The sequence below is a fragment of the Burkholderia territorii genome (assembly GCF_001718335.1).
Taxonomy (GTDB): Bacteria; Pseudomonadota; Gammaproteobacteria; order Burkholderiales; family Burkholderiaceae; genus Burkholderia; species Burkholderia territorii.
The window spans coordinates 922,478-980,148 of the sequence record NZ_CP013367.1 but is presented as its reverse complement, the minus strand read 5'-3'; the positions used below and the strand labels follow the sequence as shown (position 1 = coordinate 980,148).

Sequence of the window (57,671 nt, the reverse complement as noted above, 5' to 3'; positions counted from 1 at the left end):
ATCCCGGTCGTCAGCATCGTCTGGTCGTACAACGGCTTCTCCGCCGAGGACATGGCCAAGCGGATCACGTCGAACTACGAGCGCGCGCTCACGTCCGACGTCGACGACATCGAGCACATCGAATCGCAGTCGCTGAACGGCGTGTCGGTCGTGAAGATCTTCTTCCACCCGGGCGCGGACATCAACCGCGCGATCGCGGAAGCCGCGAGCAATGCCGCGTCGATCCTGCGGATCCTGCCGCCCGGCACGCTGCCGCCGAACATCATCACGTACAACGCGTCGACGGTGCCGATCCTGCAGCTCGGGCTGTCGAGCGACACGCTCGCCGAGCAGCAGCTGTACGACCTCGGCAACAGCTTCATTCGCACGCAGCTCGCGACCGTCCAGGGCGCGGCCGTGCCGCTGCCGTTCGGCGGCAAGATCCGCCAGATCGTCGTCGATCTCGACACGCGCGCGCTGCAGGCGAAGGGGCTCGCGCCGATCGACGTCGTGAACGCGATCAACGCGCAGAACCTGATCCTGCCGGGCGGCACCGCGAAGATCGGCACGCGCGAGTACAACGTGCAGATGAACGGCAGCACGCAGACGGTCGCCGCGCTGAACAACCTGCCGGTGAAGACGATCGGCGGCAACGTGGTGTACGTGCGCGACGTCGCGCACGTTCGCGACGGCTACGCGCCGCAGACCAACATCGTGCGCGTCGACGGCAAGCGCGCGGCGCTGCTGACCGTCGAGAAGACCGGCAGCGCGTCGACGCTGACGATCATCGACCAGGTCAAGGCCATGCTGCCGAAGATCGCGGCCGGCCTGCCGAAAGCACTGCACATCTCGACGCTCGGCGACCAGTCCGTGTTCGTGAAGGCGGCGATCCAGGGCGTCGTGCGCGAGGCGCTGATCGCCGCGTGCCTCACCGCGGTGATGATCCTGCTGTTCCTCGGCAGCTGGCGCGCGACGCTGATCATCGCGGTGTCGATTCCGCTCGCGGTGCTGACCTCGCTGCTCGCGCTCGCCGCGCTCGGCCAGACCATCAACATCATGACGCTCGGCGGGCTCGCGCTCGCGGTCGGGATTCTCGTCGACGACGCGACCGTCGCGATCGAGAACATCACGCATCATCTCGAGCGCGGCGCGCCGCTCGAGGACGCGATCCTGACCGGCGCGGGCGAGATCGCGGTGCCGACCTTCGTGTCGACGCTGTCGATCTGCATCGTGTTCGTGCCGATGTTCCTGCTGCAAGGCGTCGCGCGCTATTTGTTCGTGCCGATGGCCGAGGCGGTGGTCTTCGCGATGGTAGCGTCGTACTTCTTCTCGCGCACGCTGGTGCCGACGCTCGCGATGGTCCTGATGCGCGCGAAGGGGCAAGGCCGGCCGCCGCGCGGCGTGTTCGCGCGGATCGCGCGCTTTCAGGCCGCGTTCGAACATCGCTTCGAGGCCGTGCGGTTGCGCTATCGCGCGCTGCTGTCGGCCGCGATCACGCGCCGCCGCCGTTTCGCGGCCGCGTTCCTGCTCGCATGCGCCGCATCGACCGCGCTGTTCGCGTTCGCCGGCCAGGACTTCTTCCCTTCGGTCGATACCGGCGAGATCCGCCTCCACCTGCGCGCGCCGACCGGCACGCGGATCGAGGAAACCGCGCGCCTGACCGACGAAGTCGAAGCACGCGTGCGCGACGTGATTCCCGCAAGCGACATCGCGAGCGTACTCGACAACATCGGCGTGCCGGTAAGCGGGATCAACCTCACGTACGACTCGTCCGACCCGGTCGGCACCGAGGATGCGGACGTGCTGATCACGCTGAAGCCGAACCACGCGCCCACGGCCGCCTACGTCGCGAAGCTGCGCAACCTGCTCGCGCAGTCGTTCCCGGGCGTCACGTTCGCGTTCCTGCCGGCCGACATCGTCAGCCAGATCCTCAACTTCGGGCTGCCCGCGCCGATCGACATCCAGATCGTCGGCAACAAGCTCGACCAGAACCGCGCGGTCGCGAACGCGCTGCTCGCGAAGCTGCGCGGCGTGCGCGGCCTCGTCGACGCGCGCATCCAGCAGCCGGGCGACGAGCCGGCGATCGACGTGAACGTGGATCGCACCAAGGCGATCCAGGCGGGCCTCGAACAACGCGACGTCGCGCAAAACCTGCTGATCGCGCTGTCCGGCAGCTCGCAAACGACGCCGAACTTCTGGCTCGACCCGCGCAACGGTGTCAGCTACCCGCTGATCGTGCAGGCACCGCAGTATTCGGTCGATTCGCTGCAGGCGCTCGCGAACGTGCCGCTGCCGGCCGGCATCGCGCGTTCGCCGCAGACGCCGGCCGGCGGTCCGGCCGCCGGCGCCCCCGCGCAGAACCTGCTCGGCGCGCTCGGCAGCTTCTCGCGCGCGACGCAGCAGGCGGTCGTGTCGCACTACAACGTCCAGCCGGCGCTCGACATCTTCGCGTCGGTTCAGGGGCGCGATCTTGGCGGCGTCACGGCCGACGTGGCGAAGCTCGTCGACGAGGCGCGCGCACAGCTGCCGCCCGGCTCGTCGATCGTGCTGCGCGGCCAGGTCCAGGCAATGCACGAGTCGTTCGCCGGGCTGCTCGGCGGCCTCGCGCTCGCGATCGCACTCGTCTACCTGCTGATGGTCGTCAACTTCCAGTCCTGGCTCGATCCGCTCGTGATCGTCGGCGGCCTGCCCGCGTCGCTCGCCGGCATCGCGTGGATGCTGTTCGTCACGCGCACGACGCTGTCGGTGCCCGCACTGACTGGCACGATCCTGTGCATCGGCATCGCGACCGCGAACAGCATCCTGGTCGTCAATGCGGCGCGCGAGCTGATCGCGGGCGGCGCGCCGCCGTGGCAGGCCGCGCTCGATGCGGGCTTCAGCCGCTTCCGCCCGGTGGTGATGACCGCGCTCGCGATGCTCATCGGCATGCTGCCGATGGCGCTCGGCCTCGGCGACGGCGGCGAGCAGAACGCGCCGCTCGGCCGCGCGGTGATCGGCGGCCTTGCGTTCGGCACGCTGTCGACGCTGCTGTTCGTGCCCGTCCTGTTCGGCTTCGTCCATGCGTGGCTCGAGCGGCGCCGCGACGCGGCCGCCGCACGCCGCGCGCCGGACACGCCGGCGTTGTCCTGAGCACGGTTTCACCTCGACCCCCTTCGCCTCGCCCGACCTCGAACCCATCATGAACGACTCGATCGAACCTCTCGCCCCGCCGCCGGCCGCCGAAGCGGACACGGCGCCGCCGATTGCACGCGGCACGACACCCGGCACGTCGCCCTCCCGCCGCAGCCGCAAGCTGGTCGTCCCACTGGCCGGCATCGCGGCAGCCGCCGCGCTGCTCGCGATCGCCATCGTGCCGCGCATCGACGCGCGCGCCGCGCAGCGCATGCAGGTGGCCGCGCAGCAGGCATTGCCGGTGTCGGTGATCCAGCCGGGCACCGCGCCCGCCGATCAGACGCTGACGCTGCCGGGCGCGGTGATGCCGTATGCCGAAGCGTCGATCTACGCACGCACGAGCGGCTACATCGCGCACTGGAACGTCGACATCGGCGCGCACGTGAAGGCCGGCGCGACGCTCGCGCAGATCGCCGCGCCCGATCTCGATGCGCAGTTGCGGCAGGCACGCGCCGATGCGGCCACCGCACAGGCGAACTACGACTATGCGAAATCGACCGCGCAGCGCTGGCAGGAGATGCTGAAGACGCAATCCGTGTCGCAGCAGGACGCCGACACGAAGGTCGCCGACATGAACGCGAAGCGCGCGATGCTGGCCTCCGCGCAGGCAAACGTCGCGCACCTCGGCGAACTGGTGTCGTACGAATCGGTCACGGCCCCGTTCGACGGCGTGATCACCGCGCGCAATGTCGACGTCGGCACGCTCGTCACCGCGGGTGGTACACCGGGCAGCCCCGGCCTGTCCGGCGAGCTGTTCCATCTCGAACAGACGGGCACGCTCCGTGTATTCGTCGACGTGCCGCAGGACAGCGCGGCCGGCGTGACGACCGGCACGGCGGTCTACCTGACCACGCAGCAGTATCCGGGCCGGCGTTTCGCCGCGCGTGTCGCGCGCAGCGCGGGCGCGATCGATCCGGTCACGCGCACGCTGCGTGTCGAGATCGACGTCGACAACCGCGACGGCGCACTGCTGCCCGGCGCGTATGCGCAGGCGCACCTGCTCGTGCCGGGCGCGACATCCGCGTTCGAGCTGCCGGTCAGCGCGCTTCTGTTCCGGCCGAACGGCGTGACGGTCGCAACCGTCAGCGCAACCGGCACCACCGCGCTGAAGACCGTGCAGATCGGCCGCGATTTCGGCACGCACGTCGAGATCGTGGCGGGGCTCGCCGCGAACGATCGCGTGATCGACAATCCCGGCGATTCGATCGCGTCGGGCGAAGCCGTGAAGATCGTGTCCGTCGCGCACGACAAAACACCGGCCATGTCGGCAACGCCGACGACCGGTTCGGCGGCAACGCCCGCCGCTGCATCGGCGCGCGCCGCCGGTGCGGCGCCGGCAGCGGCTTCCACGCCGGCTCGCGGCTGATCCGCTCATGAACACTCACGAGATACTCGCCATGCCCTTCGCCCGTCCGCTTCCGTTCGCCCGGCGCGTCGTCGTACCCGGTGTCGCCGCCGCCCTGACCGCGTTGTCCGCGTGCTCGACGCTGCCTGCCTATTCACCACCCGCCGTCGCGGTTCCCGCGCACTATGCGGGGGTTGTGGCTGCGGGCGTACCGGCTGCACAGCCCGGCTGGAACGTTGCATCGCCGGCTGACACCGCCTCGCGCGGCGCATGGTGGACCGTGTTCGACGATCCCGTCCTGAACAAACTCGAAGCACGCGTCGACGTATCGAACCAGACCGTGAAAAAAGCCGTCGCCGATCTTCAGCAGGCGCGCGCGATGGTCGACTACCAGCATGCGGGATTCCTGCCGACGATCACGGCCGGCGTCGCGCAGAGCCGCGCGCGCGTGTCGCGCAACAAGCTCGGCTCGTCGCTCGCGGACAAGACGACGCCCGACTACCAGGCCGGCGTGGCGGCGAGCTGGGAGCCCGACGTATTCGGCCGCGTGCGCGATGCGGTGACGAGCGCACAGGCGAACGCCGCTGCGAGCGCGGCAGACGTGCAGGCCGTGAAGCTGTCGGTCACGGCCGAACTCGCAACTGACTATTTCGCGCTGCGCTCGCTCGATACGCAGAAGCAACTGCTCGACGATACGGTACGCGCGTACGCGGACGCGCTGAACCTGCTGAAACAGCAGCTCGCGGCCGGCGCGATCGACGCATCGGCGGTTGCCCAAGCCGCGACGCAACTGGAAACGACGCGCACGCAGGACACCGACATCGACGCGTCCCGCGCGCAGCTTCAGCACGCGATCGCGACGCTCGTCGGCGAAAGCGCGTCGACGTTCACGCTGGCGCCGCGCGTGCAATCGTTCGACGTGCCGGCGATTTCGGCCGGCGTGCCGTCGCAGCTGCTCGAACGGCGGCCCGACATCGCGGCGGCCGAGCGCCGCGTCGCGGCCGCGAATGCGCAGATCGGCGCAGCGCGCGCCGCATTCTTTCCCGATCTCGTGCTGTCGGCGAGCACCGGGCTCGAAAGCGGTTTCTTCGCGCCGTGGCTGAGCGCGCCGAGCCTGTTCTGGTCGCTCGGCTCGCAGCTTGCCGGCACGCTGTTCGATGGCGGGCGCCGCAGCGCGTCGCTGCGCGCCGCGCATGCGCAATACGACGGCACGGTCGCCGATTACCGGCAGACCGTACTCGCCGCGTTCCAGCAGGTCGAGGATCAACTTTCCACGCTCGATGCGCTCGCGTCGGAAGCAGACAGCCAGCAACGCGCGACCGACGCCGCCGACCTGTCGCTGAAACTGACGACCAACCGCTTCGAGGCGGGCGCCGTCAGCTACCTCGACGTCGTGACCGCGCAGACGATTGCCCTGTCGAACCGACGGCTGGCCGATCAGATCGCCGCGCGCCGGATGGAGGCGGCGGTCACGCTGCTGACGGCGCTCGGCGGCGGCTGGAACAAGGCCGAGAATAAGGATGCGGATGCAACGAGCGCCTCGCCCGCGGCCGCTACGTCGTCGGCGAAGGCGTCGGTGTCTTGACGAACGTGAGGATGAAGCGCGTTCCGGCCGCGTCGCTTTCGACGCGTGCCGTGCCGCCGTGCAGCTCCATCACCGAGCGCACGATCGCGAGGCCGAGCCCGGCCGTGCCGCCCGGTCCGCCACCGCTGCGCGCGGGGTCGCCGCGCACGAAGCGTTCGAACACGCGCGGCAGCAGCGCGGGATCGATCGGCTCGCCCGGGTTCGACACGACGACGTGCACTGCGTCCGCCGTTTCGTCGACGGCCAGCGTGATGATGCCGCCCGCCGGCGTATAACGCAGCGCATTCGCCAGCAGGTTGCTGACCGCGCGGCGAAACAGCTCGAGGTCGGCGATCAGCTGGCCGTGCCCGGCGACATGCAGCGTCGAGCCGGCTTCGTCGGCCAGCCCTTCGAAATAGCCGGCGATGCGCGTCAGTTCCTCATGCACGTCGAACGCGCGTTGCCGCGTGACGAAGCCCGGATGCTCGGCGCGCGCGAGAAACAGCACGTTCTCGATCATCCGCGCGAGGCGGTCGTATTCCTCGAGATTCGACTCGAGCAGCGCCTGGTATTCATCGACGGAGCGCGGCCGCGCGAGCGCCACCTCGGTCGCGCCGCGCATGTTGTTCAGCGGCGTGCGCAGGTCGTGCGCGAGATCCGCGCTGAATTGCGACAGGTGCGCGAACGCCTGCTGCAAGCGGCCGAGCATCGCGTTCTGCGCGTCGACCAGCGCCGTCAGCTCGCGCGGCGCGCGCGACGCGTCGAGCCGCGTATCGAGCTTGTCGACGGTGATTCGCCCCGTGTTCGAGACGATCTCGCGCAGTGGCGCGAGCGACGTGCGGATCAACCAGTAGCTGAGCAGCATCGCGAACAGCGCGCCGAGGCCGCCGGCAATCTTCAGTTTGTCGCGGTAGCCGTCGAGCAATTCGGTGCGATCGCTCATGTTGCGCGCGACCGCGATCCGGATCTTCGTACCATCGCGCAATTGCGCATCCGTTACGGCGCCGCGCACGGCCGTGCCGCCGTCGGCGGTCCACGTCACGATCCGGTCGGCGGTAATCCGCTCGTTCGCGGGTACGGGCATCGCATGCGGCGGCAACAGGTCGACATCGGGCAACGCGGGCGACGCCGCACCCGGCGCGGCATCCCGCGCATCTTCCGGGTCGGTGCGCCGGACGTTGTGGCGCGCGAGCACGTGGCCCTGCCCGTCGACGACGGCCAGCGACAGCGCCTCGTTGCCGAGCACCTGGCTCGTTAGCCGGTCCGCATGCGTGCGCACCGCGTCGAGCGAATCGAGTTCGCCGGCCAGCCGCCGCGTATGCCGCGCGGCGAGCACGATGTCGAGGTCGTCCTGCGCGCTGACCTGCCGTTCGAGGCCCGTGTACGCGTATGCGCCGACGAGCGCGAATACCGCGAGCGTGGTCGCGCCGAATGCGAGCGCGAGCGTCGTGCCGATCGAGCGGGCGCGCGTCACGCGCCGTCCTTCGGCTCGAGCACGTAGCCCACGCCGCGCACCGTGTGAATCAGCTTGACCGCGAAATCGTCGTCGATCTTCGCGCGCAGCCGCCGGATCGCGACTTCGACGACGTTGGTGTCGCTGTCGAAATTCATGTCCCACACGTACGATGCGATCTGCGTGCGGCTCAGTACCTCGCCTTGCCGGCGCGCCAGCAGCTGCAGCAACGAGAATTCCCGCGGCGTCAGGTCGATCCGCACCGTGCCGCGCTTCACGCGGCGGCGCACGACGTCGATTTCCAGATCGCCCACCGCAATGCGCTCCGTCTCGCGCGGCGGCCCGCGGCGCGCGAGCGTGCGAATGCGCGCGAGCAGTTCGACGAACGCGAACGGTTTCACGAGGTAATCGTCGGCGCCGAGCTCGAGGCCGTGCACGCGGTCCTGCACGTCGTCGCGCGCTGTCAGGAAAAGCACGGGCGTCGCATGCGTGTCGCGCAGCCGCTTGAGCACGCTCCAGCCGTCGAGCACGGGCAGCATCACGTCGAGCACGATCACGTCGTAGCTTTCTTCCTGCGCAAGCGTCAGCCCCTCGCCGCCGTCCTTCGCGAGATCGACGCTGAATCCGGATTCCTCGAGGCCCTTCTTGAGGTACGCGCCGGTCTTCGGTTCGTCTTCGACTATCAGGATGCGCATGGTCGCTCCGTCGCATTCGGTGGTGGCATGCGCCGATGTTACAGGGAAACGCCGCGCGCACCCGTGCGAGCCGCACTGATTACGAAACTGTAATCAACGGGTCAGTGTGGTGACGGCCGCGGAATCCAGAATTCAACGCGTGGGCCCGCCCACTCGACCGTTCATTCATTCGCCAGGGAGTTGCCATGAAACTCGTCGCCGCCTTCGCCGTTGCCGCACTGAGCCTGCCGTTCGGCACGCAAGCCTTCGCCCAGTCCAACCAGGCGCCCGTCACCCGCGCCGAAGTCCGCCAACAGCTGATCGATGCCGAAGCCGACGGCCTGCTGCCGTCGAACCGGAACGACTACCCGCCGTCGTCGGCCGAGATTGCGCACAACCGGGCGCTTCATGCGGCTCGCCTGCATGACGGGTGGCCGAGCGCAACGACGACGGCCGAAAATTGACTTCATCCGCGAGCTGCTCACCGAAGCGGACGCGGAAAATCCGCCGAAGTCGGGCGTTGTCGATGTCCGTAAAAGTGCCGACAACGCCCGCATTCAACGTGATGCATTTGCCGGAAACCTGCCACGGTTACGCGAGCGTGCTGGGATCACACGGCGCTGGGTCCATCAGCGGTGACCATCGAAAGGCCACCGCGAAGAAGGGATTCGGCTATTCGTCGTGGCTGACGATGACCAGAATTTCCGCCTGCGTAGTGCCGAGGCTGCGCGTGCGGTGCGGGATGAGTGCGTTGAACTAGACCGAATCGCCGGTCCCGAGTTGTACCGTCTCGTTTGGGAATTCGATTTCGACGCGCCCCTGGTGCACGAACAGGAATTCCTCGCCTTCATGCTCGCGCAACGTCGACGCGAGGAATTCATGCGGCGGATGCACGACGAACGGCAGCATCTTCTTCGGCGCGACGCCGGCTGGACAGTTCATTCAAATGTATCGCCATGTATCTGCATAACCGTTACATACAGAAATACACGAATCGGTAGGCAATCGACAAATCCCGGATACACGAGCCGAGCACAGTACTCCCACGCGAGCGCAAGACGCGACGCGGTTCGCGACTGTCACCCGTAAATCAAATTCCTGGGAGAGCCTCCATGTTTGCAGCAACCCGTCTGACCGCGCCTTTCCGAGACAACGCCCGCAAGGGATTAACGACGGCGATCGGATTGGTCCTGCTCGTCTCCGCAAGCTATCTGCGCCCCGCATACGCGGCGGACAACACGTCGATTCCCGTTGCAACGACGAGTAGCGACGACAGCATTCGGCCATTTCGCGTTCAGGTTCCGCAAGCGCAACTCGACGACCTGCGCAGGCGTATCGCGCAGACACGGTGGCCGGACAAGGAAACGGTCAAGGACGATTCGCAGGGTATCCAGCTGGCGAAAGTGCAGGAACTCGTACGCTACTGGGGCACCGATTACGATTGGCGCAAAGCCGAGGCTCAACTCAACGCGCTGCCGGAGTTCGTCACCCATATCGACGGCGTCGACATCCAGTTCATCCATGTCCGTTCGCGCTACCCGAATGCATTGCCTGTCATCCTGACTCACGGGTGGCCGGGTTCGACCTTCGAGTTCATCAAGGCGATCGGCCCGCTGACCGATCCCGTGGCTTATGGTGGACGCCCGGAGGACGCGTTTGACGTCGTGATTCCGTCGATCCCGGGCTATGGCTTTTCCGGCAAACCGACGGAGCTTGGCTGGGGTCCCGACCGCACGGCGCGCGCATGGGACGTGTTGATGAAACGCCTCGGATACACGCACTACGTGTCGCAAGGCGGCGACCATGGCTCCGTCATTTCCGATGCGCTCGCCCGACAGGCGCCCCCTGGCCTGCTCGCGATTCACCTCAACATGCCCGCCACCGTTCCCGGCAATCTCGTGACGGCCATCAACAGCGGCGCCCCTGCTCCTGCCGGATTGGCCGGGCCCGAGCGCGATGCATTCGATTCGCTCAGCACATTCTTTGGCAGAAACGCGGCATACGGCGCAATCATGGTCACGCGCCCGCAGACGATCGGATACTCGCTCGCGGATTCGCCTTCCGGCCTCGCAGCGTGGATGTATGAGAAGTTTGCGCAATGGAGCGACAGCGGCGGTGTGCCCGAGCGTGTCCTGACCAAGGACGAGATGCTGAACGACATCACGCTGTATTGGTTGACCAACACAGGCGCATCGTCGTCGAGGTTCTACTGGGAAAACAACAACAACAATTTCAGTTCCGTCGCGCAGAAAACGCGGGACATCAAGGTACCGGTAGCGATCAGCGTGTTTCCGCACGAGATCTATCGTGCACCAAAGACCTGGAGCGAGCAGGCGTATCCGTCGCTGTACTACTATCACGCGGTTTCCAAAGGCGGCCACTTCGCGGCCTGGGAGCAGCCCCAACTCTTTGCCGAAGAATTGCGCGCGGCATTCAAGCCGGTGCGTCAATCGACGGTTAAAGCCGAGTAGCAAGGACAGGTTACACGCGCCTTCGCGGCGGCGATGCCGCGCGCTCCTTTCATCAATCACTTCGTAAAGCGGTCGGCCCGCCTACCCTGCGTGCCGACCCGCGCAGACCTCGGGATCGGTTCGTGCCGGCATCCGTAATCGATGCCGGCCGTGCTCACGGAAGCGCAAGCAGATCATCCGGCGCCGCGATGCGCGGGATGCCCGGGACCTATCGCTCGGCCGGCGGCACCAGGATGCTGCGCGGAATCGACATGATCAGCACGCAGCTGACCAGCAGGCACGCGCCGAGTGCATAAGTCCCGTTGTTGATGTCCCCGGTCATCTCCTTGGCGATGCCGGTGATCATCGAGCCGGTGAAGCCGGACAGGTTGCCCACCGCGTTGATCAGCGCAATGCCGGCAGCAGCAGCGGTGCCGGAGAGGATCTGGCCGGGGAATGTCCAGTAGATCGGCATCAGGGCCAGGATGCCGCAGGTGGCGATGGTCAGGAATACGATCGAAAGCGCCACGTTATGCGCGAATGCGGCGCTCATGATCAGGCCGATGCCGCCGATCAGCGCGGGAATCGCCGCATGCCAGCGGCGTTCGCCCGTCTTGCGCGAGTGCGATGCATTCCAGACCATCGCAAAAATGGCCGTCAGATACGGAATCGCCGTCAGCAAGCCGATATGCAGCATGCTGTGCACACCCGATGCGCGGACGATCGACGGCAGCCAGAACGCCAGCCCGTAGAAGCCGGTATTGAAGGTCAGCAGAACGAACGTGAGCAGCCACACGCGCGGGCTGCGCAGCGCGGCGCCGACGCTGTGCGACTTGTGCACGGCCTCGCGTTCGAGGTTGCGCGACAGCATCGCCTTCTCTTCGGCGGACAGCCATTTCGCGGACTGCGGACCGTCGCCGAGACAGGCCAGCACGATGAATGCCACCACGATCGACGGCAGACCTTCGAGCAACAGCATCCATTGCCAGCCGCTCATGCCCGACAAACCATGCGTCTGCTCCATCAGCCAGCCGGACACCACGCTGCCGAGCGTCAGGCTCAGCGGGATCGCCACCAGGAAACCCGACATGGCCACGCTCTGGCGGCGCGCCGGAAACCAGTAGTTCATGTACAGGATGACACCGGGGAAGAAGCCGGCTTCACACAGGCCGAGCAGAAAGCGCAGCGTGTAGAACATCGTGGACGTCTGCACGTGGAAGAACTGCGCGAGGGGCACGATAAACGCCATCGACGACGACACGATGCCCCATGTGATCATGATCCGTGCGATCCAGAAGCGCGCGCCGTATCGGTGCAGCAGCAGATTGCTGGGCATCTCGAACAGGAAATAGCCCCAGAAGAAAATGCTGGCACCGAGTGCGTAGACGCCGTCGCTCAGCCTCAGGTCGTCGAGCATCTGCAGCTTCGCGAAACCGACGTTCACACGATCGAGGTACGCCACCACATAGCACACCAGCAGCAACGGGAGAATGCGCCGCATCACCCTGCGATAGACGGCGTCTTCGGACAAGTCGGCCGCGGCCGGCGCGGCAGCGGTCTGCGTGATGGATGGCATCCGTTCGTCTCCTGATTGTGTAGGTCTTCTGCGTATCGACGGATCGGCGGATCGCAGATCGGCCGGCGCGATTATGTTACCGATAACATTCTCGAGCAAGAAAATCCGTCGACGGACGACGGAAGCCAGCGGTACGCTGATACCGGTAACAAACACGAACGTAGCACGCCGGAACAGGCGGATTCAAGGGCTGACCGACACGGGCTTTCCCTAGTACAGGCGTTCTGTCGACGGGTGCGGCGGGTGGCCTGCACGGCAGGCCGGCACCGGTATCATATAGCCTTTACAGGCTTCTCCCGACCGCGATTCCGATGCCCAGTCCTACCGCCGTCCGGCCAGCCGGGCCGCCACGCATGTCCGACGTAGCACGCCTGGCCGGCGTGTCGAAAATGACCGTGTCGCGCGTGCTTGCCGGCCATAGCGTGGCCGCCGACACGCGCGAGCGCGTCTGCCGGGCCATCGACCAGCTCGGGTACGTGGCCGACGCCGCGGCGGGTGCGCTGTCGTCCGGGCGCTCGGAGTTCGTCGCGGTGCTGGTGCCCTCGCTGTCGAGCTCCAATTTCTCCGACACCGTGCGCGGCCTGACCGATGCGCTCGAACCGCATGGCCTGCAGTTGCTGCTCGGCGATACCGACTACGACCTCGCGCGTGAAGAACGACTGGTACGCTCCATGCTGCGTCACCAGCCCCGGTGCATCGCGCTGACCGGCGCGCAACACACCGATGCCACGCGCAAGCTGCTGGAGCGTTCCGCCATTCCCGTGGTGGAAATGTGGGACCTGCCCACGCGTCCGATCGACACCGCCGTGGGCTTCTCCAACGTGCGCGCCGCGCGGGCGATGGTGCGGCATCTGGCCGAGCGCGGATACCGCCGCATCGGCTTTCTCGGCGGCGCCAGCGAACTGGACCGCCGCGGCCTGGACCGGCTCAAGGGTTATCAGGCGGAGATCAACGCGCTGGGGCTGGGCGAGCCGCGTATCGTGCGGCTCGGTGAATCGCCGATCACGATGAGCCACGGCGAACCCGCCATGGCAGCGCTGCTCGACAAGTGGCCGGACACCGATGCCGTCATGTGCGTGAGCGACATGTCGGCGTTCGGTGCGATCATGGCGTGTCACCGGCGCGGGCTCTCCGTGCCCGCGGACATCGCCGTAGCCGGCTTCGGGAACTTCGAAGTGGCGACATGCTGCCACCCGACCATCACCACGGTGTCGGTCGACGCCTACGGCATCGGCCTGCACACCGGCGAGGCGTTGCTGGCAGCACTGCAGGCCCGTGACGGCGGCGAGCCGATCGAATCGCGACGCATCCGCATCGACTACACGATCGTCGCCCGCGAAAGCGCCTGACACACGTCGACGACGAAGCCCGCCGTCGCCCGCGAAATCGGGCGACGCGCGGTGCGCAGCATGCCGCGACTTCGTCGAAACGCATCGCGCCGCTCCACGCGCCCCCGATGCCCCTCCCCTTTCGCAACGCAAAACCGCCGTGCTAACATGCCCCCACGATGTTACCGGTAACTATCCGGCGCGCATGAACGGAATGCGGCCCCATTCGAAATTCGGAGACACCCCGCCATGTCACACACCCCTCGCCGTCTGCGCAGCCAGGCGTGGTTCGACGACCCCGCGCACGCAGACATGACCGCGCTTTATGTCGAGCGCTTCATGAACTACGGACTGACACGCGAGGAGTTGCAGTCGGGTCGGCCCATCATCGGCATTGCGCAAACGGGCAGCGATCTTGCGCCGTGCAACCGCCACCATATCGAGCTGGCCGAGCGCACCCGGGCCGGTATCCGCGACGCGGGCGGCATTCCGATGGAATTCCCCGTGCATCCGCTGGCCGAGCAGAGCCGCCGGCCCACCGCCGCGCTCGACCGCAATCTGGCCTACCTGGGGCTGGTGGAAGTGCTGCACGGCTTTCCGCTGGACGGCGTCGTGCTGACCACCGGTTGCGACAAAACCACGCCGGCCTGCCTGATGGCGGCCGCCACCGTCGACCTGCCCGCGATCGTGCTGTCGGGCGGCCCGATGCTCGACGGCTGGCACGAAGGCAAGCGGGTCGGCTCGGGGACGGTGATCTGGCATGCGCGCAACCTGCTCGCGGCCGGCGAAATCGACTACGAAGGCTTCATGCAGCTGACCACGGCTTCATCGCCGTCGATCGGCCATTGCAACACCATGGGCACCGCGCTGTCGATGAACAGCCTCGCCGAGGCGTTGGGCATGTCGTTGCCGGGGTGTGCGAGCATTCCCGCGGCCTACCGCGAGCGCGGCCAGATGGCTTACGCGACCGGCAAGCGCGCGGTCGACCTGGTTCGCGAGGATGTGCGCCCGTCGAAGATCATGACGCGCGCGGCGTTCGAGAATGCGATCGTCGTTGCCTCCGCGCTGGGCGCATCGACCAACTGCCCGCCGCACCTGATCGCCATTGCGCGCCACATGGGCGTCGAGCTGAGCCTGGACGACTGGCAGCGCTTCGGTGAAGCCGTGCCGCTGCTCGTGAACTGCATGCCGGCCGGCGAATATCTCGGCGAAAGCTTCCATCGCGCCGGCGGCGTGCCCGCCGTGCTGCGCCAGCTCGCCGCAGCCGGCCTGCTGCGGCGCGACTGCCTGACCGTGTCCGGCCGCGCGATCGGCGAAATCGCCGACGCCGCGCAGGACGCCGACCGCGACGTAATCCGCACGCCCGACGCGCCGCTCAAGCACGGCGCCGGCTTCATGGTGCTGTCGGGCAACTTCTTCGACAGCGCGATCATGAAGATGTCGGTGGTGGGCGACGCGTTCCGCCGGACCTACCTTTCCGAGCCCGGCGCGGAGAATACGTTCGAGGCGCGCGCGATCGTGTTCGACGGCCCCGAGGATTACCACGCCCGCATCAACGATCCGGCGCTGAACATCGACGAGCACTGCATCCTCGTCATCCGCGGCTGCGGCACGGTCGGCTACCCCGGCAGCGCCGAAGTCGTGAACATGGCGCCGCCCGCCGAGCTGGTGAAGCGCGGCGTGACGTCGTTGCCCTGCCTCGGCGACGGGCGCCAGAGCGGCACGTCGGCAAGCCCGTCGATTCTCAACGTGTCGCCGGAGGCGGCGGTCGGCGGCGGGCTCGCGCTGCTGCGCACGAACGATCGCGTGCGCGTGGACCTGAATCGCCGCAGCGTCGACGTCCTCATCGACGAGGACGAACTCGCGCGCCGCCGCGAGACCGCAAGTGTCAGCGTACCGCAGGCGCAAACGCCGTGGCAGGAACTCTATCGCCGCTTCGTCGGCCAGCTGTCCACCGGCGGGTGCCTCGAACCGGCCACGCTGTACCTGAAGGTAATCGAGCAGCGCGGCAATCCGCGCCACTCGCACTGATCCAATCGCCCACGACTCCTGCGGAGCTGACCATGCGTACTCCTTCCGTTTCCGATTGCCTGCCGCACGACCTCGCCCACGCGCTGCTGGTCGGCCGCGTCTGGCGGCACGACGGTGCCTGCCCGGGCCCGAGTGTCGTCGCCGTGCGCGACGGCGAAGTGTTCGACATCACACGCACCGTGCCGACCACGGCCGACCTGTTCGACCGTCCCGATGCAGTCGGCGTCGCGCGCACGGCTGCCGGCGAATCGCTCGGCCGCGTCGAACCGTTGATGCAGGCCGCGCTGGACGGCACGCCCGGCGCCACGCACCTGCTCGCGCCGTGCGACGTGCAGGCCGTCAAGGCGTGCGGCGTCACCTTCGCGGTCAGCCTGATCGAGCGCGTGATCGAGGAGCAGGCCGGTGGCGATCCGGCCAAGGCACGGGAGGTACGCGACACGATCGCCACGACCATCGGCACCGATCTGTCGAAGATCGTGCCCGGCTCGGACGCCGCGCTACGCCTGAAGGCGGAACTCGAGCGCCGCGGCGCGTGGTCGCAATACATGGAAGTCGGCATCGGCCCCGATGCCGAGGTGTTCTCCAAGGCGCAGCCGATGTCCGCGGTGGGCTTCGGTGCGGATGTCGGGCTGCTGCCCGTGTCGGTGTGGAACAACCCGGAGCCGGAGATCGTGCTGGCGGTCGCCAGCGACGGCCGGCCCGTGGGCGCGACGCTCGGCAACGACGTGAACCTGCGCGACATCGAAGGCCGCTCGGCGCTGCTGCTCGGCAAATGCAAGGACAACAACGGTTCGTGCGCGATCGGCCCGTTCGTGCGGCTGTTCGACGACGGCTTCACGCTCGACAGCGTCCGGCAGGCCAGCGTGTCGCTTCGGGTCGAAGGCGCGGACGACGGCTTCGTCCTCGACGGCATCAGTCACATGCGCGAGATCAGCCGCGACCCGGCGGACCTCGTCGCGCAGACGTGCGGCGCGCATCATCAGTACCCCGACGGCTTCATGCTGTTCCTCGGCACGATGTTCTCGCCGATCCAGGACCGCGATGCGCCCGGCAGCGGATTCACGCATCACCTCGGCGATCGCGTCATCATTTCCACGCCAAAGCTCGGCGCGCTCGTCAACACCGTGCGGCTGTGCACGGAAATCGCGCCGTGGACCTTCGGCGTGCGCGCGCTGTATGCCAACCTCGCCGCTCGCGGTGTCGGGCCGAACGCCGGGTGATCGCCGCGTTGCCGTCATCGCGATGACGGCAATCGCGGCGGCCCGAAGCGCCACCCGCCTGCCGCGGCAAATCAGCCACCCCGATAAAGCTCGCTGAGGGCGGCGAGTTGGCCGTCCTTTTGCGCACGCACGAGTTCCGCTCGCACTTCGGCACGCGTCTTTCCCTTCGGCGTGTTGTTGACCGGCGCCCACTCGCGTGCCGACTGTGCCATTCCGCCATTCGTGTTCGCGGCGACTGCCGTGCTGGCAAAAGCGGAAGCCGTTGTTGCAACTGCGGTGAATGCCATCAAGACCATGGCGATGCTCTTTGCTTTCATGTCGTACTCCTGGAGATGTTCAACGGGAGCGAACCTGGCCGGCCGTCGGCAGCCGCTGACTGCCGTGTCGACCCGTTCGGGCTCGCTGCACTGCTATTTGAACGAGCAGACGTATCGCGCATATGTCTCGCCGCCCCGCGATTGCAACGTCGTGTATCCGTACCGCGCCCAGCCACATTGAGATACAAATCTGCGCGCGCTCGCCCGGCAACCGAGTGGAAATGTCGCGCGTTATTCCGACACAATGGTGCAGCGACGGCGCGTTAATCGTTACGGGCCATCGCAGAAATCAAAGGAGAAATCGCCGATGTCTACTTATGCAATCGGGGCGCTGCTGTTAGTCGGTGCCGCGCTCTTTGGCAGCGCCCATGCCGAAACGGTCAAACCGGTCATGATGTCGAACACGGACCTTGCCGGCGCATTACTCGCGCGCGCAAATGCATCGGGAAAAAGCGAAGGCAATGACAGCGGCACGGACGTGACGACGTTCACGTCGGCCGATACGGCTTTCCAGACCGGTATCTATCGATCAGGGCCGTCGCATGAAGAGATCAAGGGGCCGGGTGGCCTGCCGTACAACGAGTTTCTCTATTTTCTGTCGGGCAGTGTGAAGCTGACGTCAGCGGACGGCTCGGTCATGACCGTGAAGGCCGGCGAAGCCGTTACGCTGCCGAAGGGATGGACCGGGCATTTCGATACGTCCGGCTATACGAAGCTATATGCGGTGTACAGTCCACACGACGGGAACGAAGCCGCATGTGCGGTTAATCGCTGAACGCACGATAACATCCCGTCGGAAAATGCGACGTTGGAACCAGACCGGATCGTTACGCTGCTGGATCCGGCGCGCGCCGCTAATCGCCTGCCGAACGACGTCCCCCACGCTCGGCGCACTCGTCAGCGATCGTGCTTCCCGACACCTCCCGCGATCCGGAAACCGCAGGCGTGCCAGTGAGACTGTCGCCCCGCGTCACATGATCGCGCCGCGCTGCCACGGCACGAACTCGCGCTCGCCGATGCCGTTGTCCTCGCTTCGGGATGTTCGTCCGGACGCGACGTCGAGCATCAGCCGAAACAGCAGCGCGCCCGCTTCGTCGACGGTGAGCGAACCGGCGAGGATGCCGCCGCTGTCGAAGTCCATGTCGGATCGCATCCGCTCGAACAGGCCGGTCGTCGTCGCGATCTTGATCGTCGGCACCGGCTTCGAGCCGAACACCGAGCCGCGTCCGGTGGTGAAGCATACGAGGTTCGCGCCGCCGGCAATTTGTCCGGTGGCCGACACCGGGTCGTAACCGGGCGTATCCATGAACACGAGGCCCGACTGCCGCACCGGTTCGGCATAATCGTAGACCGCGCGAAGCGCCGATCGTCCGCCCTTCGACACCGCGCCGAGCGACTTCTCGAGAATCGTCGTGATACCGCCCGCGATATTGCCGGGCGACGGGTTGTTGTTCATTTCACCGCCGTTGTCGGCGACGTAGCGCTCCCACCATTGCAGCCTGCCGAGCAACCGCCCGGCCACGTCTCGCGACGCCGCGCGCGCGACCAGCAGATGTTCCGCACCGTAGATCTCGGGCGTCTCGGACAGGATCGCCGTGCCGCCGTTGCGCACCAGCAGATCGACGGCCGCCCCCAGCGCGGGATTCGCCGTGATCCCCGAGTAGCCGTCGGAGCCACCGCATTGCAGGCCGACCGTCAGCCGCGACGCCGGCACGGTGCTGCGCCGCGCGCCTTCGGCCACCTCCAGCAGCTCGCGGACAATCGACACGCCGCGCGCGACGGATTCGCGCACGCCGCTCTCGTCCTGAATGACCAGCGTGCGAATGGTGCCCGCCGCGGACGCGTCCAACTGCGCCGCGAGCGTGCGCACCTGATTGACTTCGCACCCGAGGCCGACGAACAGCACACCGGCGAAATTCGGGTTGCGCGCGTACCCGACGAGCGTGCGCCGCAGCAGTTCGATCCCGTCCCCCGTGGCCGACATCCCGCATCCGCTCTGATGGGTGATCGCGACGACCCCGTCGACATGGCCGAACGCATCGAGTGCGCCATGCCGGTACGCGTCGGCGATGGCATGGCACACGCTCGCCGAACAGTTGACGCTCGCGATCACGCCAATGTAGTTGCGCGTTCCCACGCTGCCGTCTGGCCGCACAAATCCGTCGAAGGTATCGCGCCGATCCGGCGGTGCGTCGTGCACCGAACCGGCAGGCCCATCGTCGAGCGCATGCCGCTCGGGCATCCCGACGTTGTGCACGTGCACGTGCTCGCCGGCGCCGATGTCGCGCAGCGCGATGCCGATCGACTGCCCGCATTTGACGATCGACGTGCCGCCTGCAATCGCGGCCGTGGCGATCTTGTGGCCGGCCGGCACCGCCGCCGCGACGCGCAGCGGCGTGCCGTTCACATCGATCGACCCGCCCGGTTCGAGCGCGTCGAGCGCGACCGCGACGTTGTCGTCGCGGTGAAGGATGACGACTGTCGGTTGATTCACGATGCGATTCTCCCCGTCGTTGCATCGGCCGCGCTGCCATGGCGGGCAACGATTTGCCGCAAGCGCGGTTGCTCGGCCGGCACCGCCAGCGAATCCGCGAGCGCGAGCAGCGGCTCGATCCGCCGTGCGATCTTCTCGCGATGATTGTTCGCGATGTCGGCGAGGCGATGCGCCAGATATGGATTCAGAAAGCGCTCGCGCACGCTGTCGACATAGCGCTCGGCCGTTTCGCGCAAGCCGAGCGCCGCGAAAACCGGTGCGACTTCATCGCGCCACACCGCTTCGAGACCGTCGCGCAGCCGCGTGTCGTTCATCGCGTCCCGCACCGTTTCCGAATCGGGCCGCCCTGCCGCCAGCCACTGTTCGGCGAGCCAGCTGTGCCCGAGGTTGAGAAAAAACAGCTTCAGCCGCTCGTGACTGCGCAAATCGTCGGTCACGACGATCTGCGCATGGCGGCAAGGCAGCGCAATGCCGGCGCGGCGTTCGATCGCCCATAGCGCGTAGGGCTCCGCAACCGCGCCGACCGGATCGATCGGCTCGGACACGATGCGATCGACGAGCGAATTGACCCAGATGCAACGCTCGCGCAAATAGCCGGCGAACGCGTCGGGCACCCGCCACCGTTGCGCCAGGTCCAGCACGATGTCGCGCAGCGTGTCGCCGTTGTTCGCGACCAGCTCGCACGGCAGTATGGACACGCCATCGTCGGGCCGCGCCTGCCAGCGCGCGTACAGCAGCACGAGCAGCTTCGCCGGAAAGCCGTGCGGTGCCCGCGTCGTTTCGGCGAGCAGGTACGCGGCGTCGCGCGGATCCGCGCGATAGCCCGCGTCGCCGGTGTTCGACACGATCACGCGCACCGTCTCGATCACGGCGCGGCGAATCTCGGCCCAGTCGGTTCCGGCATCCCACGCGCGCTGCACGGCCCGGCATTCGACGACTTCGTCGACGACGACACCGCGGTCGCGCCCCCGGATGCGCACCGGATAGCGGCCGTTTGCCCGGAGCGCGTCGATTCGGGCGCGACTGGCCGGATTGCCGGTGGTCTGGACGATCCCGATGCCGCCCATCGCACTGCCCTCGTCCAGTGCCTGCGACACGAAGAGGTCGACGTGCGCGAGCAGGAAGCGGCTCGTGCCGAACTGGAGGATCGGTGGCGTCATGGCGTGCGCTCCGCGCGTCGACTGGCGTCGATCAGCATTCGACGAGCGCCTTCACGACGGTCTGTCCCGCGTCCAGCAGACGCGGAAATGCATCGGGCACATCCTCGAGCCGCATCCTGTGCGTGTTCAGCGCGCGGTCCGGAATGCGCGCCGCGCGCATCGCGTCGAGCACCGTCTCGAAATCTTCGGCGGTGGCATTGCGGCTCGCGAGCAACGTCGTCTCGCGCTTGTGGAATTCGGGATCCGAAAAGGCGACGTGCCCGCGCACGATCGAGATCAACGTGTATTTGCCGCCGTGCGCGACGAACTCGAAGCCGCGATTCATCGCATCGAGATTGCCCGTCGCATCGAACACCGCATCGAAATACTCGCCGTTCGTCAACTCCGCGAGACGCGCCGCATCGTCCGCTCCCGCCTGCACCGTCGCATCGACCGTCAGATGCTGCCGGCAGAACGCCAGGCGATCGGCCCGCGTGTCGAGGCACGTGACGTCGGCGCCGCGCAACCTCGCGAAGATCATCGCGGCCATGCCGATCGGCCCGGCGCCGACGATCAGCGCGCGCTGCCCGGCGCGGACGTCCGCGCGCCGCACCGCGTGCGCGCCGATCGCGAGGAATTCCAGCATCGCCGCCTGGTCGAGCGAAATGCCGTCGGCCTTGTGGACGAACTGCGCGGGCACGCTCAGGTATTCGGCAAGCGCACCGTCGCGATGCACGCCGAGCACCTTGATGTTCACGCAGCAGTTCGTGTTGCCGTGACGACATGCGATGCAGTGTCCGCACGACAGATACGGCATCACATACACGGCGTCGCCCGCGCCGAGCCCCGACTCCGGCTCGGCTTCGACGACGACCGCGGAAAGCTCGTGACCCATCACGCGCGGATATTCGAGGTACGGCTGGTTGCCGGTGAAGATGTGCAGGTCGGTACCGCAAATGCCGACGCGTTGCACGCGCAACAGCACTTCGCCGCTGCCGCGTGCGGGCAGCTCGCGCTGCTCCACACGCAGCACGCCAGGGGATTCGCAAATCACGCTGAGCATGTCGGGTTCCTTTGGTTCTGGTTCATTCGTCGTGGCGTGCGGTATCGATCCGGTAGAAGTGGCACGCATTGCCGCCGAAGACGCCGGCCAGCGCCGCCGCGCCAAGCCACTGCGCGCAATCCTCCTCGCACGCGGCCAACCATTCGCCGTAGCCGCCGCATGCCGATGCCAGCCGCAGCACTGGCCAGTCGCTGCCCCACATCAAGCGGGTCGGCCCGAACAGCTCGGCCAGCGCTTGCACGTACGGCCGTGTGCGCGCGCGCACCGTGTCCGGGCCGGCCGACGGCCCGGCCTCCGTCCAGAGGCCGGACAGCTTGCAATGAAGATTCGGCAGGCTCGCGAGCCTGCTCATCGACGACAGCCACGGCTGAAGTTCGCCGCGCTCGATAGACGGCTTCGCACCGTGGTCGATCACGATCGGCAGACGCGGATGGCGTCGCGCGAACGCATGCAGCGCATCGAGATGGCGCGGCATCACCAGCGCGTCGAAGCCCAGTGCATGCTCGAGCATCGCCGCGACCGCGCGATCCAGCCGCGGATCGTCGATCCACGCGTCGTCGGGCAGATCCTGCAGCATCGGTCGCAAGCCGCGCGCCTTCGGCGCGGACGCGAATGCCGCGATCCGCGCGGCCGCGTCGTCAGCCTTCATGTCGACCCAGCCGACCACGGCGCCGACTGTTGGCGTTGCCGCCGCGACATCGAGCAGAAAGCGCGTATCGGCCTCGCTCGGCAGCGATTGCACGAGTACGGTGGCATCGATGCGCGCCGCATCGAGCAGCGGCGCCAGGTCGGCGGGGCCGAAATCCCGGTGAATCGCGTCGAGCTCGGCCGGCGGCCAGCCGCCGGCCCGCGCGTCGATTCGCCAGTAGTGCTGATGGGCGTCGATGCGTGCGGTCATGCATGTTCTCCCGGAACCGGCGCGCGCGCGTCGATCAGACCTTCGTCGCGCAGCGCGGCCCACAGTCCTGCGGGCAACGGGCGCTCGAACCATTCGATGTTCTGCTTCAGCTGGGCCACGCTGCGCGCGCCGATCACGCACGACACGACGGCCGGATGGCCGAACGGAAACTGCAATGCAGCGGCCGGAAGCGGCACGTCGAAGCGGTCGCACAGCGCGCCGAGCCGCGCCGCTTTGTCGATCACGTCGGCACTCGCGTCCGCATAGTTGAACTTGCCGTTGCCGGCGAGCACGCCTGAGTTGAACACGCCGCCGATCACGATGCCCGTCCCTTCACGGGCACACGCGTCGAGCAGCGGCTCGAGCGCCGTCTGTTCGAGCAGCGTGTAGCGGCCGGCCAGCAACACCGCGTCGAGTGCCGCTTCGTTCAGCGCATCGGCGGCGACTTCCCATTCGTTCACGCCGAGACCGAACGCGACGATCTCGCCGCTGGAACGCAACGCATCCAGCGCACGAAACCCGCCGCCACGAGTCAACTGTTCCCAGTAGTGCGCGTGACGGTCGCCGTGCGTCATCGCGCCGATGTCGTGCACGTACAGCATGTCGACGCGCGCGAGCCCGAGCCGTTGGATGCTGTCCTCGTGCGAGCGCATGATGCCGTCGTAGCTGTAGTCGTAAACCGGCCTGAATGGCAGCGGCTCGGCCCAGCCGTCGTCGCCTGGCCGCACGCCCGGATCGGCGCGCATCAGCCGCCCGACCTTCGTGCTGAGCGTGAACGTGCCGCGCTCGCGCGCGGCGAGCGCTGCACCCACGCGTCGCTCGGACAACGTGTACCCGTAATACGGCGCGGTGTCGAAATAGCGCAGGCCGGCCGCCCACGCGGCGTCGACGAGCGCGGCCGCGTCGGCGGCAGACATCGGCCGATAAAGGCCGCCGAGCTGCGAGCAGCCGAGCCCGAGCGTCGACACCGTCAACCCGCTGCGCGGCAATGTGCGCGTATCGTTTGCGTTCATGAAGCGTGACCGGATGTGAGAACGAGGCACGGGCGATCAGTACAGGACGTTCTTCGCAGCCTGCGAATCCAGGTTCTGCTTGTCGACCATCACGACGCCGGTGTCGATCAGCTTCGGCGCAGGCTTGCGCTCGATGACGTCGAGCGCCGTGCGCACGCCCTGGTTCCCCATTTGCCACGACCCCTGCACGGCGATCGCCTGGACGGTGCCGTCGCGCACGAAGCCCTGCAGGTCCTCATTGCCGTCGAAGCCGATCGCCACCACCTTGCCCGCCTTGCCCGACTGCTTCAGCGCCCGACCCATGCCGACCGCGGTCGGCTCGTTCGCGCCGAAGATGCCCTTCAGATCGGGGTTTGACGACAGCACGTCGGTCGTCTGGTTCAGCGCGGTCGCCATTTGCGATTGCGAGTAGTACGGGCCGACGATCTGCAGCTTCGAATGGCTCTCGATGTACTTGCGGAACCCGCCGACGCGGCTGACCTCGGACCCGGCGCCCGGCACGTACGACATGATCGCGATCTTGCCGGACTGGCCGACGCGGTCGATCAGCGCCTTTGCGCACAACGCGCCGGCCTTCTCGTTGTCGGTCGACAGGAACGCCTGGTAGTACGGCTTGCCGGCATCCGAGATGGCCGAGTCGATCAACACGACGGGAATGTGCGCCTCCCATGCCTTCTTGATCGCGGGGACGAGCGCGTCCGGATCGGACGGCGCGAGCACGATGCCGGCCACGTGACGCGTGACCGCGTTGTCGACCATGTTGACCTGCCCGCTGATGTCGGACTCGGCCGCCGGCCCCTGGAACGTCATCGTGTAGCCCTTGACGCCGTCGAGTGCCGCCTTCGCGCCCTTCTGCACGTTCTGCCAGTAGTTCGAATTGACCGTCTTGACGATCACGGCGATCTCGCCGCCCGCCGCATACGCACCGCTGTTGCACATCGCGAACACACACGCCGATGCCGCCAGCAGGATGGATGTCTTCATGTCTCGCTCCGCTTCTCGTTGGTAGGGACTGCTTGCTGTTGGTCAGGGCCGGCGATTGCGCAACTGGTCGATCCAGACCGTGCCCAGGATCACGATGCCGATGATGATCTGCTGGATGAAGCTCGACACGCCGTTCATGTTCAGGCCGTTGCGCAGCACGCCGATCACGAACGCGCCGATCGCCGTACCGGAAATCGTGCCGACGCCACCCATCAGCGACGTGCCGCCGATGACCGAGCTGGCGATCGCGTCGAGCTCGTACATCACGCCTTCGTTCGGCTGCCCGGTGACGAGCCTCGACATCAGCACGCAGCCGGTGACGCCCGCGAGCGCGCCCGACAGCACGTACGTGAACAACTTCACGCCCTGTACGTTCACGCCCGACAGCCGCGCCGCCTCCGCATTCGAGCCGACCGCGTAGATATGACGGCCGAGCGACGTTCTCGACAGCAGGACGGACACCACGACGAACAGCACGACCATGATCACGACCGGGTACGGAATGCCGGGAAACGTCGTGTCGGGGAACCCGTCCGCCCCGATGCGCGAGATCCGCAGCAGCGCGCCGTTGCCGAGCGCGCCGAACGCGTCGCCGAGATCCGATACCGGGCGGGCGCCCGTGATCTGGAGCGCGATGCCGCGCGCGACGAGCATCATGCCGAGCGTCGCGATGAACGGCGGCAAGCCCATCTGCGTCACGCAGATGCCGTTGACGAGCCCGCACAGCGCGCCGACCAGGATGCCGGCCGCCATCGCGGCGGGTACCGGCACGCCGGCCTTGACCAGCAGCGCCGCGCACACGCCGGCCAGCGCGAGCACCGAGCCGACCGACAGATCGATGCCGCCCGTGATGATGACGCAGGTCGCGGCCACGCCCAGATAGGCGATCGACGTCACCTGCAGGCCGACGGTCATCAGGTTGTCGACCGAGAAGAACGCCGCGCTCGATACCGAGAACGCGAACACCAGCAACACGAGACTACCCAGCGCCGCGAACTTCTGGATCAGGTCGCGTCGACGCTGTCGCGCCGCCCGCTCGTCGGCCTGGCTTCGATCGGATGTCATTTCAAGCATGGGAACGCCCCGACGCGTAGTGCATGATCTCCTCCTGACTGGTGTGTTTCGTATCGAGAATTGCCGTCATTCGACCTTCGTGAAAAACGGCGATCCGGTCCGTCATGCCGATCAGCTCCGGCAATTCCGAACTGATCAGCACGACGCCGACGCCGTCCGCCGCGAGCCGATCCATCAGCCCGTAGATCGCGAATTTCGCGCCCACGTCGATCCCGCGTGTGGGCTCGTCGAAGAACAGGATCTTCGAGCCGCGATACAGCCATTTGCCGATGACGACCTTCTGCTGGTTGCCGCCGGACAGGTTGCGCACACGCTGGTGCACCGACGGCGTGCGAATCGCGAGCTCCTGCACGTAGCGGCGCGCCACGTCGAGCTCGTCGTCGAAGCGCAGGAATCCGAATCGGGATGCGATGCCGCGCACGTTCGCGAGCGTGAGGTTCGCCGCGACCGGCATCGATAGCGCGAGCCCTTCGTTCTTGCGGTCCTCCGACAGATAAGCGATGCCGTGCCGGATCGCTTCGCGCGGCGAACGGATCGTTACGGGCCGGCCCTGCAACGCGATCGTGCCGCCGTCCGGGCGATCCGCGCCGAAGATCGCGCGTGCGATCTCGGTTCGGCCGGCGCCCATCAAGCCCGCGAAACCGAGGATCTCGCCGCGACGCAACGCGAACGACACCGGCCCGAACACGCCGTCCCGGCGCAATTCTCGGACGTCGAGCAGCACTTCGTCCGTCGGCACCGATTGACGCGATGGATAGGCGTCGTCGAGCGTGCGACCGACCATGCGCGCGACGATGTCGTCGATGCTCACGTCGGCGAACACGTCCGTCGAGATGTGGCGTCCGTCTCGTAGCACGGTCACACGATCGACGATCTGCGCCATTTCGTCGAGCCGGTGCGAGATGTACAGGATCGCCACGCCGTCGGCACGCAGCTCGTCGATGATGCGAAACAGCTGCGCCGTTTCCGTTTCAGTCAGCGACGACGTGGGCTCGTCCATGATCAGCACGCGCGCATCGTGCGACAGCGCCTTCGCGATCTCGACCATTTGCTGCTGCGCGATCGACAGCACACCGACCTTCGTGGTCGGCGCGACGTTCAGGCCGATGCGCGCGATGCAGCGCGCCGCATCCGCGTTCATGCGTTTCGCGTCGACGAACGGGCCGCGCCGCGGCTCGCGCGCGAGGAACAGATTCTCCGCCACGCTCAGGTGCGGCACGAGATTGAGCTCCTGGTGAATGATCGAAATGCCGGCCGCCTGCGCCTCGGATGCCGAACCGAATCGCACCGGCGCGCCGCGATAGTGAACGACGCCCTCGTCGGGCAGGTACTGTCCGCTGATGATCTTCATCAACGTGGATTTGCCCGCCCCGTTTTCGCCGCATACCGCATGCACCTCGCCGCGCCGCAGGTCGAGGCGAATCCCGTCCAGCGCCAGCACGCCGGGAAAGCGCTTGCGTATCCCTTCCAGGCGCAGGATCTCCCGGTCGGCTTCGGCCTGCGCGGCTGGAACCGGCGGTTTGCTGGGCATTGCCATTGCGTCTCCTTGGAGCGGGCCGACCTCGACACCACCTGGTCAGTCCAATTTCGATGAATTACATCAATCTCGGCACGTTTGGTCAAGCCAATTTATATATATCGATCCTGTCTTACCAATGGTAGAAACCCGGAGGCCGGACGGAACCGGCTGCCGGAAGGCCGGCCAGGGCGGGCGTGATAGACTCCGTGACACGCGCGAGCATCGACCACGCCTCGACTATTACTCATCGGATGAAATCGACAGAACCAAAGCGGCTTTACCAATCTGTCGCGGCCCAGATCGTCGCGCTGATTCGCCAGGGGGAATTCGCGATCGGCGAGCGCCTGCCGCCCGAGCGCGAGCTGGCGCTCACGCTCGGCGTGTCGCGCCCGTCGCTTCGCGAGGCGCTGATCGCGCTGGAAATCGGCGGCCAGATCGAGATCCGGATGGGTTCCGGCGTCTATGTCCGCGATACGGCGGCCGATGATGTCGGCGCGATGGTCACGCTCGGCGACAGTCCGTCGGAGCTGATGCAGGCGCGCGCGGTGATCGAAGGCAGCGTCGCCGCACTGGCCGCCGCGCGAATGACGGCCGCGATGCTCGATCGCCTGCGCCGCACGGTGCAGCGCATGAAGCGGCTCGCGGAGGCCGGCAAATCGCCTGTCGAAGCCGACCGGCAGTTCCACATGCTGATCGCGGAAGCCGCCGGCAATTCGGTACTCGCTCGCTTCGTCGGCGAGCTGTTCGACAGCCGACACGACCCGATCGCCGCGGCCATGCGCGGCCACGCGGAGAATCCGCAGACATGGACGGCCGCCGTGCTGGAGCACGAGAACGTACTTCAGGCGCTGCAGGCGGGCGACCCGATCGCCGCGCAGACTGCGATTCGCGCGCATCTGCGCGCGTCCGAAGCGCGGTGGGTCGAAGGCGGGCTGAAAACCGACGCGGATTTGGGCAGCCCGGTGCAGGCACCGCAAGCCGGGGGCCAGTAAAGTTCGCCTCAGTCGCGGGGGACGGCCTCTCAGCGGCGAGCGGATAAACGGCCGTTGTGCCTCGGAATGCGGTCAAGCGTGGGATAACCGCGACGTGCTGGTTTTGGTGGGCTGTAGCCGGCCCGGAGCGTCCGCTCGGCGCTCCAAGCGGACGTCTTCGGTATGTCGGCATACCGTGACTAGCGCAAATCGGATGGACGCCCCGTGATCTATGCGCGGATCAGCGTGTCGCTCTGGAAAAGGCGATAGGGAACTGACTCAAGGTTCATGCGCTCGGGCATTGGCAGTCCATTTCCGCAGTAGTCGATCTCAATGTAGCTCAAATGACCTGAATCGTCGGCGAACAAAAGAATTTCCAGCGATCGTGACGCGTCGGGCTCGCTGAGGTCCCGAAAATTAGCTTCAAACACTAAACCGTAACCGTGTCCGCTCTTAGATATTCCGGGCACACCATCGGGCGCAGCCATTGAGAGCGAGAAACTGTTGCACCCGCATTGACAAAGCTCGCCGATTTCAGCATTCGCGAATTGTGCCGCGAGCGCATCGCGATTCGGAAACTGGCAGCGTTCGAGGATGAACGCAATCCAGCAGGCTGCGCGGTTCAGGTCATTTCGCATGTTGCGCCTGGATTGATGCGGAGCGAATCGCGGTTCGCCAGTGCATTGAATGTGGGCGATCTACGCGACAGTGTCAACCGTCCCTCCCGGCCGACTGCCGCCTAACGCGGTCGGCCGTAGCCGACCCACACGGGACACTCGCTCCAGCACCGAGCGGACGCTTGACTAGAATTGCTCGCGTGGATTTGCAACAATTTCAGGCCATAGCGCTGGTGCATGAAGCCTATTGCCGAGATGCTCAACTCTCGTGGCCTAGCAGTACGTTTTTATAGTGCAACCGCGCGATGTACACCGTCGTTTGGCCAAAAACGAATCCACCAACGCCACCGCCGATCATGGCTCCAACGACCGATTGATTGGCAAATGTCCCAAGTAGAGAACCCAATCCGGCGAACACGGCGCACGCGAGGAGACCAGCCCATGTCTGCCAATGCCGCCATGTTCGACGATAGGCACGTCGCCAATATGTGCGTCTATCTCTCGCGCTTAGATTTGCCAGCTCAGGGATGCTCTTCAACGTCCAAAAGATTTCCATTCCTTATCTCCTACCCGTTTGTTCGCGCCGAAGAATTGTCGACGAACTTCATCGCGCTGTCGAACGTCCGCTCGTGGCCGACAGCAGCCAGACGTATTCAGCTGTAGCCGACCCGAAACGGGCATTCAACTCTCTCGGAAACAGCCGTGGAGTCACTGCAGACAGTGCGTGAGTGACGTCAACACCGCAGTACCGCCACCAACCGATTCGCAAACAACGCCCAGGATTGACATCTTCGATTGGCTCCACGCCAGTCGACCAACGCGAAAACCGAAACCAAGTACCTCGATACGAAGACCGGCACCCCCGGGTCAGGCCGCGGTTGCGCACCCGCATGGATCAAGGACACCAAGAATCAAGATCGCCTTTTGATTCAAGGGCGGGACATTGCAATTTGTCGGCTCACCGCAATGAATTCGGGATCGTCGAACAACTGATGCAGAAGACTCTGGAAAATTGCAGTCGCCTGCATCATCCCGTCTCGCGCAGCCAGCACACCGATGAATTGCACATCCCACTTGGTCTGTGCGCGCAGCACCTTGTCATAGATGACCGCCCGCCCGTCCGACACAACAAATCTCCCTGCGAGGTCCGCGTGCCCGTCGAGCACATGAACATCGGACAGGGAGGCGGTCAAAACGGCGGGTGCGTCCGCTGCATATAGCCCCGCCGACACGAGCTCGATGCGAAGTGCCTCTTTCAAATACGAGGTCCACGACCCATCCGCCGGCGCCGCGATGCTCAACGACCGAACGTGTGTCTGAATATCCGCAGGTTCCGCCCCGCGCACTACCTGATAGCGTGCCGTGCTCGGAACCTTCATCAATGCCATCTGATTTGCAATACTAAGCTGATAGACAGGTGCCGGCGTCACGCACCCGCCGCAAGCAGCCAATATGCCGGCGAATAGCAACCGCTTCCCGAGCGACAAACCACACTTCCATCGCGGCACAGTGCGCAGCATCATTGAGCGAGATCGGAGGCTTGATCGATTTGTTCGAGGCTTTTCCCGATTATTTGACGCAGCATTGTCGCGGACGCCTCCTGTACCGTCATTCGCTGCAAGCCTTCCGGCCCGGAGGCATTACCGATCGTCGTGTGAATTGCATGCTTGACGGTAGTGGTCACTGGATCGTGACCAGGCTCGAGGTAATTCGTCGTGCAGATGTAGCCGTCCGTTACCATCGTGCCGATCAAGCCAAACGTGAGGCCGGTTCCGAAACCTTTCGCTGCAACATTGTCGGTCAACGGAACGTTGTTGAGGGTGATCGAAAGCTTGCGTCCTGACGGGACCGGTTCGTACGAGACTCGACTAAACAACCCGGATTGCGACACTTGCTCGAAGATACGTGGACGCAGCGCTTCGGTTGCGTGAGCATTCGCGACGCCCTTCGTTTGGAACTCAACGAGCAGCTGGATTGGCTGCGGATTCGCGGATTTTTTCAACTCCGCATAGCGCGGTTCGCCAAGCGACCGATCGACATACGAATGAGGTGCCAAGCACGCAGACAGCGACAATGTCAGTCCAATGGTGGCGGCAACTCGAGCGATATAAATATTTTTGGTCATATTAGTAGATTTTTGAATACAGATGCCAAGAAGAAAAGCAGCTGTATCGCACGCGATTCCTTGGCAACAAATGGTCCACGTCTTCCAGCCAAACTCCCCGAGCGGAAAAACGCGGCGAGCGCTCTGCTCAGCGACCTCCCCGTTACGGCCGCCATCGATGCAGTCTGCATGCCCGCGAATCGTACCGGATTGTTACAGTCACTTACAACGACCCACCATCAAACATTGTCAACCCTTCCCGCGCAAGCGATCCGGACGAGATATCGAACGTCTCGGACTGGCCAGCTGTAGCCGACCCGGAACGGTCGATCAGCTTCCGCAACCCATGTCGGCTGACGCCCCGCCCACTGCCCTTGTCACCACGCCGCTGAACGCAGCCGGGTAACCAACGGGCATGATGTCCCTTTTGCGCAATGGTGAATTCGATGTTAGGTGCTTCTGGCACCAAGGCCCGCATACAGTCGGGTCAACCTTCGGATGCGGCGCGTTCCGCCAAAAGGGACCCGGACGAAGCTTCGTTGACAAAGATGTCCTGTAGACATTCGGTGTCCGTTCCAGATGGACCGGCGGAGATTATCGCGACGGGGCTTGGCGTCATGCAGCAAAGGGTTGCGACTGCTTCGTACTCGTACAAGCCGGCCCGACGTTCAACGAACGTGTTTTGAAGCGGGTATCTCGACAACGTGGCGAGACATCCGCTTCTGCTTCGCATCGTCATTGCACCGACGTCGGCGTTGCATTGCGGCGTGCCGGTACGCAGCACGTATCGCGCGACGAGCCGGTGCCGGACGGCGCGCCGCAGCAACCGTTCGTTGGTGCGCGACAGCTATAATTCATGCCGTTCCCCCCGACGAATATCCGCGCAATGACGGACGCCAATCTTCCTCACGTGCTGGTGGTCGACGACGATCCGGCGATCCGCGAACTCTTGTCCGGCTACCTGTCCGACAACGATATCCGCGTGACGGTTGCCGCTTGCGGCCATGATATGGCGCAAGCGCTGGAATCCTTTGCGATTGATCTCGTGATTCTCGATCTGCGCATGCCGGGCGAAGACGGCGTGCAGATCGCCCGCGAATTGCGTGCGCGCTCGAACCTGCCGATCTTCATCGTGTCGGGCAAACGTGACGAAGCCGACCGCGTGATGGCGCTCGAGCTCGGCGCCGACGACTACCTGACCAAGCCGTTCAGCAATCGCGAACTGCTCGCGCGCGTCCGCGCATTGCTCAGGCGGGCCGGTGCGACGGCCCCCGCCGCCGGACGGGGCAACGACGCACGCGCATACCGGTTCAGCGGCTGGGAGTTGAACGTCGGCACTCGGCGGCTCACGGATCCGGCGGGCACGCCGGTCGAGCTCACCAACGGCGAATTCTGTCTGCTCAATGCGTTTCTGGCCGCGCCCGGGCGCGTGCTGTCCCGCGACCAGTTGCTCGAATCCAGCAGGCTGTACGACGACGTGTACGACCGGTCGATCGACGTCCAGATCCTGCGCCTGCGCCGCAAGATCGAGCCCGACCCGTCGCATCCGGTCTTCATCCGTACCGTGCGCGGCGCGGGCTACGTGCTCGACGTGCCGGTCACCCGGTTGAGCGCGGCGGCCGGATGGACGAACGGAACGCCGGTGTGAGCGTGCACATGTCGCTCGGGCGCACGGCCCGCGACGAAAGAGGCGCGACGCGACTGCGGCCGCCGCCCGCGAGCCGCACGGCTCGAGCGGCGTCCGCGCGTGTCGTGAGGCCGCCGCAGCAGGACTGAACGTCGATGCCGAACAACTCGCCCTATCACCGAACGCTGTGGCGCGCGAGACGCTACCGGGCCATGATGCTGGCGGCGTGTCTGGCCGTGCTGCTCGTTCTGGTCGCGTTTGCGCGCGACACGACGTTCCGCGTCGGTGCCGTGAGCCTGTGCGTGATTCTGCTGATGTATGTGCTGACCGCCTACATGCGGCGTCTCGAACACGCGAACCGGGCAATGCGCACGAGCGAGCAGCACTGGCGCACGGTGTTCGAGAACGCACCGGTCGGAATCCTGGTGCTGCGTGCGCACGACCGCTACCTGATGGCGAACCCCGCGTTTCAGCAGATGGTTGGCTACAGCGATCGCGAACTGTCCGAGCGACGCGCATCGGATATCACGCACCCCGACGATCGCGCCCTCACGCAGGCGCACATCGATCAGCTGGTGCGCGGCCAGGATCGCGTCAGATTTCAAAAGCGTTACGTGCACCGAGACGGCCGCGTCGTATGGACCGACATGAGCGTCGCGCGCGTGTTTTCGGCTCATCAGCCGGCCGACACGGATGCGGAAGACCTGATCATCGCAACCGTCGAGGACATCACGCAACGCCTGGCCGATGAAGAAGCGCGACACGGCCTGGAGCGCCAACTGCGTCAGTCGCAGAAGCTCGAAGCGCTCGGCACCTTCGCCGGCGGCGTCGCGCACGACTTCAACAACATCCTCGCCGCGATCCTCGGCTTCGGCGATCGCGCACTCGCCGGCGTCGCACCCGCCACGCCCGCGCACCGCGACATCGAGCAGGTGCTGAAGGCGGGAGAACGGGCACGGCTGCTGGTCGAGCGCATCCTGACATTCAGCCGCAGCGGTCCGACCGCGAGGGAGCCGGTGGACGTGGGCGCCGTTGTCGAGGAAACGGTGGAACTCGTGCGCGCGACGCTACCGCCGCACGTCGCGCTGGACGTCCGTATCAGCGTGCGCGATGCGTACGTGCTGGGCGACGCCACGCATCTGCATCAGGTCGTGATGAACCTCTGCGGCAACGCGATCCATGCGATGCGTGCTGGCGGCACGCTGCGCATCGAACTTGACGTCGTCAGCGTCGAGACGCCGCGCTCGCTGTCGCACGGCGCGCTGCGCGCCGCCCGTTTCCTGCGGCTCACGGTCGCGGACGACGGTTGCGGCATTCCGGCCGAGATACTGGATCGCATCTTCAACCCGTTCTTCACGACCCGCCCCGCGGGCGAGGGGACCGGACTCGGCCTGTCGCTCGTCGACGGTATCGTCCGCGAACACGGGGGCGCCGTCGACGTGCACTCCGCGCCGGGGGAAGGTGCGCGTTTCGACGTCTATCTCCCCGCCGCGGACGCACGCCCGGCGCCGCGTGCCGACGGAAGCCCGCCGCCTCGCGGGAACGGGCAGGTGGTGCTGGTGATCGACGACGAAGAGACGCTCGTGCGCCTAGCGGAAGACGCGCTGGCCGATCTCGGGTACGAGCCGGTCGGATTCTCGTCGAGCGAGGCCGCATGGGATGCGCTGAACGCCGATCCGGGCCGCTTCGATGTCGTCGTGACCGACCATACGATGCCGAACTTGACCGGCCTCCAGCTCGCGGCACGCATCGCCGACCGGCGCGCGGATCTGCCGGTGATCCTCTGCAGCGGCTTCAGCACGGCCTCGCTCGAGCGTGAAGCACGCGCGCTCGGTGTGCGCATGGTGCTGCGCAAGCCGCTGAAGTCGCGCGACCTCGCCGACGCGCTCGCCCGCGTGCTGCGCTGACGTCGCGACCGGGCCGGCGGGCGCCGCGTTCGTTTCAAATGTAACGCAGCCGCCGCAATCTGCAACGCACAAGCAACACCCCGCGCCGACACTCCATCGCAATGCAATCTCGCAATGGAGCGTTCGCATGGAAGCAACGGCCCTCCTGTTGTCGCGAATCCAGTTCGCGGCCACGGTCTCCTTTCACATCATCTTCCCGTCTTTCACGATCGGCCTCGCGGCGTGGCTCGCGGTACTCGAGGCGATGTCCATCGCGACGGGCAACCGCGTGTATCGCCGGGTGTTCGAGTTCTGGCTGAAGATTTTCGGCGTCGCGTTCGGTATGGGCGTGGTCTCGGGCATCGTGATGGCGTTCCAGTTCGGCACGAACTGGAGCGAGCTGTCGCGCGCGAGCGGCCCGATCCAGGGGCCGCTGCTTACTTACGAATCGTTTACGGCTTTCGCGCTCGAGGCGACGTTCTTCGGCGTGATGCTGCTGGGGCGCGCGCGTGTGCGGCCGTGGTTCTATCTGACGTCGTGCATCCTTGTCGCGGCCGGCACGACGATGTCGGCCTTCTGGATCCTCGTGAACAACTCGTGGATGCAGCATCCGGTCGGATACGTCGTACAAAACGGCATATTCGTACCGACCGACTGGGCAGCGATCATCTTCAACCATGTCGTGTGGGTGCGCTTCCCGCACATGCTGCTGGGTGCGTACCTGACGACCGCGTTCTGCGTGGCTGCCGTCGGCGCGGCCTATCTGCTGAAGGGCCGCTACCGGGTCGAAGCCACGATCATGGTCCGGATGTCCGTTACCCTCGCCGCCGCGCTCGTCCCGCTGCAGATCCTGTTCGGCCACCTGACCGGCGACTATCTGCACGACGACCAGCCGGCCAAGTTCGCCGCGGTCGAGGGTCGATGGACCGACGAGCAGCCGGCCGCCGAGGTGATTTTCGCGATTCCGGACGCCACGCACGAGCGTAATCGCTTCGAATGGAAAGTACCGGTGCTCGGCAGTCTGATTGCGTCGGGCACGGTGGATTCGCGCGAAGTCGGCCTCACCGACTTTGCCGCCGCCGACCGGCCGCCGGTGCTGATTCCATTCTTCGCCTTCCGCGTGATGGCCGGCTGCGGGCTGATCATGCTGGCGCTTGCATGGGCGGGCACCGTCGCGGCACGACGCGGCCGGCTCGAACGACAGCGCTGGCTGCTCTGGCCGCTCGCATGCAGCTTTCCGCTCGGCTTCATCGCGATCCTGGCCGGATGGTTCACGGCCGAAGTCGGGCGCCAGCCCTGGGCCGTCTGGGGCGTGCTGCGCACCGCGGACGCGCTCACGCCCGGGCTGACCGCACACTTCGCGGCCGCGACGCTCGCGCTGTTCGTCGCCCTGTACGCCTTCATTTTCTGCTTCGGCGTGTACTACATCGTGCGGATCGTGCGGCGTGGCCTCGTGATCGGCAACGTGCTGACCGTCTGGAACGGTCACGTCATCCAGCAAACGCATACGCCCGCCGCGCTGCCGGTGCACGCGCCGCGCCGCGACGTCCTCAAGATTCGATAAGGAGAACTTCGATGATGAACTGGTTCTGGTTCGTCGAGCTCGCGTTCGCGCTCGTCGCTTACCTGATGCTCGACGGATTCGACCTCGGCGTCGGCATGCTGACGGCTTGCGCCGGCGATGCGCGCGACGAGATGATCGCGTCGATCGCACCGGTGTGGGACGGCAACGGCACGTGGCTCGTCATCGCCGGCACGATCCTGTTCGGCGCGTTTCCGTCGGTGTATGCGATCGTGCTGCCGGCGCTGTACGCACCGCTCGGCCTGATGCTCGCCGGATTGATCATGCGCGGCGTCGCGATCGAATTTCGCCACAAGGCGGTGCGCTCGCGCCGCATCTGGGATGTGCTGCTGTTCGTCGGCTCGCTGCTTGCCAGCGTGATGCAGGGCGTGTGCGTGGGCACCTACGCGCAAGGGCTGCCGGTCGACCACCTGCGCTACGCGGGCACCGGTTTCGAATGGTGTTCGCCGTTCCCGCTGTGGTGCGGCGTGAGCCTCGCGCTCGGCTATGCGCTGCTCGGCGCCGGATGGCTGGTGTTGAAAGGGCAACGCGCATCGCAGCGCATCGGCCGCGACGCGATCACCCGGCTCGCGCCGATCACCGCACTGTTCGTGCTGTCCATTCTCGCGTCGACGCTGCTGACCGAGACGACCGTCGAAACGCGCTGGCTGCTGCATCCGCTGCTGTTCGTGCTGCCCGTCGCCGCGTGCGTGACGTTCCTTTACGTGCCCGCCGCGGCACGACGCGACGGCGCATCGGCCTATCTGTTCGCCGCGGCGGGATGCATCGCGATGGTGCTGATGCTCGCCGCATCGTATCTGCCGTTCATCGTGCCGTTCGACCTGACGCTCGATGCGGCCGCCGCGCCGCGCGCGAGCGAGACGTTCATGTTCTGGGGAGCCGGCCTGTTCGTCATGCCGTTCATCGTGTTCTACACCTGCGTCGCGTACTCGGTGTTCCGCGGCAAGGTGTCGAACGATCACGCATACCACTGACGCTTTCGCTTCCAGCGTTCAATTCAACCGAGGAATCCATGAAAGTCGCCCTTTTCATTCCGTGTTTCATCGACGCGTTCTACCCGGACGTCGGGATCGCCACGCTGCAGTTGCTCGAGCGTCTCGGCTGCGACGTCGACTATCCGCTCGACCAGACCTGTTGCGGCCAGCCGATGGGCAACAGCGGCTGCGAAAAGCAGGCCGCCGCAACCGAGAACCTGTTCGTCAGGAACTTCACCGGCTACGACTATATCGTCGCGCCCAGCGGCAGCTGCGTGCACCACGTGCGTGACCACCTGACCGCGGCCGACCAGACGCGCGATGCCGTCGCCGTGCGCAAGAACACGTACGAGCTCGTCGAATTCCTGCACGACGTGCTGCGCGTGCGCGAATTTCCATGGGCCGAATTCCCGCACAAGGTGGGCCTGCACAACAGCTGCGGCACGTTGCGCGGATTGCGGACCGCGAAGATGTCCGAGATCGAGGAGCCGTTCTTCTCGAAGCCGCTGACACTGCTCAAGGGCGTCAAGGGCATCGAGTTCATCCAGCCCGATCGACCCGACGAATGCTGCGGCTTCGGCGGCACGTTCTGCGTATCGGAGGAACCGGTTTCCGCGCGCATGGGCGCCGACAAGGTACGCGACCACAAGCGCAACGGTGCGGAGTACATCGTATCGGCCGATTCATCGTGCCTGATGCATCAGAAAGGCTGCTCGGATCGTCTTGGACTCGGACTGAAATTCATCCATATCGCACAAATCCTGAATGGAGCACGAGCATGAAACGCGTAGACCACGTCGGCGCATCCGCGAAATTCATCGCCGACGAAAAGCACATCCAGTTCCATGACAAGCGCCTCTGGAAGCTGCGCACGTCGCGGGATACCGCGGTGCACGGCATCCCCGAATGGGAGGAATTGCGCACGCTTGCATCCGCGATCAAGGAGCACACGCTCACGCATCTGCCCGAGTATCTCGAGGAATTCGAGCGCAACGCGACCGCCAACGGGGTGATCGTTCACTGGGCGAAGGATGCCGCCGAACACAACCGGATCGTGTACGAGATCCTCGAGCGCCGTAACGCGAAGCTGCTCGTGAAGAGCAAGTCGATGCTGACCGAGGAATGCGAAATGCGCCCGTACCTGGAGGAGCGCGGCATTACCGTCGTCGAAACCGACCTCGGCGAGCAAATTCAGCAACTCGATGACGAGCTCCCTTCTCACATCGTCGTGCCTGCCGTACACAAGCTCGCCACCGACGTCGCGAAGATCTTCTCGGAGAAGATCGGCACCGACCCGAACGAGAGCAACATCCCGAAACTGGCCGAAGCGCAGCGCAACGCCACGCGCCCGTTGATCCTGAATGCGGACGCCGGCATGACCGGATGCAACTTCGCGGTAGCGGAAACGGGCGGCATCACGGTGTGCACGAACGAAGGCAATGCGGACTTGAGCGCCAACGTCCCGCCATTGCACATCGCGTCAATCGGCATCGAGAAACTGATTCCGAAGCTCGAGCATCTGGGCGTGTTCATCCGGATGTTGTCGCGCAATGCGATCGGCTCGCCGATCACGCAGTACACGTCGCACTTCCGCGGCCCGAAGAAAGGCGGCGAAATGCACTTCGTGCTCGTCGACAACGGCCGCTCCGAGCGGCTCGGCATGGACGACTTCTGGTACTCGCTGAAGTGCATCCGCTGCGGCGCGTGCATGAATACGTGCCCCGTCTATCGCCGCAGCAGCGGCCTGAGCTACGGCGGCGTGTACTCCGGCCCGATCGGCGCGATCATCAACCCGACCTTCAACCTGCGCAAGTACAGCTCACTGCCGTTCGCGTCCACGATGAACGGCAGCTGTACCAGCGTATGCCCGGTAAAGATCAATATCCACGAGCAGATCTACAAGTGGCGCCAGATCGTCGCGGAACAGCATGAACTGCCGTTCGTCAAGCAGGAGGCGATGAAAGTCGCCGGGCAGGTGCTGTCACGGCCGGCGCTGTACCGCGCGGCCGTCAAGACGGCCGGCACCGCGGTATCGGTACTGCCGCGCGCCGTCCTCTACAACCCACTCAACGTGTGGGGCAAGCATCGCGAAGTGCCCGATGCGCCCGAGCAGACTTTCCGTGACTGGTATCTGAAGAGGAACAAGAAATGAGCAGCCGAGACCTGATTCTTTCCCGTTTGCGCGACGTGCGTCCCACGCCCCGGCCGCTGCCCGACGTGCCGCTGTTCGATACGGCTCTGCCGCCCGCCGTCGATACGTTCCGCGCATCGCTCGCGCGACTCGGCGGCACGTGGTGCGCGATGCCCGAAAACACGTCGCTCGATGCATTCGTCCGCTCACGGTTTCCCGGCGCATCCGTGTTCTGCTCGGCCACGCCCGAATTCGACGGCAACCGCGACCTCGCGACGATCGATGATCCGCGCGCGCTGAACGACGTCGACGTCGGCATCGTGCGCCCGGCGTTCGCCGTCGCGGAAACCGGCTCGATCTGGCTCAGCGAGGCGCAATACGGCGTCAACGCGCTCGGTTATCTGTCGCAACACCTGGTCGCCCTGCTCGACCCCGCGGACATCGTCGGCAACCTGCACAACGCGTATCACCGCAGCGAGTTCTTCGCGGCCAATTACGCCGTGTTGATGAGCGGGCCGTCGGCGACTGCCGACATCGAGGGCGTGCTGGTGCGCGGCGCGCAGGGTATCCGCTCGCTCACCGTTATCCCGTTGCCGAGGCCCGTCGGCGATCGTTGACGCAGGAGCATCCGATGAGTGCCATCAAGCGCATCCGAGACTCGGCTATCCGCGTGGTACGCGACGGGCGGCATCACCTGCCGCTGCCCACGGCTCTGAAGGCCGGACTGGTGTGCGCGGCGCCCGCGCTGCTCGCCGCCACGCTGCACGCGCCGCTGCTGTGCTGGGCGGCGATTGCCGCATTCTGGACCTGCCTCGCCGACGAGCCGTCGGAATCGATCCGCGAGCGTGCGCTCGCGGGCGTGCTGTTCGGACTGGTCGGCGCGCTTGCGTCCGCCGCCGCGACAGCCGTGGCGGATCTCGCCTGGCTCGCGATCGCCCTGACCGGCATTGCCGTCTATATCGGCGGCCTCGCCCGGCTGGGCGGCGCAACGATCGGCACGCGCGGCCTGCTGCTTGCCACCGCGTGCGGGGTGTCTGCCGCGTTTCCCGCACATCCGTGGCCGGCGCCGGCCGAGTATGCAGCAAGCTTCGCGGCCGGCAGCCTGTGGGCGGTCGCATGCCTCGTCGGCCTCTGGCACGAAACCCCTGCGACCCGCGCACGCCGGGCGGCGTTCGCCTATCTGTACGCGGCGGGATCGTTCGTGCGTGCGCTGGTGCCGGTCGCGCACGATGCGCGGCACGCGAGCGGCCCGAACCGCGCGGCACTGCGAACGCGCCTCGATGCGCTGGGTCGCGCGGCACGGAGCCACCCGGACGATGTCGGCGCCGCCGTGACGGCATGGCAGCGAGGCGGCGAACGCTCGATCGCACTGCTTGCGAGCCTCGATAGCTTGATGCGCAATCGGCCGACCGACAGCGGTGCCGCAGCCGCGCTGCTGGTTCCGTCACTGCATCGGCTCATCGCGTTGATCGACGCGCACGCCGACGCCGTGCTTGCGCGGCCGGATGCTTGCGCCGCCGTCACGCGGCTGCGCAACCGGCTGGCTGCGGATCTGCGCGGCGCGACGCTGCGAGCGGAAGGCGCGGCGCTGGCCGAACCGGCGCGGACGTGGCTGCAATCGTGTCTGGCGCTCGTGATGGCATTCACGGATATCGGCGGCACGGATGGCGTCAATCGACGCCCGACACCGCTGCAGCAAACGCGACGGCACGAGCCGTTCGGCGCGATCGCGACCGCGACAGGCTCGGCGCTGATGGAAATCCGCGCAAACGGACGCATCGCGCGCTATGCGCTGCGCCTGTCCGTGGCGGCCATGCTCTCGGCCATACTGGTGCGCGCGTTCGACGTCCAACAGGGTTACTGGATGGTGCTGACGACGTTGTTCGTCGCGCAGCCGACCGTGCCGCACACGCTCAGGACGTCGGCCCTGAGGGTACTCGGCACGATCCTGGGCGCGATCCTCGCATCGGCGGTCGCGCTCGTGTGTCATAACCCGGTGGTTCTCGCGCTGGCCATCGTGCCGCTTGCGACGGGCACGTTTTCCGCGAGGCCGCTCGACTACGTGTCGTACATCTTGTTCCTGACGCCGCATTTCATCCTGGTCGCGTATCTCGGTGCACCGATCGCATCGCCGTGGCTCCTTGCCGGCATGCGGGTCGCGAACAGCATCGCGGGCGCGCTCGTTGCGCTCGGCGTCAGCGTGCTCGCGTGGCCCGATTGGGAGCGCGGGCGGCTCGACGCCGTATCGAGCAGTGCGATTGCGGCCGTCACGGAATACATCGAACTCGTCCGTACGTTCGTCACGACGCGCGGCGTCGACGAAGATGCGCTCATCGCGACAAGGCGGCGCGCGTGCACAGCAACCGACGAACTCGACGCGCTGTTGACGGCAATGCGCGTCGAGACCGTCTTGAAGCGACGGCGCCATACCGGCGATGCGCGCGAGCTGGTTCGTCACCTGCGCGATGCAATCGGCGCAGCCGCGCCACTTGAATGCCTTGCGCCCGACTTGACCGGCGCTCGGCGGGCATGGTTCGCGATTGGCGCACATCCAGGCGACCCGCGACGGAATTTTGCAACCGATCAGGCAGTGCGTCTGATGTCGACGTTATCGGAATCCAGCCTGGCTCGACGGGCCGTTACGGGAGGCTGATAGCGATGCGGACCATCGGGCCGGCGCCGGTTGTAGAAATGCCGCCGGCGTACGCTGAGCGCCTTGGCCTCGCACGTGCGCGAAGCCATTGCCGGTTCACCAACTCGTCGCGTCGCTCGCCGTTGACGCGCTCAACGAACCCGCATTTCCACGGACTGCCGGGTGTGATGAAGGCCAGACCGATGGGAGCATCCCGCAACCAGCGGCATGACCCTGGCCGCGGGCTTATCCCCCGATCGTCCAATTGAAACAAGCTCCTGGAATGTCCTAGTCGGTCAATGCGTCCGGCGCGCGCGGCGTCTCCCCTGCACGCTGGATCCAGCCGCCGCCCAGTGCGCGGTACAGCGTGACCAGGTTCGTCCAGCGCGCCAGGCGCGCGCTGATCAGCGATTGCTGCGCCGAGTACAGATCGGTTTGCGCGGTCAGCACCGACAGGTAGCTGTCGACGCCGTTCTTGTAGCGCAGGTCCGACAGGTCGAAGCGACGCTGCTGCGCGTGCTCGTTGCGCTCGAGCGCGGCGATCTGCTGGTCGTACGTGCCGCGTGCAGCCAGCCCGTCCGACACTTCGCGGAACGCCGACTGGATCGCCTTCTCGTAGTTGGCGATCTCGATGCGCTTCTGCACGTTCGCGAGATTCAGGTTCGCGATGTTCTGCCCGCCTTCGAAGATCGGCATCGTGATCTGTGGCGCGAACGACCACGCCGCCGTGCCGGCCTTGAACAGCCCGCCGAGCGTCGGGCTGCCGGTGCCGAACGCGCCCGTCAGCGAGATACGCGGGAAGAACGCCGCGCGTGCCGCGCCGATGTTCGCGTTCGCGGCCAGCAGCGTCTGCTCGGCCTGCATCACGTCCGGCCGACGCGTCAGCAGGTCCGACGGCAGACCGGCCGGCACGTCCGTCAGCAGGTTCTGCGCATCGAGCGGCATGCCGGGCGGCAGGTCGTCCGGCAGCGGCTCGCCGATCAGCAGCACCAGCGCGTTCAGTGCCTGCGCACGCGCACGCGCCTGAGCCTGCTGGTTCGCGAGCGCCGTCTCGACGACCGTCTGCGCCTGACGCAGCTCGAGCTCGGAGCCCGTGCCGTTGTCGAACTGCAGCTTCGTCAGGTCGTACGACGCCTGTGCCGTCTTCAGCGTGTTCTCCGTGACCTTCAGCAGGTCGTCGGTGGACAGCAGCGTCAGGTACTGGTCCGCGACCTGCGACACGAGCGAGATCTCGGCAGCCTGCCGCGCATACGACGTCGACAGGTATTGCGCGAGCGCCTGGTCCTTCAGGCTCTGCACGCGACCGAACAGGTCGAGTTCCCACGACGCCGAAACGCCGACGTTGTAGGCGCGCGAGATATACGGCGCACCGGTCTGCGACAGGCCCTGCGGCACGCGCTGGATGTTGCCCGTGCCCGTGCCGTCGAGCGTCGGGAACAGGCCCGCGCGCGTGATCTGGTACTGCGCGCGCGCCGCCTCGATGTTCAGCACCGACACGCGCAGGTCGCGGTTGTTCTTCAGCGCGATCTCGATCAGCCGCTGCAGGCGCGGATCGACGAAGAATTCGCGCCAGCCGATGGCGGTCGCCGCCTGGCCGTTCGCGCTGCGCGCGCCGGCAGCGCCCGGCTGCGTCGCATAGACGCCGCCGGCCGGGTACGCCTGCGCGACGGGCGCGTCGGGCCGCGTGTAATGCGGCGCCAGCGTGCAGCCCGTGACGAACAGCGCGAACGCCGCAGCGGCCGCCATGCGAAATCCATTCATGTTGCCCTCGTTGCGTCCCGTCGCGGCACGCGTTTCAGATTGCACTTTCATACGGTCTCCTGCACGCGGGCGCGCTCGCTTTCCGCCGCCTCGCGATGGCGCTTCGCGATCAGCGTGTACACGGTCGGCAGCACGAACAGCGTGAACAGCGTACCGACCAGCATGCCGGTCGAGACCGTGATCCCGATCGCGAAGCGGCTGGCCGCGCCCGCGCCGCGCGCGAAAATCAGCGGGACGAGGCCGGCAACCATCGCGGCCGTCGTCATGAGGATCGGCCGCAGCCGTACCGAGGCCGCGTGCTCGATCGCCGCGCGCCGGTCGAGATGCTGCGTGCGTTGCAGCTCGTTCGCGAAGCTCACCATCAGGATCCCATGCTTGGAAATCAGGCCGATCAGCGTCACGAGCCCGATCTGCGTATAGATGTTCAGCGTCGCGAAGCCGAGGTACAGAGGCACCAACGCGCCGCACACCGACAGCGGCACCGACACAAGGATCACGAGCGGATCTCGCAGGCTCTCGAACTGCGCGGCGAGCACCAGGAAGATCACGACGAGCGCGAACACGAACGTGACCGTCAGCCGATTGCCTTCCTGCACGTATTGCCGCGATTCGCCGAGCCAGTCGATCTCGTAGCCGGCCGGCAGCGGCTGTTTCTGCAGAAACTCGACCGCTTGCCCCATCGTCACGCCCGGTGCGGCCACCGCCGACAGGGTCGCCGAGTTCAACTGGTTGAACTGCGTGAGCGCGTTCGCCTGGCTGCCGTTCGACACGCGCACGACGGTAGACAGCGCCACCATCTTGCCGCCGCGCGTCTTCACGTAGTAGCGGTTCAGCATGTCCGACGACAGGCGCTCCGCGCGCGCGACCTGCGGAATCACGTCGTACGAGCGACCGTTGTGATCGAAGCGGTTCACGTAGTTCTCGCCCACGAGCACCGCGAGCGTATCGGCGATATCCTTCATCGTCACGCCGAGCGCATTCGCCTGGTTACGGTCGATCGTTATACCGACCGCGCGGCTGTCGAAGGTCAGGTCGCTGTCGACCACCGCGAACAGTCCGCTCTTCGACGCGGCGGCCTTCAACTTTTCCATCGTCGCGAAGATGCCGTTGAAATCGGCGGGCGCGCGCAGCACCATCTGGATCGGCAGGCCGCCGCTCGACGCGGGCAGCGACGGCAGCAGGAACGTGAACACCTGGTCGCCGCCGATCGCGTTCGCGCCCGCCTGCACCCGCGCCTGCAGGTCGGCCGCACTGCGCGTGCGCTTCGACCAGTCGACGAGATTCACGCCGGCGAAGCCGAGGTTCGCCCCGCCGACACCGTTCAACACGAAGCTGGTATCCGCTTCCGGCAGCGAGCGGAACACCTTCTCGATCTGCGGCGCGTAGCGTTCGAGGTAGTCCAGATTCGCGTACTGCGGCGCCTTCACCTGCAGCATGATCGAGCCCTGGTCCTCCTGCGGCGCCAGTTCGCGCTTCACGCCGCTGAACAGCAGGCCGATGCCCAGCAGAACGCCCGCTCCGAACACCAGCACCGCCGGCCGCGCGCCGAGGCTCGCGTGCAGCAGGCGCCGGTACCCGTGCGTGACGCGCGAGAGCGTGTGTTCGATCGCCCGCGCGACCCGGCCCTCCGACATCCGGCTGTCGAGCAGCAGCGAGCTCAGCATGGGCGACAGCGTCAACGCGATGACGGCTGACACGCACACCGCCCCTGCGAGCGTGAACGCGAACTCGCGGAACAACGAGCCGGTCAGCCCGCCCATCAGCCCGATCGGCGCATACACGGCAACGAGCGTGATGGTCATCACGATCACCGGCGACGCGATCTCGCGCGCGCCGAGCAGCGCCGCACGCGCGGGCGGCTCGCCGGATTCGATGTGCCGGTGAATGTTCTCGACGACGACGATCGCGTCGTCCACGACGAGCCCGATCGCCAGCACCATCGCGAGCAACGTGAGCAGGTTCAGCGAAAAGCCCGCGGCCAGCATCAGCGCGGCGGAACCGACGAGCGCGAGCGGAATCGTCACGACCGGAATCACGACCGCGCGGAACGAGCCGAGGAACAGGAAGATGACGACCACGACAATGGCGATCGCCTCGATGATCGTCTCGCGCACCTCGTCGATCGACGCATTGACGAAGCGCGCGACGTCGAACACGTCGCCGATCGTGATGCTGGCCGGTTTGCTGCGCTCCATCGTCGGCAGCAACGCCTGTACGCCGCGCACGATGTCGAGCGGGTTGCCCGACGGCGTCGCGTTGATCGCGATGTTGACCGCGCGGCGCCCGTTCATCAGCGCGCTCGCGTTGTATTGCTGGCCGCCCAGCTCGATCGTCGCGACGTCGCGCAAGCGCACGAAACCGCCGTTCGCGTCCGATTTCACGACGAGGTTGCCGAACGCGCCGACATCGGTCAGGTCGGTGTTCGCGGAAATGTCGGCGACGGTCAGCGCGCCCTTCAACTGGCCCGGCGCAGCCTGTACGTTGTTCGCCTTCAGCGCGGCCGCGACGTCGCCGGCCGACAGCCCGTGCGCGGCGAGCCGCGATGCATCGAGCCAGACGCGCATCGCGAGATTCTGCCCGCCGACGATTTCGGCGGACGCGACGCCCGGCACCGTGGTGACCAGCGGCTGCGCCACGCGCACCACGTAATCGGTGATCTCGGGGATCGACAACGTATCGCTCGAGAAGCCCAGATACATCACGGCCGTCGGCGCGTCGGTCAGCTTGGTGATCACGGAGTCGTACGCGCCTTCGGGCATCTTGTACTTGACCTCCTGCACCTTCGCCATGATTTCGGTCATCGCGCGATCGGCGTTCGCATTCAGGCGCAGCCGCGCCTTCACGACGCTCTTGCCCTGCGTGGACGTGGAGGTCAAATACTCGATGCCGTCCGCGGTCGCGATCGACTGTGCGATCGGCGTCGTCACGAAACCCTGCATCAACGCCTGCGACGCACCGGGATAGGCCGTCTCGACGCTGATCGTCGCGCTCTCCAGCATCGGGTACTGGCGCACCGGCAGCGCACCGAGCGAGCGCAGGCCCACCAGCAGGATCAGCAGGCTGCAGACGATCGACAGCACCGGCCGCCGCACGAAGATGTCGGTGAAACGCGCGCCTTGGGTCGTCTGGCTCATCGTACCGTCTCCCGTTGTGTGCCTGCATCGGCCAGCGCCTGCACTTTCGCGCCAGGCGCGACGCGCAACTGGCCGGTCGTCACGACCACGTCGCCGGCGCGCAAGCCGTCTTCGATGACGATGCGGCCACGCTCGCGCGCGCCGGCACGCACCTGGCGCACGCGTGCAACGCCGACGCCACGCCCGTCGCGCTGCTCGACCACCACCACGGTATCGCCCGCCTGGGAGGTCTGCACGGCGGTATCCGGCACGCTGATCACCGCGTCGCGGCCAGGCAGCGCCAGATGCGCGTCGATATACATGCCGGGGCGCAGCAACTGGCCGGTATTGGTCACCGTGGCCTGCACGGTGATGTTGCGGGTATCGTCGCCAACCTGCGGCTCGATCGCCGTTACGTGGCCTTCGAAGGTCTGCCCCGGATACGCATCCGTCGTCACGCGCACCGTCTGGCCGAGCGATACGCGGCTCAACTCCTTCTGCGGCACCGTGAAGTTCGCGTACAACACACCGAGATCGGTCAGCGTCGCGATCGGGTCGCCCGGATTCAGGTACTGCCCGACGTTCACGCGGCGCAAGCCGATCACGCCGGAGAACGGTGCGCGGATCAGCTTTTGCGTGATGACCGCTTGCGTCTCGCGGATGTCGGCGCGCGCGGCGTCGAGTTCGTAGCGGCGTGCGTCGAATGTCGCCTTCGGCTCGGCACCGTTCGGCACGAGCTGCACGGCGCGGTCGAACTGCCGGCGCGTATAGTCGGCCTTCGCCTGCAAGCCCGCGAGCTTCGCCTGCTCGGGTGCGTCGTACAGTTGCACGAGCGTTTGCCCGGCGCTCACGCGCGAGCCCGCGACGAACCGGATGTCGACGACGCGGCCCGCGACCTCCGGCGCGATGGTCACCTGCCGTACCGCTTCGAGCGAGCCGACCGCCTCGAGCGTCGGCGCATCGGCCTGCGGCTTCACGACGATGGTTTCGACCGGCAACGGCGCCGGTGGCGACGCGGGCCGATCGGCGGCCGATACACGTTCCGTGCGCCACAGGAACAATGTGCCCGACAGGACGACCAACGCGCCTGCGGCAAGGAACACAGAGCGTCTCACCGATATCTCCTCAATGAATCAGTCATGACATCAGTTTGGGTGGAACCGCCGCCCCCGGGACGTCAACTTTTCGAATCCCTGTTTAAATTTTTCGCATGCCTGACACAAAAAAAGCCGCTTGCCCCGACGACCGAGACAAGCGGCAAAGCAACGCCCGCCACCGGTTCAGATGGTGGTGGCAGGCGCTCGCGGCGCATGAAGGGTCCATGCGCGCGCATACGGGTATGACATGGCCAACAGGACGGCGCCGAACAGCAACAACGGATTGGTGCCGACCGCCCCGCACATGAGGAACAGCACCGACATCGCCGCCACGCCTGCAATACCCCACGCGATCGCGATGCCGAGCAGGATCGACAGCCCCGCAGCCAGCTCGAGCCAGGGCACGATCAGATTCACCGCGACGACGTGCGGAAGCGCGACGTGCACGATCGCGCTGGTCAGCGCGAGCCGCACGGCTTCGGGCGCTGCCGCGGAGCGCGACACGGCAGCCGTCAGAAAGGGGCCTGCGTCGAAGTGCCCGACGATCTTCGTCAAGCCCGCCCAGCTCCAGAACGCGCCGAGTACGAGCCGCAGCGCGAGCGCGACGGCGGCCTTCATCGCGCCACCTGCGGATGCCGGCGATGCAGGTGCCGGAAGCCGATCATGGTCACGCCCAGCAGACATGCGAACATGATCGCAATCGTCGCGTTCGTCTCCATGGGCAGCGCGCTGACGACCCCCGACACGATGGAACCGAGCGCCAGCATCAGGCACCCTTGCAGACTGGCTGCGGCGCCGGCGCGGCCCGGGAACAGCGCCATCGAGCGCGCCATCGCGTTGGAGAAGATGAAGCCCTGCGCAAACGCGATCAGCATGATTCCGCCGAGGGCGGTCACCAGGTTCAGCTCGACGCCGCTCGACGCCACGCAGGCCACCCCGAGCGCAAAGGTCGCGATGCCGCCGCGCATGAGCTGCTCGCCGCTGTAGCGGCGGATCAGGCTCCGGTTCAGCGTCGTGCCGCCGAGGTAGCACAAGCCGACGCCGAGCGCGGTCGAGCCGAAGTAGGCCGCGGAATGCCCGAGGCGGATTTGCACGATGTACGGCCCGATCACGTTCCACATCAGGAACGCCGAGAAGCTCATCCCGAGCATCGCGACAGCCGACTGGAAGTGCGGATCAGACAGGATCTCGCGATAGCCCGCAATGGTTTGCCGCGGCGTGCGCCGCAACTCCGGACGCAGCGTCTCGCGCAGGCCCGCGAACGCAAACGACAGCACGACGAGCCCGTAGCCGCAATACACGACGAAGTTCCAGCGCCAGCCGGCCCACTCCTGCACGTGTCCGCCCACATACGGCGCGATCACGGGGCCCAACCCGAACGCGAGGCTGAGGTAGACGATCGCGACGCGGAAGCGGTCGCCCTTCAGCCGGTCGACCAGCACGGCGCGCGCGACGACCTGGCATGAGCCGATCGCGAAGCCCTGAATCGCGCGTCCCGCCATCAGCACCTCGAACGAAGGCGCGACGACCGCCAGCGCACTGCCGGCGATGAACAGCACGAGGCCGAAGAGTATCGACGGGCGTCTGCCCCACCAATCGGCCAGTATGCCGAACCCGAGCTGGCCGATCGCATAGAACACGAGCGTGATCGTGATCGTGTTCTGCATCATGCTCGGCATGACGTCGAGTTCGCGACCGATGGCCGGGATGCTCGGCGCATAGAGATCGATCGCGATCCCGCCGACGCTATTGATCAGCGGCGCCAGGAACACGAGGAAGTTTTCATATCTGTTTGAGTTGGACATGGGGACGTTCCTGAAATGACGGGACAGGCCGACGCGAGTGCGTGCGGCCTGTCGGGATCAATGACCGTTGGCGGTGCATTCGACCTGTCTCGGCGGCATGCGGGCCGAGGGCGGATCGGCGAGCGGGCTCCACATCGGCAAATCGTTGCGTCTGGCCATGTCGTCGATCCTCACCATGATGACGCGCGGCGAGTTGTCGTAGTACGTGCCCCAGTCGACATGCCGGTCACGCACCCGGCTCACGCACGCGCGGCCCAGATCGTCATAGGCGATTTGCAACGACTGCACGATGTAGCGCACCCGCTCCGTCGCGGTCATCAGCACGTACCGGTAGTGGTGCTGGGCCAGTGTGCGGAACACGCTCGCCATCAGGTAGCGCCCGGCGCCCTTCTGGCCGAACGACGAGAACTGCCCGAGCTCGATCAGCTCCGCACGCGACAGCCCATACAGGCTCGTCAGCGATTCGTCGAGGTAATGCTCCGAGAACAGCCGCGCGCTGTCGCCCCAGCTGAGCCCCAGGCACGCGTATCCGGGCAAGGTTCTGTTGCGGTCGGTCAGACACCAGAACTGGTCCGGGCGAGGCTCCGGACGCGCGCCGTGCGCCTGATAGTAGTGCTGCGAGACCGCGAGCTGAATCTCGCGATAGGCGTCCTGGCCCGGGTGAAAGGTCCGTACGATCTGCACGTTCGGCTCCCCGGTCAGTAAAGCGACGCCGCGTGGTCACGCTCGATCAGCTGGCGGCGCGGCCGCCCGGTGACCGTGTAGTAATCCGTGCGGAAGCGCTCGATGTCGGTCACGACCCGGACGCGCCGCACCCGCGCGAAATCCGCGAGCCGCGGTTCGAGCCGCGCCATCTCGTCGCGCACCGCCGCTTCGTCGTGCGTGGACAGCACGATCGCCGCCGGCTCTTCGCGCCCTTCGCCGAACACCACGATGTCGTCGATCAGCGCGCTTTCCTTGTAAACCGTCTCCACCCACTCCGGCGAGATGTTGCGCGCCGTCGACAGGATGATCACGTGCTTCTTGCGGCCGGTGATGTACAGGAAGCCATCGACGATCTCGGCGAGGTCGCCGGTATGCAGGTAGCCGTCGGTGAGCTCGCACGACGTATCGTCCGAGTTGTAGTAGCCCGCGCAGAGCGTCGGTGTGCGCACGCGCAGCTCGCCGTCGACGATCACCGGCTCGATGCCGTCGAGGAACGTCCCGGCGGAACCGATGCGGCGCTGCCCCGGATAGTTCAGCGAGATGATCGAGCTGTTCTCGCTGAGACCGTACGCTTCGTACACCTGCACGCCGCGCTTGTCCAACGATTCGAGCACGGTGGCCGGAATCTTCGCGCCGCCCGTGATGATATGCGGATTGCGGCGGCCGAACAGTTGCGTCGTACCGGTCGACTCCAGCAGGGTATCGGCCTCCTCGAGCAGCTTCGGCGGCAAGTACAGGAAGTTCGGATCGACGCGGGCGATCAGGTCCAGGTATTCGCGCGCATTGCCGCTGCGTGCGCCGTACTCCGCGTAGTGCGCGGGCATCAGCGTCAGCGAGCCGCCCGACAGCACCGGCAGGAACACGCCGAGGACCTGTTCGATCAGCAGGCTCATCGGCACGATCGACAGGTAGTCGAGCGGGCCGGCCGGCACGCGCTTCAGCACGTTCGTCACGAGCAGCCCGACCGCCTCGTCGCGGATCTTCACGCCCTTCGGCTTCGACGTCGTACCGGACGTATGGATGATCCCGCAGATGCCCGGCTCGATCCGCTCCCCGGTGGGTGCACCCGCTGCGGGCCATTCGTCGCTCGCGGCGTTGATGCACGAGATGCCCGGCAGGATCGAACCGATGCGTGCGGCCGTTTGCGCATCCTGCGCGAAGATCGCGGTGGCCTTGTGCAGCAGGCTGCCGATCTGCTCGTCGGAAAACTCGATCGGCACCGGCAGCAGCACCGCCTTCACGCGCAAGATCGCGAGCATCGTCGCCACCCATGTGTAGCTGGAGCGCGCGGCAATACCGAACACGAGACCGCTGCAATCGCCGTACACCTCCTCCAGCTTGCCGCCGATCCGCGCGACGTCGGCGCGCAGTTGGTCGAGCGAGTATTCGCGGCCGTCCATCTCCCGCACGACGATGCGGTTCGGCGCTTCGGCAAAATGACGTTCGACAAGTGCGCTGATCATGCGATTGCTCCCTTGCGATAGCTTTGCGCACCGAAGATGCGGCGTCCCGTGTCCGCGAGGCGGCGGCGGCCGTGCATCACGCGACTGTTGTCGATCACGACGATGTCGCCCTTGTTCCAGAACAGGTCGTACGTATAGCGGGCGGTCACGTCCTTGATCTCGTCCCACACTTCGAAATCGATGTCGCTACCGTCGGCCCACGTGATCAGCGGCGGCTCGTAGTTCACGCTCGGCCCGAGCAGCGAGTTGCAGAACGCGCGACGGCCGGAGAAGCAGCTGACGGTGATCGCATCGGTCACACGTTCGGACGACACGAGAAACTCGTCGAGCCGGCGATAGTGCTGGCCGCGAACGCGCTGGTTGACGACCTCGAGGTGCGAGTCGTTCACTTCGTGCAACGGCAGCTGGAGTTCGACGCTCAGGAAGCGTTGCACGTTCGGCCAGGGAATGCGGCGCGAATACTTGATCTGGCGTTGCTCGAACAGACGGCGCACGGCCGGCGTCAGTTCCTGCAGCACGCGCTGCCCGTCGCAGATCGTCGTTTCGGAGCCGACGCGAGCCGGCTCGAGGCAGTAGAACCATTGCAGGTCAGGCGTGAACGGCAGGTTGCCGTTTTCACGGTGCAGGCCCATTTCAAGCTCGCCGGCATCGATTTCGGCGGTGTTTTCCGTCGAGGTCTTGCGCGCCGGATCGAATGTGACGCGCGCCGAATGCTGGCTGACGAAGCGGTTGAAATCGTCGAGCGTATCGGCGAAATTGCGAAAGATCACGACACCCGAATGGGCGAGTTGCTGGTACAACTGATCGGTATCGACCAGGTCGATCGCCTTTTGACCGGCTTCGAGGCTTTCGATCAACTCGAAGCCGAAACGCGGTAACGGTTTGTGTTGAACCCTCGCAGCGACTACATCAACAACATCCATCATGGTTGCCTCTCAGTATGGTTAGTTTTGTGTTCGAATCACGGCCTCGTCGAACACTGACTAATCTACCGACACGGCAGGGCGCACCGTTTTAAAAATTAAATGGTGGATGTGAATTTGTTCAGGCGACTGAAAGGAAGCCCGGCTTTGGTTCCGCACTGGCAATAAACCGCACCGATCGCCGGACGGTGCGGCTCGATCGCGGCTACGCGCGCGGCAATTCCGCCGGCTCGAACGCGTTGGCGCTCGCGAGATCCTTGAAGAGGCTGCGCATGGTGCGGATGTCGGGATTCTTTTCCATCGGCGTCGACCAGATCACGTCCAGCGTGAAGGTCGGGAAGCCGAGCGGCACTTCGCAGATCTGTACGTTCGCCGGAATCGACAGATGCTGGATCAGGCGCCGCGGCAGCGTCAGCGCGACCGGCAGCCGCGCGACGATGTTCAGGCAGGCCTGATACGTGTTGGCGCGCGCGACGATGCTGCGCGAGCGGCCGAGCTTTTCGAGCCAGCCGTCGATCATGTTGCGCTCGGATACCCAGGGCGTCGGGAACACGTGCTCCATGTCGCAGAATTCGTCGAGCGAGACGCGCGTCGACTGTGCGAGCTTGCGCGACGCGGTCAGACACACGAACGTGTCGGAGAGCACCGACTCCCATTGCAGGTCGGGATGCAGCCGATGGTAGCCGGGACCGAAGCCGATCGCGAAATCGAGTTCTCCGGCCAGCAGCCGTTCTACCGGCAGCTCGCGGCCGAGGCGATCGACGATCAGCGAGGTTTCACGGCCGCGCTTCATGAACGACTCGAGCACTCCCGGCAACAGCAGCAGCTCGAAGTACTCCGGCGCGCATACGCGCATCACGCGGCGCGACGTTGCGGCCACCTGGTCGTCATCCATGTCGGCGCAGTGGTTCACCGCGTCGATCACGTTTCGCAAATACGGCTCGATAGCCTCGGCCTTGGCCGTCGCGACGAGGCTGCCGCGATCGACGTCGAAGAGCACGTCGTGAAAGCAATTGCGCAAGCGTTTCAGGCAATAGCTGACTGTCGGCTGGCTGATGCTCAGGACTTCGGCGGTGCGGCGCGCGCTTTTATGTTCGTACAGACACAGAAATACCATCACGTCCTGAAGATCGAGTTGGCGTAATACATTACTGTTAAGCACGATATTTCCTTATCGTTATTGTTGTCGCCGGCATCATTTTTTTCGGTCTTTATCTTAAACCCATCGACCTTCGGTATGTCACATCCGCTCCCCGCGCTCCCACCGTGCGCCGTCAGGCATGAGCGCTTCGCCCGGTAGCGCGAGAAGCGCACGCTTCAGGAGCGACGCAAGGGTCGTGCGGTCGTCCCGATCCAGCCCGCCGAGCAACAGATTCAGCGTGTCGACGTGCACATTCACCGCCCTGTCGATCAGCGCGAGCCCCTCGCGAGTCAATCGCACGGCCATTCCCCTTCCGTCTTGCGGATTTGGAATTCGCTCGACGAGGCCGGCCTGCTCGAGCCGCATCAGGCGGTTGGTGATCGCGCCCGACGAAAGCATCAGGGATCGGTATAGCTGCGTGGGCGACAGTTCGTATGGTGCGCCCGCCCGGCGAAGCGTGGCCAGAACGTCGAATTCGCCCTCCTTGAAGCCAAACGGCGCCAACGCTTCGGTCCGCGCCCGCTCGCAATGCTTTGCCAGTCGCGCCAAACGTCCGAACACCTCCATCGACGCGACATCGAGTTCAGGTCGCTCGTCGCGCCACTGCGCGACGACGAGGTCAACGTGATCTTCCGGGCCAGGAACCATCATGAATATCCTCGCATTCGATGGGGGCTTGGTTGCTCAACTTGCAGCCAATATATCTCAATATTAAGATAGTTCGGAAGCACACGTCGGGGCAGCAGTGGAGCAGGCAGATGGCAAAACTATCATTCAGTGACCACGATCTTTATTATGCGGACGTCGGCAGCGGCCAACCGATCATATTGATTCACGATCTGGGCAGCTGCGGTCTCGCATGGGCACGGCAAATGCCGTTTCTCCGTCAAGCGGGTTATCGCGTGATCGTTCCGGATCTGCCGGGGCACGGTGCGTCGTCGTATCCGCAGCGCACGCTTGACGTGAGGGAACTTGCCGGCGGCGTGCAGTTTCTCCTGGATCACCTTGGCCTCGAAAGTGCCGCCCTCGTCGGCATCTCGCTCGGTAGCGCGATCGCCTTGACGATCGCGCTCGATGCACCCGCCCGCGTCGGCAAGCTGGTCGTCTGCAACGGCTTCTCGAACCTCGTCGACGACGATTTCGTCCGCCGCTTCGAGTTGTGGAAATGCGGTTTCGCGCGCGACGATGACGCAACCCGGTGGTTCGAGGAAATGTGGCCGCAGATGGTGAGCACCGAATTCGCTCAGTCGGAAGACGGTGAAATCGCGTATCAAATCGGCCATGCTCGTGCGGCAACGACCGATTCCGCGCAGCTCGCCCGCCTTTGCATCGGGATCGCGAACTACGACGTCAGGAGACGACTGAATCTCATACGCAGCGAAACGCTCGTGTTGCAAAGCGAAGATGGCAGCATTTTTCCGGCAACCGAAGGGCAACGGCTCGCGGCCATGATTCCGGGCGCCCGCTTCGAAACCCTTCCCGAAGGCGGACATCATGCAAATCTCGACCGTGCCGGCGCGTTCAACTGGGCGGTATTGCGCTTTCTGAGCGGGTCGAGCGCTGTGTAGGTGCGCTTATATATCTCGTGTGAATGGGCGAGATGCGAGGAGCGTCATCGCCCCAGATCACGACGCAGGACTCCTGCCGGACGCCTCCATCTTCGAGAGCGTTACACCGGCCAGCAATTGCTCGAGGCGTTCGATCCGATGCCGATGCGGCGTGGTAATCGCGTAGAAGTGCTCCTGAAGTTCCGGCGTTTGTCCTACGCTGACGAGCACACCCTGCCGCAACTCGTCTTGCACAACCACTTCCGGCAGCACTGTCAGCCACCCACTGTCCCGTGCGATAAGTCGCAGCATCGCCATGTCGTCGACCTCGGCCCTGACCCGCGGCTTCACACCTGCCGACGCGCACAGCGCATCGAAGCGGGCCCGCAGCGCGTGCCGCGCTCCCGGCAACGCAACGTCGACGCCGCCCAGGTCGTCCGGCACGCGCAAGCTGCGGCCGCGCCAGACGCTCGCAGGCCCCACCAGCGAGATGGCCTGACTGCCAAGAAAGCTGCAATGGAGCGGTCGGTCGGGGTCGGAAGGCAGCGGCTCGTTCGCCAGCACGATGTCTAGCTGATGCTGCAGCAGTCGCTCGATGAGGCCGTCGAGCATGCCCGTCTCGAGCGTGAGCGTCACGCCGGGATCGCTCAGAAGCGGACGGATCCAGTTTTCCTGATAGTTGCGCGAGACCGTTGCGACGCTGCCGACGCGCAATCGCAGCATGCCTTCCGAGCGTCCCTGCAGCCTGCCGAGCATTTCCTGCCCCAGGCCGAAAATGTTTTCCGCGTACGTGAAGACCATACGGCCCGTGTCCGTCAGGATCAACCGCCGCTTTTCGCGCTCGAACAGCGCCTCGCCCAGCCGGTCCTCCAGCTGCCTGATCTGCGCGGAAAGTGCCGACTGAGAAATATGAAGCTCGCCTGCCGCCTGCGTCAGATGGCCGGTCCGGGCCACCCGCCAGAAGTAGAACAAGTGATGAAAGTTCAGATGTTCGATCTGCATCGTTCTCTTTTATCAATGTTTTCGTTCTAAAGAATATATTTTACAGAATAATCTGCATCGAACATCATTCCGCGCATTGTTTCGCGAGATGTTTGCCATGCCCGTCACCCACGTCGTTTTATTCGTCTGCGCATTGGCGCCCGCGGCGCTGATGTCGACAGCCGCCGCGCTGCTCGGGTCTCGCCCCGACGACAGCCGCGCCGTGTGGAAACCATTCCATCGGCTCGCGGCGATCGCGTTGCTGGTTGCGCTGATCCAGCCTGTCGTGCTGGCGACGGCCCCGCCGCCCGCAGCCAACGCGCATGACGGCGCGTGGACCGCGTGGATCGAAGTGACCCCGCTCGCCGCGTGGATGGCCGCGCTGGTGCAACTGCTCGGGACCGTGATTGCCGTGTTCTCCGGGCGCTATCTGCACGGCGAACCGGGGCAGCCGCGTTATGCCGCCGCATTCGCCGGCGTGCTCGCGTCGGTGCACGTGCTTCTGCTGTCCGGGCACTGGCTGCTGCTGATCGCGGCATGGGCCGGCGTCGGCGTGTCGCTGCGCGATCTGCTGTGCTTTTACCGGGACCGTCCGTTTGCGCGACTGGCAGCCCACAAGAAGCAGATCGTCGACCGCTTGGCCGATTTGTTGCTGGTCGCGGCTGCTGGCCTGGCATGGGCGGAGGTCGGCGGCGGCACGTTCGCCGCGCTTCGGGAACACATTGCGGCCCACGGCGCGTCGACACCGTTGCAGGTCAGTGCAGTCTGCCTGGTGCTCGCGATCGTCCTGCGCACCGCGCTGTTCCCGGTCCATGGCTGGTTGATTCAGGTGATGGAAGCGCCGACCCCGGTCTCTGCGCTGCTGCATGCCGGCGTCGTCAATCTTGCCGGCTACCTACTGATGCGCTTCGCACCGCTGCTTGCAGTGGCGCCGGCCGCGCGCTGGCTGCTCGTCGGATTCGGCCTCGGCACCACGTTCCTGGCCGGCTTCGTCATGCTCACGCGCATCAGCATCAAGGTGCGTCTGGCATGGTCCACCGTTGCGCAGATGGGCTTCATGGTGCTCGAGTGCGGCCTCGGTCTGTATCAGCTGGCTGCGCTGCATCTGATCGGCCATTCGCTCTACAAGGCGCACACGTTTCTTTCCGCGTCGTCGGCGGTGCGGAACACGCGACTGCAGATCATGCGCGGCCGCCGTAATGCAGCGCTCCCGAGCCTGGTGCTCGCGCCGGCCGCGAGCCTGATCGTCGTCATGCTCGTGCAGACACTGGTGCCGACCGGAAGCTGGCCGTGGTGGTGGAGCGGCGTGCTCGCGCTTG

Annotated in this window: 47 protein-coding genes and 1 pseudogene (2 of these 48 running past the window's edge); 21 read left to right on the top strand and 27 right to left on the bottom strand. The window is 65.9% G+C overall.

Features of this window, described 5'->3' with window-relative positions; genetic code table 11:
* The 3 genes in view from WS51_RS30250 to WS51_RS30240 are tightly spaced (at most 49 nt apart) and all read left to right on the top strand, a layout consistent with a single transcriptional unit that may run on beyond the window.
* Window positions 1–3,108, top strand: the 3' portion of a protein-coding gene (locus WS51_RS30250) for an efflux RND transporter permease subunit (RefSeq protein WP_059792309.1). The gene continues 123 nt to the left of window position 1, outside the view; 3,108 of the gene's 3,231 nt are visible here — the last part of the coding sequence; its start codon lies beyond the left edge, outside the window; its stop codon occupies window positions 3,106–3,108.
* A gap of 49 nt (window positions 3,109–3,157) precedes the next feature.
* Window positions 3,158–4,516: an efflux RND transporter periplasmic adaptor subunit gene (locus WS51_RS30245; protein ID WP_069230394.1), complete on the top strand. Its 1,359-nt coding sequence runs from the start codon at window positions 3,158–3,160 to the stop codon at window positions 4,514–4,516.
* A gap of 31 nt (window positions 4,517–4,547) precedes the next feature.
* On the top strand, window positions 4,548–6,080 hold the full coding sequence (locus tag WS51_RS30240; protein ID WP_069230340.1) for an efflux transporter outer membrane subunit: 1,533 nt from the start codon (window positions 4,548–4,550) through the stop codon (window positions 6,078–6,080).
* Here the strand turns inward: WS51_RS30240 and WS51_RS30235 are convergent.
* Both WS51_RS30235 and WS51_RS30230 read right to left on the bottom strand, forming a co-directional pair.
* Entirely contained in the window at window positions 6,049–7,533 is a 1,485-nt protein-coding gene (locus WS51_RS30235; protein WP_069230339.1) for a heavy metal sensor histidine kinase, read from the bottom strand. The genes WS51_RS30240 and WS51_RS30235 overlap by 32 nt on opposite strands.
* On the bottom strand, window positions 7,530–8,207 hold the full coding sequence (locus WS51_RS30230; protein ID WP_059447397.1) for a heavy metal response regulator transcription factor: 678 nt from the start codon (window positions 8,205–8,207) through the stop codon (window positions 7,530–7,532). The genes WS51_RS30235 and WS51_RS30230 overlap by 4 nt, the downstream gene beginning before the upstream one ends.
* A 185-nt stretch (window positions 8,208–8,392) precedes the next feature.
* Here WS51_RS30230 and WS51_RS30225 point away from each other — a divergent pair, with 185 nt between their 5' ends.
* Window positions 8,393–8,650: a DUF4148 domain-containing protein gene (locus tag WS51_RS30225; RefSeq protein WP_059447398.1), complete on the top strand. Its 258-nt coding sequence runs from the start codon at window positions 8,393–8,395 to the stop codon at window positions 8,648–8,650.
* Between the two features lie 208 nt (window positions 8,651–8,858).
* Here the strand turns inward: WS51_RS30225 and WS51_RS30220 are convergent.
* Window positions 8,859–9,116: pseudogene (locus tag WS51_RS30220) on the bottom strand (cupin domain-containing protein); the annotation flags it as partial.
* 182 nt (window positions 9,117–9,298) lie between these two features.
* Between WS51_RS30220 and WS51_RS30215 the strand changes: the two are divergent.
* Window positions 9,299–10,657, top strand: coding sequence for an epoxide hydrolase family protein (locus tag WS51_RS30215; protein ID WP_069230338.1), 1,359 nt, complete (start codon window positions 9,299–9,301; stop codon window positions 10,655–10,657).
* Between the two features lie 208 nt (window positions 10,658–10,865).
* On the opposite strand, the gene WS51_RS30210 is transcribed toward WS51_RS30215, so the two are convergent.
* Window positions 10,866–12,212 carry an MFS transporter gene (locus WS51_RS30210; RefSeq protein WP_069230337.1) on the bottom strand — a complete coding sequence of 449 codons (1,347 nt, stop codon included), beginning with the start codon at window positions 12,210–12,212 and terminating at the stop codon, window positions 10,866–10,868.
* Window positions 12,213–12,523: 311 nt separating this feature from the next.
* Here WS51_RS30210 and WS51_RS30205 point away from each other — a divergent pair, with 311 nt between their 5' ends.
* From WS51_RS30205 to WS51_RS30195, 3 genes are all read left to right on the top strand, one after another.
* Window positions 12,524–13,561 carry a LacI family DNA-binding transcriptional regulator gene (locus WS51_RS30205; RefSeq protein WP_081053799.1) on the top strand — a complete coding sequence of 346 codons (1,038 nt, stop codon included), beginning with the start codon at window positions 12,524–12,526 and terminating at the stop codon, window positions 13,559–13,561.
* A gap of 228 nt (window positions 13,562–13,789) precedes the next feature.
* Window positions 13,790–15,571: an IlvD/Edd family dehydratase gene (locus WS51_RS30200; protein WP_069230336.1), complete on the top strand. Its 1,782-nt coding sequence runs from the start codon at window positions 13,790–13,792 to the stop codon at window positions 15,569–15,571.
* 32 nt (window positions 15,572–15,603) lie between these two features.
* Window positions 15,604–16,791, top strand: a complete 1,188-nt coding sequence (locus WS51_RS30195; protein ID WP_069230335.1) for a fumarylacetoacetate hydrolase family protein — start codon at window positions 15,604–15,606, stop codon at window positions 16,789–16,791.
* 71 nt (window positions 16,792–16,862) lie between these two features.
* Here WS51_RS30195 and WS51_RS30190 read toward each other — a convergent pair whose 3' ends face one another.
* The gene (locus WS51_RS30190) at window positions 16,863–17,108 is read right to left on the bottom strand and encodes a DUF4148 domain-containing protein (protein WP_059800624.1); all 246 of its coding nucleotides are present in this window, start codon (window positions 17,106–17,108) and stop codon (window positions 16,863–16,865) included.
* Window positions 17,109–17,415: 307 nt separating this feature from the next.
* Between WS51_RS30190 and WS51_RS30185 the strand changes: the two genes are divergently transcribed.
* Window positions 17,416–17,883, top strand: a complete 468-nt coding sequence (locus WS51_RS30185) for a cupin domain-containing protein (RefSeq protein ID WP_069230334.1) — start codon at window positions 17,416–17,418, stop codon at window positions 17,881–17,883.
* 195 nt (window positions 17,884–18,078) lie between these two features.
* Here WS51_RS30185 and WS51_RS30180 read toward each other — a convergent pair whose 3' ends face one another.
* The 8 genes from WS51_RS30180 to WS51_RS30145 are packed head-to-tail and all read right to left on the bottom strand — an operon-like array spanning window position 18,079 to window position 27,310.
* Window positions 18,079–19,602, bottom strand: a complete 1,524-nt coding sequence (locus tag WS51_RS30180; RefSeq protein ID WP_069230333.1) for a UxaA family hydrolase — start codon at window positions 19,600–19,602, stop codon at window positions 18,079–18,081.
* Entirely contained in the window at window positions 19,599–20,762 is a 1,164-nt protein-coding gene (locus WS51_RS30175; protein WP_069230332.1) for a mannitol dehydrogenase family protein, read from the bottom strand. The genes WS51_RS30180 and WS51_RS30175 overlap by 4 nt, the downstream gene beginning before the upstream one ends.
* A 31-nt stretch (window positions 20,763–20,793) precedes the next feature.
* Window positions 20,794–21,804 carry a zinc-binding alcohol dehydrogenase family protein gene (locus WS51_RS30170; protein ID WP_059870661.1) on the bottom strand — a complete coding sequence of 337 codons (1,011 nt, stop codon included), beginning with the start codon at window positions 21,802–21,804 and terminating at the stop codon, window positions 20,794–20,796.
* Between the two features lie 22 nt (window positions 21,805–21,826).
* On the bottom strand, window positions 21,827–22,702 hold the full coding sequence (locus WS51_RS30165; protein WP_059507903.1) for an amidohydrolase family protein: 876 nt from the start codon (window positions 22,700–22,702) through the stop codon (window positions 21,827–21,829).
* Entirely contained in the window at window positions 22,699–23,715 is a 1,017-nt protein-coding gene (locus WS51_RS30160; RefSeq protein ID WP_060340448.1) for an aldo/keto reductase, read from the bottom strand. Before WS51_RS30160 ends, WS51_RS30165 begins: the two co-directional genes overlap by 4 nt.
* A 36-nt stretch (window positions 23,716–23,751) precedes the next feature.
* On the bottom strand, window positions 23,752–24,699 hold the full coding sequence (locus tag WS51_RS30155) for an ABC transporter substrate-binding protein (protein ID WP_059792283.1): 948 nt from the start codon (window positions 24,697–24,699) through the stop codon (window positions 23,752–23,754).
* Window positions 24,700–24,741: 42 nt separating this feature from the next.
* Complete coding sequence (locus WS51_RS30150; RefSeq protein ID WP_059447413.1) at window positions 24,742–25,773, bottom strand: ABC transporter permease; 1,032 nt, start codon at window positions 25,771–25,773, stop codon at window positions 24,742–24,744.
* Entirely contained in the window at window positions 25,766–27,310 is a 1,545-nt protein-coding gene (locus tag WS51_RS30145; protein WP_069230331.1) for a sugar ABC transporter ATP-binding protein, read from the bottom strand. The genes WS51_RS30150 and WS51_RS30145 overlap by 8 nt, the downstream gene beginning before the upstream one ends.
* Window positions 27,311–27,543: 233 nt before the next feature.
* On the opposite strand from WS51_RS30145, the gene WS51_RS30140 reads away from it, so the two are divergent.
* A complete protein-coding gene (locus WS51_RS30140; protein WP_059545856.1) occupies window positions 27,544–28,284 on the top strand; it encodes a FadR/GntR family transcriptional regulator in 741 nt (246 codons plus the stop codon).
* Window positions 28,285–28,493: 209 nt separating this feature from the next.
* Here WS51_RS30140 and WS51_RS31815 read toward each other — a convergent pair whose 3' ends face one another.
* On the bottom strand, window positions 28,494–28,901 hold the full coding sequence (locus tag WS51_RS31815) for a hypothetical protein (RefSeq protein ID WP_081056384.1): 408 nt from the start codon (window positions 28,899–28,901) through the stop codon (window positions 28,494–28,496).
* Between the two features lie 420 nt (window positions 28,902–29,321).
* Between WS51_RS31815 and WS51_RS32390 the strand changes: the two genes are divergently transcribed.
* Complete coding sequence (locus WS51_RS32390) at window positions 29,322–29,543, top strand: hypothetical protein (RefSeq protein ID WP_155623740.1); 222 nt, start codon at window positions 29,322–29,324, stop codon at window positions 29,541–29,543.
* 266 nt (window positions 29,544–29,809) lie between these two features.
* Here the strand turns inward: WS51_RS32390 and WS51_RS30135 are convergent, their stop codons facing one another.
* Both WS51_RS30135 and WS51_RS32385 read right to left on the bottom strand, forming a co-directional pair.
* Window positions 29,810–30,403, bottom strand: a complete 594-nt coding sequence (locus tag WS51_RS30135) for a hypothetical protein (protein WP_059774401.1) — start codon at window positions 30,401–30,403, stop codon at window positions 29,810–29,812.
* Complete coding sequence (locus tag WS51_RS32385) at window positions 30,400–31,005, bottom strand: hypothetical protein (protein ID WP_059774399.1); 606 nt, start codon at window positions 31,003–31,005, stop codon at window positions 30,400–30,402. The genes WS51_RS30135 and WS51_RS32385 overlap by 4 nt, the downstream gene beginning before the upstream one ends.
* An 865-nt stretch (window positions 31,006–31,870) precedes the next feature.
* Between WS51_RS32385 and WS51_RS30125 the strand changes: the two genes are divergently transcribed.
* From WS51_RS30125 to WS51_RS30090, 8 genes are all read left to right on the top strand, one after another.
* On the top strand, window positions 31,871–32,632 hold the full coding sequence (locus WS51_RS30125; RefSeq protein WP_059545850.1) for a response regulator: 762 nt from the start codon (window positions 31,871–31,873) through the stop codon (window positions 32,630–32,632).
* A 134-nt stretch (window positions 32,633–32,766) separates the two neighbouring features.
* The gene (locus WS51_RS30120) at window positions 32,767–34,518 is read left to right on the top strand and encodes an ATP-binding protein (protein WP_081333644.1); all 1,752 of its coding nucleotides are present in this window, start codon (window positions 32,767–32,769) and stop codon (window positions 34,516–34,518) included.
* Between the two features lie 127 nt (window positions 34,519–34,645).
* On the top strand, window positions 34,646–36,061 hold the full coding sequence (locus WS51_RS30115; RefSeq protein WP_059545846.1) for a cytochrome ubiquinol oxidase subunit I: 1,416 nt from the start codon (window positions 34,646–34,648) through the stop codon (window positions 36,059–36,061).
* Window positions 36,062–36,072: 11 nt separating this feature from the next.
* A complete protein-coding gene (gene cydB / locus WS51_RS30110; protein ID WP_196484213.1) occupies window positions 36,073–37,053 on the top strand; it encodes a cytochrome d ubiquinol oxidase subunit II in 981 nt (326 codons plus the stop codon).
* Between the two features lie 38 nt (window positions 37,054–37,091).
* Window positions 37,092–37,835 carry a (Fe-S)-binding protein gene (locus tag WS51_RS30105; protein WP_059507891.1) on the top strand — a complete coding sequence of 248 codons (744 nt, stop codon included), beginning with the start codon at window positions 37,092–37,094 and terminating at the stop codon, window positions 37,833–37,835.
* On the top strand, window positions 37,832–39,205 hold the full coding sequence (locus tag WS51_RS30100; protein WP_059545844.1) for a lactate utilization protein B: 1,374 nt from the start codon (window positions 37,832–37,834) through the stop codon (window positions 39,203–39,205). The genes WS51_RS30105 and WS51_RS30100 overlap by 4 nt, the downstream gene beginning before the upstream one ends.
* On the top strand, window positions 39,202–39,801 hold the full coding sequence (locus WS51_RS30095; protein WP_059507889.1) for a LutC/YkgG family protein: 600 nt from the start codon (window positions 39,202–39,204) through the stop codon (window positions 39,799–39,801). The genes WS51_RS30100 and WS51_RS30095 overlap by 4 nt, the downstream gene beginning before the upstream one ends.
* A gap of 14 nt (window positions 39,802–39,815) precedes the next feature.
* Window positions 39,816–41,837 (top strand): FUSC family protein, encoded by a 2,022-nt coding sequence (locus WS51_RS30090; RefSeq protein WP_081056386.1) that lies wholly within the window; start codon window positions 39,816–39,818, stop codon window positions 41,835–41,837.
* A 267-nt stretch (window positions 41,838–42,104) separates the two neighbouring features.
* Here the strand turns inward: WS51_RS30090 and WS51_RS30085 are convergent, their stop codons facing one another.
* The 10 genes from WS51_RS30085 to WS51_RS30040 form a co-directional block, all read right to left on the bottom strand.
* On the bottom strand, window positions 42,105–43,577 hold the full coding sequence (locus WS51_RS30085; RefSeq protein ID WP_069230393.1) for an efflux transporter outer membrane subunit: 1,473 nt from the start codon (window positions 43,575–43,577) through the stop codon (window positions 42,105–42,107).
* Window positions 43,578–43,624: 47 nt separating this feature from the next.
* Window positions 43,625–46,711, bottom strand: coding sequence for an efflux RND transporter permease subunit (locus WS51_RS30080; protein ID WP_059540556.1), 3,087 nt, complete (start codon window positions 46,709–46,711; stop codon window positions 43,625–43,627).
* Window positions 46,708–47,811 (bottom strand): efflux RND transporter periplasmic adaptor subunit, encoded by a 1,104-nt coding sequence (locus WS51_RS30075; protein ID WP_081056222.1) that lies wholly within the window; start codon window positions 47,809–47,811, stop codon window positions 46,708–46,710. Before WS51_RS30075 ends, WS51_RS30080 begins: the two co-directional genes overlap by 4 nt.
* Window positions 47,812–47,970: 159 nt before the next feature.
* Entirely contained in the window at window positions 47,971–48,405 is a 435-nt protein-coding gene (locus WS51_RS30070) for a hypothetical protein (RefSeq protein ID WP_059540552.1), read from the bottom strand.
* Window positions 48,402–49,592 (bottom strand): multidrug effflux MFS transporter, encoded by a 1,191-nt coding sequence (locus WS51_RS30065; RefSeq protein WP_059506221.1) that lies wholly within the window; start codon window positions 49,590–49,592, stop codon window positions 48,402–48,404. The genes WS51_RS30070 and WS51_RS30065 overlap by 4 nt, the downstream gene beginning before the upstream one ends.
* A gap of 57 nt (window positions 49,593–49,649) precedes the next feature.
* Entirely contained in the window at window positions 49,650–50,276 is a 627-nt protein-coding gene (locus tag WS51_RS30060) for a thermostable hemolysin (protein WP_059450097.1), read from the bottom strand.
* Between the two features lie 14 nt (window positions 50,277–50,290).
* Entirely contained in the window at window positions 50,291–51,760 is a 1,470-nt protein-coding gene (locus WS51_RS30055) for an AMP-binding protein (protein WP_059506225.1), read from the bottom strand.
* Window positions 51,757–52,617 (bottom strand): TauD/TfdA family dioxygenase, encoded by an 861-nt coding sequence (locus tag WS51_RS30050; RefSeq protein ID WP_230938223.1) that lies wholly within the window; start codon window positions 52,615–52,617, stop codon window positions 51,757–51,759. Before WS51_RS30050 ends, WS51_RS30055 begins: the two co-directional genes overlap by 4 nt.
* A gap of 271 nt (window positions 52,618–52,888) precedes the next feature.
* Window positions 52,889–53,845 carry a LysR family transcriptional regulator gene (locus tag WS51_RS30045; protein ID WP_059450100.1) on the bottom strand — a complete coding sequence of 319 codons (957 nt, stop codon included), beginning with the start codon at window positions 53,843–53,845 and terminating at the stop codon, window positions 52,889–52,891.
* A 78-nt stretch (window positions 53,846–53,923) separates the two neighbouring features.
* A complete protein-coding gene (locus WS51_RS30040; protein ID WP_069230329.1) occupies window positions 53,924–54,475 on the bottom strand; it encodes a MarR family winged helix-turn-helix transcriptional regulator in 552 nt (183 codons plus the stop codon).
* A gap of 29 nt (window positions 54,476–54,504) precedes the next feature.
* Here WS51_RS30040 and WS51_RS30035 point away from each other — a divergent pair, with 29 nt between their 5' ends.
* On the top strand, window positions 54,505–55,392 hold the full coding sequence (locus WS51_RS30035; RefSeq protein ID WP_236872414.1) for an alpha/beta fold hydrolase: 888 nt from the start codon (window positions 54,505–54,507) through the stop codon (window positions 55,390–55,392).
* 57 nt (window positions 55,393–55,449) lie between these two features.
* On the opposite strand, the gene WS51_RS30030 is transcribed toward WS51_RS30035, so the two are convergent.
* A complete protein-coding gene (locus tag WS51_RS30030) occupies window positions 55,450–56,373 on the bottom strand; it encodes a LysR family transcriptional regulator (protein ID WP_059540549.1) in 924 nt (307 codons plus the stop codon).
* Between the two features lie 88 nt (window positions 56,374–56,461).
* Between WS51_RS30030 and WS51_RS30025 the strand changes: the two genes are divergently transcribed.
* Window positions 56,462–57,671, top strand: partial view of an NADH-quinone oxidoreductase subunit L gene (locus WS51_RS30025; protein ID WP_414016561.1) — the 5' portion only. Its footprint extends 395 nt past the window's final position; the window shows 1,210 of its 1,605 coding nt (coding positions 1–1,210); the start codon lies at window positions 56,462–56,464; its stop codon lies off the right edge, out of view.

Coding starts and splice junctions, on each gene's coding strand:
- WS51_RS30165 (WP_059507903.1), bottom strand. CDS start 22,702: ATGACCGCACGCATCGACGCCCATCAGCACTACTGGCGAATCGACGCG.
- WS51_RS30190 (WP_059800624.1), bottom strand. CDS start 17,108: ATGAAAGCAAAGAGCATCGCCATGGTCTTGATGGCATTCACCGCAGTT.
- WS51_RS30215 (WP_069230338.1), top strand. CDS start 9,299: ATGTTTGCAGCAACCCGTCTGACCGCGCCTTTCCGAGACAACGCCCGC.
- WS51_RS30230 (WP_059447397.1), bottom strand. CDS start 8,207: ATGCGCATCCTGATAGTCGAAGACGAACCGAAGACCGGCGCGTACCTC.
- WS51_RS30145 (WP_069230331.1), bottom strand. CDS start 27,310: ATGGCAATGCCCAGCAAACCGCCGGTTCCAGCCGCGCAGGCCGAAGCC.
- WS51_RS30195 (WP_069230335.1), top strand. CDS start 15,604: ATGCGTACTCCTTCCGTTTCCGATTGCCTGCCGCACGACCTCGCCCAC.
- WS51_RS30070 (WP_059540552.1), bottom strand. CDS start 48,405: ATGAAGGCCGCCGTCGCGCTCGCGCTGCGGCTCGTACTCGGCGCGTTC.
- WS51_RS30210 (WP_069230337.1), bottom strand. CDS start 12,212: ATGCCATCCATCACGCAGACCGCTGCCGCGCCGGCCGCGGCCGACTTG.
- WS51_RS30105 (WP_059507891.1), top strand. CDS start 37,092: ATGAAAGTCGCCCTTTTCATTCCGTGTTTCATCGACGCGTTCTACCCG.
- WS51_RS30095 (WP_059507889.1), top strand. CDS start 39,202: ATGAGCAGCCGAGACCTGATTCTTTCCCGTTTGCGCGACGTGCGTCCC.
- WS51_RS30090 (WP_081056386.1), top strand. CDS start 39,816: ATGAGTGCCATCAAGCGCATCCGAGACTCGGCTATCCGCGTGGTACGC.
- WS51_RS30150 (WP_059447413.1), bottom strand. CDS start 25,773: ATGCTTGAAATGACATCCGATCGAAGCCAGGCCGACGAGCGGGCGGCG.
- WS51_RS30115 (WP_059545846.1), top strand. CDS start 34,646: ATGGAAGCAACGGCCCTCCTGTTGTCGCGAATCCAGTTCGCGGCCACG.
- WS51_RS32385 (WP_059774399.1), bottom strand. CDS start 31,005: ATGACCAAAAATATTTATATCGCTCGAGTTGCCGCCACCATTGGACTG.
- WS51_RS30100 (WP_059545844.1), top strand. CDS start 37,832: ATGAAACGCGTAGACCACGTCGGCGCATCCGCGAAATTCATCGCCGAC.
- WS51_RS30065 (WP_059506221.1), bottom strand. CDS start 49,592: ATGTCCAACTCAAACAGATATGAAAACTTCCTCGTGTTCCTGGCGCCG.
- WS51_RS30240 (WP_069230340.1), top strand. CDS start 4,548: ATGCCCTTCGCCCGTCCGCTTCCGTTCGCCCGGCGCGTCGTCGTACCC.
- WS51_RS30205 (WP_081053799.1), top strand. CDS start 12,524: ATGCCCAGTCCTACCGCCGTCCGGCCAGCCGGGCCGCCACGCATGTCC.
- WS51_RS30135 (WP_059774401.1), bottom strand. CDS start 30,403: ATGATGCTGCGCACTGTGCCGCGATGGAAGTGTGGTTTGTCGCTCGGG.
- WS51_RS30080 (WP_059540556.1), bottom strand. CDS start 46,711: ATGAGCCAGACGACCCAAGGCGCGCGTTTCACCGACATCTTCGTGCGG.
- WS51_RS30140 (WP_059545856.1), top strand. CDS start 27,544: ATGAAATCGACAGAACCAAAGCGGCTTTACCAATCTGTCGCGGCCCAG.
- WS51_RS30120 (WP_081333644.1), top strand. CDS start 32,767: ATGCCGAACAACTCGCCCTATCACCGAACGCTGTGGCGCGCGAGACGC.
- WS51_RS30185 (WP_069230334.1), top strand. CDS start 17,416: ATGTCTACTTATGCAATCGGGGCGCTGCTGTTAGTCGGTGCCGCGCTC.
- WS51_RS30055 (WP_059506225.1), bottom strand. CDS start 51,760: ATGATCAGCGCACTTGTCGAACGTCATTTTGCCGAAGCGCCGAACCGC.
- WS51_RS30225 (WP_059447398.1), top strand. CDS start 8,393: ATGAAACTCGTCGCCGCCTTCGCCGTTGCCGCACTGAGCCTGCCGTTC.
- WS51_RS30200 (WP_069230336.1), top strand. CDS start 13,790: ATGTCACACACCCCTCGCCGTCTGCGCAGCCAGGCGTGGTTCGACGAC.
- WS51_RS30160 (WP_060340448.1), bottom strand. CDS start 23,715: ATGAACGCAAACGATACGCGCACATTGCCGCGCAGCGGGTTGACGGTG.
- WS51_RS32390 (WP_155623740.1), top strand. CDS start 29,322: ATGTCTGCCAATGCCGCCATGTTCGACGATAGGCACGTCGCCAATATG.
- cydB (WP_196484213.1), top strand. CDS start 36,073: ATGATGAACTGGTTCTGGTTCGTCGAGCTCGCGTTCGCGCTCGTCGCT.
- WS51_RS31815 (WP_081056384.1), bottom strand. CDS start 28,901: ATGCGAAATGACCTGAACCGCGCAGCCTGCTGGATTGCGTTCATCCTC.
- WS51_RS30040 (WP_069230329.1), bottom strand. CDS start 54,475: ATGATGGTTCCTGGCCCGGAAGATCACGTTGACCTCGTCGTCGCGCAG.
- WS51_RS30245 (WP_069230394.1), top strand. CDS start 3,158: ATGAACGACTCGATCGAACCTCTCGCCCCGCCGCCGGCCGCCGAAGCG.
- WS51_RS30175 (WP_069230332.1), bottom strand. CDS start 20,762: ATGACGCCACCGATCCTCCAGTTCGGCACGAGCCGCTTCCTGCTCGCG.
- WS51_RS30030 (WP_059540549.1), bottom strand. CDS start 56,373: ATGCAGATCGAACATCTGAACTTTCATCACTTGTTCTACTTCTGGCGG.
- WS51_RS30125 (WP_059545850.1), top strand. CDS start 31,871: ATGACGGACGCCAATCTTCCTCACGTGCTGGTGGTCGACGACGATCCG.
- WS51_RS30085 (WP_069230393.1), bottom strand. CDS start 43,577: ATGAATGGATTTCGCATGGCGGCCGCTGCGGCGTTCGCGCTGTTCGTC.
- WS51_RS30170 (WP_059870661.1), bottom strand. CDS start 21,804: ATGCTCAGCGTGATTTGCGAATCCCCTGGCGTGCTGCGTGTGGAGCAG.
- WS51_RS30155 (WP_059792283.1), bottom strand. CDS start 24,699: ATGAAGACATCCATCCTGCTGGCGGCATCGGCGTGTGTGTTCGCGATG.